The 57671-nt window shown below is 69.1% G+C and carries 50 protein-coding genes and 1 pseudogene (2 of these 51 running past the window's edge); 24 read left to right on the top strand and 27 right to left on the bottom strand.

All coding sequences use genetic code 11. The features are described from left to right. Positions 1–659, bottom strand: the 5' portion of a protein-coding gene (locus BM085_RS09850) for a LysR family transcriptional regulator (protein ID WP_093886694.1). It extends 358 nt beyond the left edge of the window; 659 of the gene's 1017 nt are visible here — the first part of the coding sequence; its start codon is at positions 657–659; its stop codon lies beyond the left edge, outside the window. 71 nt (positions 660–730) lie between these two features. On the opposite strand from BM085_RS09850, the gene BM085_RS09855 reads away from it, so the two are divergent. Beyond that, the gene (locus BM085_RS09855) at positions 731–1597 is read left to right on the top strand and encodes a 4-hydroxy-tetrahydrodipicolinate synthase family protein (protein WP_093886695.1); all 867 of its coding nucleotides are present in this window, start codon (positions 731–733) and stop codon (positions 1595–1597) included. Here the strand turns inward: BM085_RS09855 and BM085_RS09860 are convergent, their stop codons facing one another. The 9 genes from BM085_RS09860 to BM085_RS09900 all read right to left on the bottom strand — a co-directional run bounded on the left by BM085_RS09860 (position 1598) and on the right by BM085_RS09900 (position 13016). Beyond that, complete coding sequence (locus tag BM085_RS09860; protein ID WP_093886859.1) at positions 1598–2407, bottom strand: Fpg/Nei family DNA glycosylase; 810 nt, start codon at positions 2405–2407, stop codon at positions 1598–1600. It lies immediately after the preceding gene. Between the two features lie 32 nt (positions 2408–2439). Continuing rightward, complete coding sequence (locus tag BM085_RS09865; RefSeq protein ID WP_093886696.1) at positions 2440–2844, bottom strand: ribosomal maturation YjgA family protein; 405 nt, start codon at positions 2842–2844, stop codon at positions 2440–2442. Between the two features lie 156 nt (positions 2845–3000). Next, a complete protein-coding gene (locus tag BM085_RS09870; RefSeq protein ID WP_093886697.1) occupies positions 3001–3315 on the bottom strand; it encodes an L-rhamnose mutarotase in 315 nt (104 codons plus the stop codon). Between the two features lie 275 nt (positions 3316–3590). Further along, the gene (locus BM085_RS09875; protein ID WP_093886698.1) at positions 3591–3953 is read right to left on the bottom strand and encodes a DUF5615 family PIN-like protein; all 363 of its coding nucleotides are present in this window, start codon (positions 3951–3953) and stop codon (positions 3591–3593) included. Continuing rightward, entirely contained in the window at positions 3950–4393 is a 444-nt protein-coding gene (locus tag BM085_RS09880) for a hypothetical protein (protein ID WP_093886699.1), read from the bottom strand. The genes BM085_RS09875 and BM085_RS09880 overlap by 4 nt, the downstream gene beginning before the upstream one ends. 172 nt (positions 4394–4565) lie before the next feature. After that, on the bottom strand, positions 4566–5855 hold the full coding sequence (locus BM085_RS09885; protein ID WP_093886700.1) for a M1 family metallopeptidase: 1290 nt from the start codon (positions 5853–5855) through the stop codon (positions 4566–4568). Between the two features lie 60 nt (positions 5856–5915). Beyond that, on the bottom strand, positions 5916–9896 hold the full coding sequence (locus BM085_RS09890; RefSeq protein ID WP_093886701.1) for a Pls/PosA family non-ribosomal peptide synthetase: 3981 nt from the start codon (positions 9894–9896) through the stop codon (positions 5916–5918). Positions 9897–10113: 217 nt separating this feature from the next. Next, positions 10114–11352 (bottom strand): tetratricopeptide repeat protein, encoded by a 1239-nt coding sequence (locus BM085_RS09895; protein ID WP_093886702.1) that lies wholly within the window; start codon positions 11350–11352, stop codon positions 10114–10116. Further along, positions 11349–13016 carry an ATP-binding protein gene (locus BM085_RS09900; protein WP_093886703.1) on the bottom strand — a complete coding sequence of 556 codons (1668 nt, stop codon included), beginning with the start codon at positions 13014–13016 and terminating at the stop codon, positions 11349–11351. Before BM085_RS09900 ends, BM085_RS09895 begins: the two co-directional genes overlap by 4 nt. 199 nt (positions 13017–13215) lie before the next feature. Between BM085_RS09900 and BM085_RS47375 the strand changes: the two are divergent. Together BM085_RS47375 and BM085_RS09910 are read left to right on the top strand one after the other, a co-directional pair. Then, positions 13216–13389 (top strand): annotated as a pseudogene (locus BM085_RS47375) (IS701 family transposase); the annotation flags it as partial. A gap of 46 nt (positions 13390–13435) precedes the next feature. Continuing rightward, entirely contained in the window at positions 13436–15724 is a 2289-nt protein-coding gene (locus BM085_RS09910; protein ID WP_093886705.1) for a polysaccharide lyase 8 family protein, read from the top strand. Here the strand turns inward: BM085_RS09910 and BM085_RS09915 are convergent. The 7 genes from BM085_RS09915 to BM085_RS09945 form a co-directional block, all read right to left on the bottom strand. Continuing rightward, the gene (locus tag BM085_RS09915; protein WP_177245031.1) at positions 15700–15948 is read right to left on the bottom strand and encodes a transposase domain-containing protein; all 249 of its coding nucleotides are present in this window, start codon (positions 15946–15948) and stop codon (positions 15700–15702) included. The two genes, BM085_RS09910 and BM085_RS09915, sit on opposite strands and share 25 nt — an antisense overlap. Before the next feature lie 83 nt (positions 15949–16031). Beyond that, positions 16032–17111 carry a DUF2332 domain-containing protein gene (locus tag BM085_RS09920; RefSeq protein ID WP_093886707.1) on the bottom strand — a complete coding sequence of 360 codons (1080 nt, stop codon included), beginning with the start codon at positions 17109–17111 and terminating at the stop codon, positions 16032–16034. Positions 17112–17266: 155 nt separating this feature from the next. Beyond that, positions 17267–19240, bottom strand: coding sequence for a hypothetical protein (locus BM085_RS09925; RefSeq protein WP_143120871.1), 1974 nt, complete (start codon positions 19238–19240; stop codon positions 17267–17269). Next, positions 19237–20394: a 5'-methylthioadenosine/S-adenosylhomocysteine nucleosidase family protein gene (locus tag BM085_RS09930; protein WP_093886709.1), complete on the bottom strand. Its 1158-nt coding sequence runs from the start codon at positions 20392–20394 to the stop codon at positions 19237–19239. Before BM085_RS09930 ends, BM085_RS09925 begins: the two co-directional genes overlap by 4 nt. 1 nt (position 20395) lies before the next feature. Next, positions 20396–21124: an NUDIX hydrolase gene (locus tag BM085_RS09935; RefSeq protein ID WP_093886710.1), complete on the bottom strand. Its 729-nt coding sequence runs from the start codon at positions 21122–21124 to the stop codon at positions 20396–20398. Between the two features lie 145 nt (positions 21125–21269). Further along, a complete protein-coding gene (locus tag BM085_RS09940) occupies positions 21270–21902 on the bottom strand; it encodes a hypothetical protein (RefSeq protein WP_093886711.1) in 633 nt (210 codons plus the stop codon). Positions 21903–22025: 123 nt separating this feature from the next. Further along, positions 22026–22874 carry an RNase H family protein gene (locus BM085_RS09945; RefSeq protein WP_093886712.1) on the bottom strand — a complete coding sequence of 283 codons (849 nt, stop codon included), beginning with the start codon at positions 22872–22874 and terminating at the stop codon, positions 22026–22028. A gap of 157 nt (positions 22875–23031) precedes the next feature. Here BM085_RS09945 and BM085_RS09950 point away from each other — a divergent pair, with 157 nt between their 5' ends. From BM085_RS09950 to BM085_RS09960, 3 genes are read left to right on the top strand one after another with little or no spacing between them, the layout of a single operon-like run. Continuing rightward, positions 23032–25104 carry an N-6 DNA methylase gene (locus tag BM085_RS09950; RefSeq protein WP_093886713.1) on the top strand — a complete coding sequence of 691 codons (2073 nt, stop codon included), beginning with the start codon at positions 23032–23034 and terminating at the stop codon, positions 25102–25104. After that, a complete protein-coding gene (locus BM085_RS09955; RefSeq protein ID WP_093886714.1) occupies positions 25101–27119 on the top strand; it encodes a type I restriction-modification system subunit M in 2019 nt (672 codons plus the stop codon). Before BM085_RS09950 ends, BM085_RS09955 begins: the two co-directional genes overlap by 4 nt. Then, complete coding sequence (locus BM085_RS09960) at positions 27116–28438, top strand: restriction endonuclease subunit S (protein ID WP_093886715.1); 1323 nt, start codon at positions 27116–27118, stop codon at positions 28436–28438. The genes BM085_RS09955 and BM085_RS09960 overlap by 4 nt, the downstream gene beginning before the upstream one ends. Before the next feature lie 47 nt (positions 28439–28485). On the opposite strand, the gene BM085_RS09965 is transcribed toward BM085_RS09960, so the two are convergent. Next, the gene (locus tag BM085_RS09965) at positions 28486–28947 is read right to left on the bottom strand and encodes an ATP-binding protein (protein WP_177245032.1); all 462 of its coding nucleotides are present in this window, start codon (positions 28945–28947) and stop codon (positions 28486–28488) included. A gap of 129 nt (positions 28948–29076) precedes the next feature. Between BM085_RS09965 and BM085_RS09970 the strand changes: the two genes are divergently transcribed. Continuing rightward, entirely contained in the window at positions 29077–29862 is a 786-nt protein-coding gene (locus BM085_RS09970) for a helix-turn-helix domain-containing protein (protein WP_093886717.1), read from the top strand. After that, positions 29853–30092, top strand: a complete 240-nt coding sequence (locus tag BM085_RS09975; RefSeq protein ID WP_093886718.1) for a DUF397 domain-containing protein — start codon at positions 29853–29855, stop codon at positions 30090–30092. Before BM085_RS09970 ends, BM085_RS09975 begins: the two co-directional genes overlap by 10 nt. A gap of 127 nt (positions 30093–30219) precedes the next feature. On the opposite strand, the gene BM085_RS46765 is transcribed toward BM085_RS09975, so the two are convergent. After that, positions 30220–30345: a hypothetical protein gene (locus BM085_RS46765; RefSeq protein ID WP_281249834.1), complete on the bottom strand. Its 126-nt coding sequence runs from the start codon at positions 30343–30345 to the stop codon at positions 30220–30222. Positions 30346–30480: 135 nt separating this feature from the next. On the opposite strand from BM085_RS46765, the gene BM085_RS09980 reads away from it, so the two are divergent. The 8 genes from BM085_RS09980 to BM085_RS47380 all read left to right on the top strand — a co-directional run bounded on the left by BM085_RS09980 (position 30481) and on the right by BM085_RS47380 (position 40147). Next, entirely contained in the window at positions 30481–30855 is a 375-nt protein-coding gene (locus BM085_RS09980; RefSeq protein WP_093886719.1) for a hypothetical protein, read from the top strand. A gap of 176 nt (positions 30856–31031) precedes the next feature. Continuing rightward, positions 31032–31406 carry a hypothetical protein gene (locus tag BM085_RS09985; protein ID WP_143120872.1) on the top strand — a complete coding sequence of 125 codons (375 nt, stop codon included), beginning with the start codon at positions 31032–31034 and terminating at the stop codon, positions 31404–31406. A gap of 531 nt (positions 31407–31937) precedes the next feature. Beyond that, positions 31938–32309: a hypothetical protein gene (locus BM085_RS09990; protein WP_093886721.1), complete on the top strand. Its 372-nt coding sequence runs from the start codon at positions 31938–31940 to the stop codon at positions 32307–32309. 237 nt (positions 32310–32546) lie between these two features. Next, positions 32547–34472, top strand: coding sequence for an alpha/beta hydrolase (locus BM085_RS09995; protein ID WP_245789228.1), 1926 nt, complete (start codon positions 32547–32549; stop codon positions 34470–34472). After that, the gene (locus BM085_RS10000) at positions 34473–34979 is read left to right on the top strand and encodes a hypothetical protein (RefSeq protein WP_093886722.1); all 507 of its coding nucleotides are present in this window, start codon (positions 34473–34475) and stop codon (positions 34977–34979) included. A 218-nt stretch (positions 34980–35197) separates the two neighbouring features. Then, positions 35198–38314: a type I restriction endonuclease subunit R gene (locus tag BM085_RS10005; RefSeq protein WP_093886861.1), complete on the top strand. Its 3117-nt coding sequence runs from the start codon at positions 35198–35200 to the stop codon at positions 38312–38314. A gap of 53 nt (positions 38315–38367) precedes the next feature. Next, positions 38368–39915, top strand: a complete 1548-nt coding sequence (locus BM085_RS10010; RefSeq protein ID WP_093886723.1) for a serine/threonine-protein kinase — start codon at positions 38368–38370, stop codon at positions 39913–39915. Continuing rightward, the gene (locus tag BM085_RS47380; protein WP_093886724.1) at positions 39872–40147 is read left to right on the top strand and encodes a TraR/DksA family transcriptional regulator; all 276 of its coding nucleotides are present in this window, start codon (positions 39872–39874) and stop codon (positions 40145–40147) included. The genes BM085_RS10010 and BM085_RS47380 overlap by 44 nt, the downstream gene beginning before the upstream one ends. 51 nt (positions 40148–40198) lie before the next feature. On the opposite strand, the gene BM085_RS10020 is transcribed toward BM085_RS47380, so the two are convergent. The 8 genes from BM085_RS10020 to BM085_RS10055 all read right to left on the bottom strand — a co-directional run bounded on the left by BM085_RS10020 (position 40199) and on the right by BM085_RS10055 (position 47058). Continuing rightward, complete coding sequence (locus BM085_RS10020) at positions 40199–40387, bottom strand: type II toxin-antitoxin system PemK/MazF family toxin (RefSeq protein ID WP_218158677.1); 189 nt, start codon at positions 40385–40387, stop codon at positions 40199–40201. Beyond that, positions 40377–40607 (bottom strand): ribbon-helix-helix domain-containing protein, encoded by a 231-nt coding sequence (locus BM085_RS10025; RefSeq protein ID WP_093886725.1) that lies wholly within the window; start codon positions 40605–40607, stop codon positions 40377–40379. Before BM085_RS10025 ends, BM085_RS10020 begins: the two co-directional genes overlap by 11 nt. Positions 40608–40739: 132 nt before the next feature. Then, on the bottom strand, positions 40740–41504 hold the full coding sequence (locus tag BM085_RS10030) for an ion transporter (RefSeq protein WP_245789229.1): 765 nt from the start codon (positions 41502–41504) through the stop codon (positions 40740–40742). A gap of 269 nt (positions 41505–41773) precedes the next feature. Further along, complete coding sequence (locus tag BM085_RS10035; protein WP_245789230.1) at positions 41774–42448, bottom strand: DUF6082 family protein; 675 nt, start codon at positions 42446–42448, stop codon at positions 41774–41776. A gap of 44 nt (positions 42449–42492) precedes the next feature. Further along, on the bottom strand, positions 42493–43074 hold the full coding sequence (locus BM085_RS10040; RefSeq protein ID WP_093886728.1) for a DUF6879 family protein: 582 nt from the start codon (positions 43072–43074) through the stop codon (positions 42493–42495). After that, positions 43075–43314, bottom strand: a complete 240-nt coding sequence (locus tag BM085_RS10045) for a hypothetical protein (protein WP_012892694.1) — start codon at positions 43312–43314, stop codon at positions 43075–43077. It lies immediately after the preceding gene. Positions 43315–43572: 258 nt separating this feature from the next. After that, positions 43573–43914: a hypothetical protein gene (locus tag BM085_RS10050; protein ID WP_093886729.1), complete on the bottom strand. Its 342-nt coding sequence runs from the start codon at positions 43912–43914 to the stop codon at positions 43573–43575. Positions 43915–44247: 333 nt separating this feature from the next. Beyond that, on the bottom strand, positions 44248–47058 hold the full coding sequence (locus tag BM085_RS10055) for a TIR domain-containing protein (RefSeq protein ID WP_093886730.1): 2811 nt from the start codon (positions 47056–47058) through the stop codon (positions 44248–44250). Between the two features lie 1000 nt (positions 47059–48058). On the opposite strand from BM085_RS10055, the gene BM085_RS10060 reads away from it, so the two are divergent. The 8 genes from BM085_RS10060 to araA all read left to right on the top strand — a co-directional run. After that, positions 48059–49066 carry a LacI family DNA-binding transcriptional regulator gene (locus tag BM085_RS10060; protein WP_093886731.1) on the top strand — a complete coding sequence of 336 codons (1008 nt, stop codon included), beginning with the start codon at positions 48059–48061 and terminating at the stop codon, positions 49064–49066. Between the two features lie 221 nt (positions 49067–49287). Beyond that, on the top strand, positions 49288–50265 hold the full coding sequence (locus BM085_RS10065) for an ABC transporter substrate-binding protein (protein WP_093886732.1): 978 nt from the start codon (positions 49288–49290) through the stop codon (positions 50263–50265). A gap of 58 nt (positions 50266–50323) precedes the next feature. Then, entirely contained in the window at positions 50324–51835 is a 1512-nt protein-coding gene (locus tag BM085_RS10070; protein WP_093886733.1) for a sugar ABC transporter ATP-binding protein, read from the top strand. Then, positions 51832–52878, top strand: a complete 1047-nt coding sequence (locus BM085_RS10075; RefSeq protein WP_093886734.1) for an ABC transporter permease — start codon at positions 51832–51834, stop codon at positions 52876–52878. The genes BM085_RS10070 and BM085_RS10075 overlap by 4 nt, the downstream gene beginning before the upstream one ends. Further along, positions 52875–53858, top strand: coding sequence for a galactofuranose ABC transporter, permease protein YjfF (gene yjfF / locus BM085_RS10080; RefSeq protein ID WP_093886735.1), 984 nt, complete (start codon positions 52875–52877; stop codon positions 53856–53858). The genes BM085_RS10075 and yjfF overlap by 4 nt, the downstream gene beginning before the upstream one ends. A gap of 46 nt (positions 53859–53904) precedes the next feature. Then, positions 53905–55560, top strand: a complete 1656-nt coding sequence (gene araB, locus BM085_RS10085) for a ribulokinase (RefSeq protein ID WP_093886736.1) — start codon at positions 53905–53907, stop codon at positions 55558–55560. Beyond that, positions 55557–56204, top strand: coding sequence for an L-ribulose-5-phosphate 4-epimerase (locus tag BM085_RS10090; RefSeq protein ID WP_093886737.1), 648 nt, complete (start codon positions 55557–55559; stop codon positions 56202–56204). Before araB ends, BM085_RS10090 begins: the two co-directional genes overlap by 4 nt. Next, positions 56201–57671, top strand: partial view of an L-arabinose isomerase gene (araA, locus tag BM085_RS10095; protein WP_093886738.1) — the 5' portion only. 11 nt of this gene lie beyond the right edge of the window; the window shows 1471 of its 1482 coding nt (coding positions 1–1471); its start codon is at positions 56201–56203; its stop codon lies off the right edge, out of view. Before BM085_RS10090 ends, araA begins: the two co-directional genes overlap by 4 nt.

The following is a 57671-nucleotide window of genomic DNA, read 5'->3' on the forward strand; positions in this document are numbered from 1 at the left end:
CCGTCGCCGTCGCCGTGCCGGGCGGGGACGTCGCCGCCGTGCCGTACCGGGGCCTCGCCGGGCATGCCGCCGTGCCCTGCCGGGGCCTCTCCGGGCGTGTCGCGCCGCCGTACAGGGGAGTCGCCGCCGTCACCGGAGGCGAGATACATGGGCTCCTCCAGCAGGGGTTCGGTGTCCAGGGCGAGGTCGGGGATGGCGGGGACGAAGTCGTACTCGTGGACGAGGGCGACGTCCAGATCGCCGGTCCGGAGCCGGGGGGCCACCTCGGCGGGGTCGATCTCGTCCACCATCGGCTCCAGCCCGGGATGGTCACGGCCCAGGGCGGCCAGGGCGGCGGGCAGGATGGTGCGGGTCGCGGTCGGGAAGGCGCCGACCCTGATGGCGCCGACCAGACCCGTGTGCGCGGCCGCCAGCTCCGCCGCGGCCAGCTCCAGCCGTTCGAGCACGGCCTCCGCGTGCCCGACCAGCGCGACCCCGGCGGGGGTGAGCGCCACCCGGCGGCCGGTCCGCTCCAGCAGCGCCACCCCGGCCTCCCGCTCCAGCGCGGCGAGCTGCTGGGAGACCGCGGAGGGGGTGAACGTCATGGCCTCGGCGACCGCGGCGATCGTGCCCCGGTAGGACAGTTCGCGGAGCAGCCGAAGACGTCGCACATCGAGCATCAGCTCAGCTTAACGGTCTCGGAAGAAACGGGAACTGGACCTGCACGGTCGGTGGCCGCGAGGCTGGGGACATGACACTTCACGGCGTTTACGTTCCCCTGATCACCCCGTTCGCCGAGGACGGCGAGATCGCCGTGGAGGCGCTCGAGGGCCTGGCACGCGCGGTGCTCGACGAGGGGGCGGCCGGGCTGGTCGCGCTAGGCACCACCGCCGAGGTCGCCATGCTCGCCGACGAGGAGCGGCGCGCGGTCGTCGAGGTGTGCGCCAAGGTGTGCCGGGAGCGGGGGGTGACGCTGGTCGTCGGGGCCGGGGGCAGTGACACCCGGAGCTCTGTGGAGGCCCTGCGGGAGCTCAAGGACCGGGCGGACGCCGCCCTGGTCACCGTGCCGTCCTTCGTCCGCCCGTCCGAGGCCGGGGTGCTCGCCCACTTCACCGTGCTGGCCGAGCAGAGCCCGGTGCCGCTCATCGTCTACAACATCCCCTACCGGACGGGGCAGTCGGTGGGCGCGGCCACCCTGCGCCGGCTGGGAGAGCTGCCCATGGTGACCGGGGTCAAGCACGCGGTCGGCGGCGTCGACCAGGACACCGTCACCCTGCTGGCCGATCTGCCGGAGGACTTCGCGGTGCTCGCCGGGGACGACCCCTTCTTCTCGGCCCTGCTCGCGCTGGGCGCCTCCGGCGGCATCCTCGCCTCGGCCCACCTGCACACCGGCCGCTTCGTCGAGCTGGTGGAGGCCTGGCGCTCCGGCGACGTCGCCCACGCCCGTGCGCTGGGCCATCGGCTCTCCGCCATGTCGGCGAGCATGTTCGCCGAACCCAACCCCACGGTGCTCAAGGGAGTGCTGCATGCCCGGGGGCTGATCCCCACCGCCTCGGTCCGCCTCCCGCTGGTCCCCGCCGGCCAGGCCTCGATCGAGGCGGCCTCGCGCCTGGTGTGATCAGGCGGTCTGGCAGCCCGGACACCAGAAGAGGTTGCGGCCGGCGAGCACCCCGGTGCGGACCTCGCCGCCGCACAGGAAGCAGGGCATGCCCGCGCGCCGGTAGACGTAGACCTCGCCGCCGTGGTCGTCGACGCGGGGCGGGCGCCCCATCGCCTCCGGGGTGTGCTCGGGCCTGACCGTGTCGATCCGGCCCACCCGCACCCCGTCGGCCATCAGCGCCACCAGGTCCGCCCAGATGGCCGTCCACTGCCCGCGGGTGAGGTCGCGGCCGGGGCGGGCCGGGTCGACGCCCTCCCGGAACAGCGCCTCGGCGCGGTAGATGTTGCCCACCCCCGCGACGACCGACTGGTCCATCAGCAGGACGCCGATGGAGGTGCGGCTGCGGCCGATCCGCCGCCAGGCGAGCTCCGGATCGGCGTCGGCGCGCAGCGGATCCGGCCCGAGCCTGGCGTGCAGCGCCTTCTTCTCGGCCGGATCCAGCAGCTCGCAGGTGTTGGGCCCGCGCAGGTCGGCGTATTCCTCGGCGTTGCTCAGGCGCAGCCGTACCGCACCCGTCGGCGCGGGCGCCGGAGCCGGGCCGAAGGCGCATTTGCCGTAGATGCCCAGGTGCACGTGGAGCCAGCGGTCGTCGTCGAATCCGAGCAGCAGGTGCTTGCCGTGCGCGTCCGTCTCCTGGAGCACCCGCCCGTCGATCTGGCGGGCCCCGGCGGCGAACCGCCCCTGCGGGCTCTCGGCGCGCACCACTCCGCCGCCGAACGCCTGCCGGTACCGCCCGGCCAGGTGATGAATGGTGTGTCCTTCAGGCATGGTGCCCAAATGATACGGCCGGTTGCCGACCACTACGGGGCGCGGCGGACGAGGGCGTGCGCCGTCGCGGCGAGAGTGGCTCCGGCGGCGTAGGCGGCCAGGTCGGCGGCGCCGAAGGTGCTGCCGAGCACCAGCCTGGCCAGCACGCTGGCCTCCGAGAGAGCGGCCGGGACGGGAGTGAGCTGGGCGAACTCGACCGCCCAGCTGAACGCCAGCGCGCCGATCGCGGCGCGGACCGGCGGGACCCGGGGCAGCACCAGCACGATCAGCGCGTGGACGAGCACGGTGTAGAGGGCGTCACCGGCGTATTTGGCGAACCAGCCGCCGGTGACCGCGCGGACCGTGAGCCCGGCGGCGACGGTCGCGACGGCCGCCAGGGCCGGGAGCAGGCGGCTGCGGAGGGCGGGGGACAGGCGGGTCCGGAGGGCGGGGGGCACCCGCTCACGATAACGAGCACACCGCGCGGCCGGGGACACGGTGACACCGTCCCGGCCGTCAGACGGCACCGTACGGCCGACCAGGGTGAACACCGTCCGGGCCGGGAGACAACGGCGCCGTGCGGGGGGCAGGGATGGCCGTCCGGGGGGGACGGCTCAGGGGAGCCGCCAGACCGCCGGGAGTCCCTTGCCGCCGCCGTCGGCGGAGTAGTCGTGGGCGACCTCCAGCAGCTCGTCCATCCGGGCCTGCCAGGCGATGTTCACCGGCAGGTCGGCCAGCGAGGCGAGCAGCGCCTCGTAGTCGTCACAGTCGATCACGTGGAAGAGCTCCAGGCCGCTGCGCCAGATCGTCCACTCGTGCGCGCCGCCCTTCTTGATCGCCTCCACCAGCTCGGCGGGCACCTCCCGGTGCGCCTGCTCGTACTCCGACTCCCTGCCCGGCCTGATCCGGGTGTGCAACGCGACACGCATGCGGTTCCTCCGTAAGTTCGTAGCCCGTTATAGCAGCGATCCGACCTATTTGGGGAAATGTCTGGTCAGGGGAATGAAGTGGCTCCGGTTCGAGTGGAAAGATCCGATGAAATGAGGTGTTCGGGAGCCGTGCGGCAAGGCCTGCACCGTACGGTCAACCGCTCCGCCGACCGGCTCGGGCAGGGGAATACCTGGTGGCGGGTCCGGGCGTGGCAATGGTGCGGGAAGATCCGGAACCGAGCTCGAAAGTCCATGATCGGTCGCTGATCCGCTGCCTAAACCAGCCAGTCCACCTGCCCGGGAGCGGGCAGCCTCTCCTCGGAGAGGAGCCCGTCCAGGACCGCGATCAGCCGGCCGATCGCGGTCTTGGTTCTCGGAAAGCGGTGCGGACCGCTGTAGAGCAGCCCCGCGCAGGGTTGTCCGTCGTGGAGCCGCCGTGCCCGGAGGATTTCGAAATCACGGACGTTCTCGGTGAGCAGGCAGCGGCGTTCCGCCACCGCCGGCTCCAGCACCTGGGAATCGGGAAGCCCCGGGCCCCCGGGGCGTTCGACGAGTGCGACGACGTCATGCCCCCGCTCGCGGAGACTCTCGGCGAGCAGCGGCGGGAACATCTCGTCCAGCAGAAGCCTGCCGTTCACGATGCCAGTAGCCCTTGCTCCCGCCTCCAGCGCTCCTCCGCCTTTTGTGCGGCGCCTTCGGCTGCGGCGATCTGCGTATCGATCTCGTCCGGATAGTCCGACCAGTATCGGATCGCCGCTCTGACCTGGTGCGATGGGAGTCCGGAGTATTCGGCGGTCATGGTCACGATCTCGTCGGCTGTCGCGTCAGGCTCGGCGGCACGGGTCGCCCTGATCGCCCGGATGACCTCCCAGACATCGGGACCGCCGGTGACCACCGCCCGGCGGCCCGATGGCCCGGTCCGGAACAGCACGCCCGGGTGCTCCTCCATCCGGAGCGCCTCGGTGATGAGGAGGTTGACCGCGGCGGAGACCGAAAGCCCCGGGTGCTCCATGACGAACTTGGCGAGTTTGTCCAGGACGGCATCCTCGAACCGAACGGACCGTGGTGTCGGCGACATGACTACAGCGTAGGCGAATGTAGCTGGCTACGTCAGCGGAGTTCACCGGCATGGCACGGCGCGTGGGGTGCGAGCCGCAGGGAGTGCCGTCGGGACGGACGAGGAGCGTTCCGCGCCGGCTGGGCTGCGCGTGCGGCGTCCGGGGGTGGGGCGGATCCTTTCCGTGTCCCCGTCAGGGCAGTGCGGGGAGGCGGGAGCCGTACAGCCAGCCGGCGAACAGCCGCTCCAGCGGCGCGGTCGTGCGGCGCGAGGCCAGGTCGGTGAACTGCTCCGTGGTGACCGACCCGTGCCGGTGGCCGGCCGTCCACTCGCGCAGCAGCGCGAAGAACGGCGCGTCGCCCATGGCGCGCCGGAGCGCGTGCAGGGTGAGCGCGCCGCGTTTGTAGACGCGGTCGTCGAACAGGAGCCGGGCGCCGGGGTCGGCGAGGACGAAGTCCTGGGGCAGGGCCGCGAGCCTGCGGTGCCAGCGGGCCGCCAGGTCGCCGGCGGGCACGCCGCCCGAGGCCTCCGACCAGATCCACTCCGCGTAGGAGGCGAACCCCTCGTGCAGCCAGATGTCGTGCCAGCCGGCGATCGTCAGGCTGTTGCCGAACCACTGGTGCGCCAGCTCGTGGGCGACCAGCCGCTCCTCGCCGCGCCGGCCGTCCACATGGTTCGTCCCGAAGATCGACATGCCCTGCGCCTCGACCGGGATCTCCAGCTCGTCGTCCACCACCACCGCGGTGTAGGAGCCGAACGGGTAGGGGCCGAAGCGCTCGCCGAAGACCTCCATCATCCGGTCCTGGCGCCCGAAGTCGTGCCGGACCCGGGCGGCGAGCCCGGCGGGGAAGACCAGCCGCGTCCCCGCGCCGAGGCCGGCCTGCTGGTAGCGGCCGATCTGGACGCTCGCCAGGTAGGAGGCCATCGGCTCGGCCTGCTCGTAGACCCACGTGGTCGCCGACGCCGCCCGCCGCGTGGAGACCAGCTCCCCGTTGGCGATCACCGTGTACGGCGAGGCGGTGGTCACCGAGATCCGGTAGGCGGCCTTGTCGTCCGGCCGGTCGTTGCACGGGAACCACGACGGGGCCCCGATCGGCTGGCCGGCCACGATGACGCCGTCGGTGAGCTGCTCCCAGCCGAGGCCGCCCCAGTGGCTGGACACCGGCCGCGGATTGCCCGAGTAGCGGACCTCGACGCTGAACGGCCCGGGGCCCAGCCGCCCCGGCGCGAGGTGGAGCCTGCCTCCGCGATGGGTGAAACGCGTCATCTCGCCGTTGACCAGGACCCCGCCCACGCGGAAGGGGCCGAGGTCGAGGACGAGGCGGTCGAGCGGCCCGAGCGCCACCGCCGACAGGCGGGCGACCCCGCCGAGCCGGTTGGCGGCGACCCGGTAGTCGAGGGACAGGTCGTAGTGCTCCACCCGGTAGCCGTCGTCGCCGTGCGTGGGGAAGTACAGATTGCCGGGGGTCGTGCTCACAACCACACTTGTTTCCTCTGCTACGTCCTGCGAGCTGCCATGTCCTGCGAGCGCGTGCCGCGACCGCTACGTCCCGCGGGTCCACGCCGCGATCGGATTGCCGAACCAGCGCGTGCCCGGCGGCACCGACTCGCCGCGCATGACCAGGGACGCCGGTCCGACCGTGGTGTTCTCCCCGATCGTCGCCGCGGGCAGGACGACCCCGTGCGGGCCGAGCGTCGATCCGCCCCGCAGGACGACAGTATCGATGCTCATGACCCGGTCGTGGAACAGGTGCGTCTGCAGCACGCAGCCCCGGTTCACCGTCACCCCGGCGCCGAGGGTGACCAGGTCGACCTCCGGCAGCCAGTAGGTCTCGCACCACACGCCGCGGCCGATCCGCGCGCCCAGCGAGCGCAGCCACAGGTTCAGCGGCGCCGTGCCCAGCCAGGACTGGGCGAACCAGGGGGCGGCCAGCACCTCCACGAAGTTGTCCGCCAGCTCGTTGCGCCACACGAACGAGCTCCACAGCGGCCGGTCGCCGACCGCGATCCGGCCCAGCAGAGCCCACTTGGCCACGGTGGTGACCGCCGCGGCGAGCACTCCGGCGCCGAGCAGCACCACGCCGCTCAGCAGCGCCGCGACCGCGAAACCGTACGATCCGGCCAGCCACTCCAGGGCGGCCGCGACCAGCACGGCGACCGTCACCGTGCACATCGCGGGGACGAGCCGGCACACCTCGACGGCGGCGCGGGCGGCCTTCAGCCGCCGCGGCGGGTCGTAGGTGCGGCTGCGGTCGCCGTCCTCGGCCGTACGGCGCAGCTCCACCGGCGGCATGCCGAGGTAGGACGACCCCGCCCTGGCCTTCTTCGGCGCGGCCGACAGCACCGCGACCAGGCCGTCCTTGGGCACCTTGCGGCCGGGCGCGGTCATCCCGGAGTTGCCGAGGAAGGCGCGCTTGCCGATCCGCACGTGGTCCACCCGGAACCGCCCGCCGTCCAGCTCGTACGGCGCGACCATCGTGTCGTCGGCGAGGAACGCGCCGTCCCCGACGGAGGTCATCGACGGCAGTGCCAGCACCGTGGACAGCTCCACGTCCCGGCCGACCTTCATGCCCAGGGCGCGCAGCCACACGGGGGTGGCCATGCTCGCGTACAGCGGGAACAGCCAGACCCGCGCCATCGACATCAGGCGCCCGGTGGCCCACGCCTGCCAGGCCTGGCGGCTGTGCACCGGGTGGTGGCCGGCGTGCAGGCCGACCGCCAGCAGTCGCACCAGGGCCAGGATCACCAGGGCGAGGACGGCCATCGAGGTGACGGTGGCGAGCGGCACGCCGTACAGGACGCCGGTCAGGGAGGTCGCGTCCCCGCGCAGGAGCAGGGCGAGGCCGGGGGCTGCGGCGATCAGCGGGACGAGGCTGAGCGCCAGCGCGGACATCCCGTAGACGGCCACCCAGCGCCGCGAGCGCGGCGGCCGGTCGGCGGCGGGCGAGCGGGCCTTACCCGTCCTGACGGCGGGCACCCCCGCCCAGCGCTCCCCGGACGGCACCGCGCCCGCCACCGCCGAGCCCGGCGCCACCTGGGCGTTCTTGCCTATCCGTGCGCCCGGGAAGAGAGTGCTGCGGGCGCCGACCGTGGCTGCGGCACCGATCTTGATCTCGCCGACGTGCACCTGGTCGCCGTCGATCCAGTAGCCGCTCAGGTCGACCTCGGGCTCGACCGCCGCGTTCCTGCCCAGTTTGAGCATCCCGGTGATCGGCGGCGCCGAGTGCAGGTCCGCGTCGTGGCCGACCTGGGCGCCGAGCGCCCGGGCGTAGTGCGTCAGCCACGGGGCGCTGGACAGCTCGGCCACGCCGAGCCGTTCGGCGAGTTGCCCGGCGAACCAGAGCCTCAGGTGCGTGCCCCCGCCCCGGGGATAGGTGCCCGGCCTCAGCCCCCGCAGCAGCAGCCGTGCCGCGCCCGCGGTCAGCGCGATCCGCCCGGCGGGGGAGACGAAGAGGACGGCGCCCAGCAGCACCCACCACCACGAGACGGCCGGCGCCCACGCCATGCCGATCAGGTTGTTCAGCGCGGCCAGGGCGACCACCCAGCGCAGCGCGCCGGCGGTGAGCAGCGGCACCGTGAGGAGTGCCTGCGCGATCGCGGCGCGGCGCGGCATCGGCGTGACGATCCGGTCGGTGGTCACGACCTCGGGCGTGTCCAGCGCGGACAGGTGCCCGGCGAGCCCGCGCAGCGTCGGGTGGTCGTAGACGTCCCCGACGGTGACCGCCGGATAGCGGACCCGCAGCGCCGACACCAGCCGGGCCGCCGCGAGGCTGGTGCCGCCCTCGGCGAAGAAGTCGCCCTCGGTGTCGCCGAGGACGTCCTGCCAGCACTCGGTCACCCACGGGTCGACGCCGGGACGCTCGGCCTTGTCCCGCTTGGGCAGCGGCCACGGCAGGGCGTCCCTGTCGATCTTCCCGGACGTGCGGGTGGGCAGCCCGTCCACCACGGCGATCCGCGGCACCAGCGCGGCGGGCAGCGCGTACCGCAGCCGGTCCTTGGCCTCCTCCCGGTCGAACCCCTCGCCGGCCACGACGTAGCCGACGAGCAGCTGGTGCCCTCCGCCGGTCGTACGCACCGCGGCCGCGGCCCCGGCGACCCCGGGCAGGGCCTGCAGGGCCGCGTCCACCTCGCCCAGCTCGATCCGGCGTCCGCCGAGCTTGATCTGCTCGTCGGCCCGCCCGACGAAGAGCAGCCCCTCCGGCTCGGCCCGCACCAGATCGCCGCTGCGGTAGGCCCGCTCCCAGCCGAGTGGGCCGAGGGGGGCGTACTTCTCGGCGTCCTTGACCGGGTCGAGGTACCGGGCGAGGCCGACCCCGCCGATGACCAGCTCACCGATCTCGCCCATCGCGACCGGCTCGCCGCCCGCGTCCACCACGGCCAGATCCCAGCCGGCCAGCGGCAGCCCGATCCGCACCGGCCCGTCCCCGGTCAGCGGCGCCGCGCACGCGACCACCGTCGCCTCGGTCGGGCCGTAGGTGTTCCACACCTCCCGCCCCGGTACGGCCAGCCGCTCGGCCAGCTCGGGCGGGCACGCCTCGCCGCCGAAGATCAGCAGTCGTACGTCGTCGAGCGTCTCCACCGGCCAGAGCGCCGCCAGTGTCGGCACCGTGGACACGACCGTGATGCCCATCTCGACCAGCCACGGCCCGAGGTCCATGCCGGTGCGCACCAGCGCCCGGGGCGCGGCGACCAGGCAGGCGCCGTGCCGCCAGGCCAGCCACATCTCCTCGCAGGAGGCGTCGAAGGCCACCGAGAGGCCGGCCAGCACCCGGTCGCCGGGGCCGATCGGCTCGCGGGCCAGGAACAGCCCCGCCTCGGCGTCCACGAACGCCGCCGCGCTGCGGTGGGTCACCGCGACGCCCTTGGGCCTGCCGGTGGAACCGGAGGTGAAGATGATCCACGCGTCGTCGTCCGGCCCCGGACGCCCGTTCCCGGTCCGCGCCTGTCCCGCCGGTCCCGATCCCGCATGCGCGGACGGCGTCCGATCCCCGGGCCTCTCCGGTCCCGATCCCGCATGCGCGGACGGTGTCCGATCCCCGGGCCTCTCCGGCCCGGGGGCATCCACTTCCGACGGGGACGGACCGTCGCTCTCCGGCGGCCCGTCCCAGTCGTCGAAGACGGTGAGCTTCCCGCCCTCGCCGACGACGACGCCTACCCCCGCCTCGGTGAAGACCAGCTCGGCCCGCTCGTCGGGATCGTCGGCGTCCACCGGGACATAGGCCGCACCCGCGGTGAGCACGGCCAGGATCGCGACATACAGGTCGACGGTGCCTGAGGGAACCCGCACGCCGACCCGGTCGCCCCGCCCGACCCCGGCCTGCCGCAGTTCGGCGGCCAGCCGTACGACCTCGGCCCGCAGCGCGGCGTAGTCGAGACGGGTCCGTCCGTCGTCGAGCGCGGCGGCGTGCGGGTGCAGCAGGGTCGTCCGGTCGAGGATGTCCAGCAGCGTGCGGACCTGCGGCGCGGCGCCGCCCGGAAGGACCGCCCGTGCCGGTAAGCCGATGTCCGCCGGTAACGCGCTCACGATTTCCCCCACCTGTCAGGCCACCCTGGCCTCACTGACAGCCTATGGTTCCCGTATGAACACTCTTTGTGACAAATGCGTGTACGGCCGGTGAAAAGGCGCTGTCGTTCTTCAAGCGACGGCAGGCCGGGGCCCATGGGGAGATCCTCGATCGCGGCCGGCCGGTCGCGGGGTGAGATCGCTCACCGGACGCCGGACGCCGCCCCTGGCGGCGCCGTCACAGGTCAGGGGTCACCCGTCCGAAGAGGCGCCGGACCGCCGCGGCCACCCAGATCGTGCCCAGCCCGGCCCACATGGCCAGCAACGGGACGCCCGTCGGTATGCGGGCGGGCCACAGCACCGAGAGGGCCAGGGACACCGCGATCACCAGTGCCAGAGCTCCCGCCCACCCAGTGAGGATCTTCCGAGCAAGCGGGGAGGCGGTGTACGCCGCCTCCTGGATGGGGGTGACGAGCGCCAGCAGCGCGGCGCCCGCGACCCCCGTCACCGGATGGGACAGGGTCACACCCAGGACCAGAAGCGCCGTACCCCCGGCGAGGACGGCACAGCACAGGACGGCGGAACGCAGCTCGCCGCGCCGGAACAGCAGCCGGTTGTACGCGCCGCGGGCCAGCCGCAGGGTGACCAGCGACTCGGCCACCCACATCGCCCAGTGGGCCACCGCGATGACGACGAAGATGGCGATGAGCGGGGAAATCAGAGGAAGCAGGGCGAGCACCCGCCAGCTACCCAGGCTGCCCGGCAACCGGGACACCGCCCGGTACAGCGGGTTGCGCCGCTTGAGCGCCACCACGAGCAGCTCGCGTGCCCGGTCCATGCCGGGGTCGAGCCGCAGGACCTCCCGGAACGCCCGCGCCGCGTCCCGGGCGCTGCCGAAGGCCAGCAGGACGCGGCCGTACACCAGGTGCGCCAGCGGGGCCTCGGGGTCGAGCCGTACGGCGTCGCCCGCCACGGCCAGGGCCTGCTCCCGGTCGCCCAGCTCGCCGAGGGCCACGGCGAGGAAGCTCACGAGCTTGCTGTCGTGCGGGTCGAGGGCCAGTCCCCGCCGGGCGGCCTCCGCCATCAGCGGCCACTCCTCGCGGCCCCCGTGCACCCGCGCCAGCAGCTCCCAGATCTGCGCCTGGTCGAGATCGATCGCCAGCGCCGCCCGCGCGGCGCGCAGCGCCTCCTCCGGACGGTCCGCGTAGTAGAGGACCTGACCCGCCATGTAGTGCGGGAACCAGTGCTCCGGGGCGAGCCGCACCGCCTCGCCGGCCTCGGCGATCGCCTCGTCCACCGCGCCGCGGGTGACCAGGGTGAGGGCGAGCAGGGAGTGCGAGACGACATGCAGGGGGTCGGCGGCCAGGGCGCCGCGCAACTCCCGTTCGGCGGCCTCCGCCCGGCCCATCCGCAGCAGCGTCCTCGCCCGCTCGGCGACCGCGCCGGGGTTGGGCCCGTGGAAGTCGGTCGTGCTCACCGCAGGTCACGCAGCCAGGGCAGCAGCTCGTCCCAGGCTCCGCTCTCGTTGGCGTGCAGCACGTAGTTCCGCGCGGTGCCCAGCCACTCCCGGACGGCCGTGGGCCGCATCGCCTTGACGGCGGCCATCAGGTCGCCGGTGGACAGCGGGATCGGCCGGCCGGCCCGGATCGACTCGTGCAGCTTGGCCTCGACCGCCCGGTCCACCAGGCCCTTGAGGTCGGCGCCGACGAACCCCTCCGTGGCCCGCGCCACCTTGTCGAAGTCCATCTTCGCCTGGGGCTTGTCCCGGCACATCAGGGAGAGCATCGCCGCCCGAGCGACGGTGTCGGGCGGCGGCACGAACACCATCTGGTCGAACCTGCCGGGGCGGCGGAAGGCCGCGTCGATGTACCAGGGCGCGTTGGTCGCCGCCAGTACGAGCACTCCCTCGTTGGCGTGCTCGTCCACTCCGTCCAGCTCGGCGAGGAACTGGTTGACGATCTGCCGGCTGTGGGCCTGGCGCATGTCGGAGCGGCGGGCCGCGAGCGCGTCCACCTCGTCGAAGAACAACACGCAGGGACGGTTCCGGCGGGCCATGGCGAACGTCGCGCGCAGGTTGCGTTCGCTCGACCCGGTCCACATGTCGAGGATGTCGGCCAGCCCGACGTTGACGAACGCCGCACCCAGCTCGCCCGCGGCGGCCCGTGCGAGATGCGTCTTCCCGGCTCCGGGCGGGCCGTACAGCAGCACCCCGCCGCCGGCCCGCTTGCCGTACGCCGCGAACAGCTCCGGCTGCTGGGTCGGCAGCAGCAGCTTCATCCGCAGCGCCTCCTTGACCGTGTCCATCCCGGCCACGTCGGTGAAGGTCACCGGGGAGTGCTCGACCTCGGCGGTCGGCTCCACATCCGCCGAACCGTACGGCCCGCCCGCGGCCTGCGGCTGCGCGTGCGGAGCGGGGACCACGGAAGGCGAGTGCGCGGTGGGGATCAGGGAGGGCGGTTGCGCGGGTGCGGGGGAGGGCTGTTGTGCGGGCGCGGCGGGCGCCGGGGAGGGCGGCTGCGCGGGTGAAACGGTCGCCGGGGAAGACGGTTGTGCGGGTGAAACGGTCGGCGAGGTCTGTGGCTGTGCGTGCGGGACGGGTGGCTGGGATTGCGGGGCCGGTGACTGCGCGGGCGGCCGCGTGTCGGGGGTGGCCGATCCTGCGGGCGGGCCGGCCGGACCGGAGGGGACCGGAGACGGAGAGGGCGAGGGCGACGCGGACGAGGGCGGAGGGGGCGAGGACTGCCCTATGCCGAGCCGGTGGGCCAGCTCCGGGTCCGCCTGCGACGGGTCGCGGGCGACGGAGTAGCGGTACCAATGGGCGGCGGCCATCCGGTTGACCGGGAGCATCGCCTGGGCCGCGAGCACGCCCGCGCGCACCGGGTGCTCGGGCATGGCCAGGAGCGGGTCGAGCGCCGTCAGCGCCGCCTCGTTCTCGCCCTGCCGGACCAAGGCCTCCGCCAGCCCGATCGCGATGCCGTGATCTCCGGGGGAGAGCGCGAGTGCCGCCCGGTATTCGGTCTCGGCCTGGCTGAGATTCCCCGAGGCCAGCAGTTGGTCAGCCAGGTGTCGCCGCAGCGGGAGGTTCTCCGGGGAGAGACGAGCCGCCTCGCGCAGCGCGTTCAGCACAGCCTCATCGGTCACGTTGCTGGATCCTTTCCACAGCCAGACGGAAGCTTCACCTCAGTCTCGACCATTCCGGCCATACCGGAAGCCACGTACTGTACGTGCCGTCATGTCCGATCTGCCCAAACGCAACGGATGGACGGTCACCGAGTGGGCCGGGGACCCTTCCTCCTACGCCACTCAGCGGCTGCCGAACCGCGCCCGCCGGGACACCGCTCTGCGGCACCTCATGCTGGTCATGGCCGCCCTGGCGATCTGCGCGGCCGGTGCCGCAGATGCCCGGCGGCTCACCGGAACCCAGGCGCCACCAGCCCACCGGCCCGATCAGCCACCACCTGCCGACCTGGGCATGATCCCGCTGACCATCGCCGAACTCAAGCGCCTGTTCAACATATGATCTTTCATCTGATACCTGCCTGCTTGTCGGAAAGGCCGCCATGACCAACCCCCTCAGCCGGCGATCCACCCTGCTGGGCGCAGCGGCCGTGGCCGGCCTCGCTCTGTGGGACAGACCGGCCGAGGCGGTCGCCACGGCCGCGTTCGACGCCACGCGTGAGCGGTGGGTGAGCCTACTGGCCGGCGGGTCGTACAACCCCGCCTACACCGACAGGACGCAGGCGGTCGAGGGCTCGGCCAACGCGGTGCTGCGCAAGCTGAAGCCCGTTCCTGATCGCCCGAGCCTCTGGCCCGACCTGCCGCTCGCGGAGCCGGGGACGGGCAACTTCAACCGTGCCTACAACCGCATGCGCACGCTGGCGCTGGGCTGGGCCACGCCGGGCACCGCCATGCACCGGGACAGCCAGGTCGCCGAGACCGCGGTCAGGGCGCTGGACTTCCTGTACGAGCACGCCTACCACGAGGGGCTCGACCGGCGCGGCAGTAACTGGTACTGGTGGGAGATCGGCGTCCCCCGCTCACTGACCGACACCTGCGCCCTGCTCTACGACGGCCTGCCCAAGGACCGCCTGGAGCGCTGGCTGCGGCCGTTGCGCCGCTGGTGCCCCGACCCGGAGCACCGCGTCAGCCACCCCGGTGTCGTCGAGACCGGAGCCAACCGCGCGGGCAAGGCCATGGCGGTGGCGATGCGCGGACTGCTCACCCACGACGCACGCCTGATCAGGCGAGCCAGGAACGCGGTCTCCGACCTGCTGCGGCCGACCGGGGGTCCAGGCGACGGCTTCTACCGTGACGGGTCGTTCATCCAGCACGACGTGTACCCCTATACCGGCAGCTACGGCGTGGACTACTTGGAGAGCGTGGCCAAGCTGATCGCCATGCTCGCGCGGTCACCGTGGGAGATCTCCGGAATCGGGAACGTCTACGACCTCGTGGATCGTTCGTTCACGCCGTTCATCTTCGACGGGCTCATGATGGACTGCGTACGCGGCCGGCAGATTTCGGTGCAGGGTCACCGCGACTACCACTCGGGGCAGAAGGCGGTCGAGGCCATTCTCACGTTGCTGGAGTCGGCGCCCGAACGCCATGCCCAGCAGTGGCGACCGCTGGTGAAGGGCTGGCTCACTCGCAACCAGGCCATCCCCTACGACACGCGCGCACCGCTGGCGAGCATCGCACGGGCCAGGGCCCTGCTGGAGGACCCGTCGGTGCCGGTCGGCCCGCGCACGACGGGCACGTACGTCTTCGCCGACATGGACCGGGTCGTGCACCGCCGTCCCACCTGGGCCTACGCGATCGCGATGAGCTCGGAGCGCATCGGCGCGGCCGAGGCCATGAACCAGGAGAACCTGCACGGCTGGCACACCGGCGACGGCATGACCTACCTCTACACCGGCGACCTCACCCACTGGAACGACGACCTGTGGCCCACGATCGACCCGTACCGGCTGCCGGGCACAACGGTCGACACCCGCAGACGCGCCGATCTCCCGCACGGCAAGCGCCGCCTGCCACCCACCCCTTGGGCGGGCGGCGTGGCACTCGACGGCGAGTACGGCGTGGCGGCCATGAAGCTGATCGCCGGCGGCTCCTCACTGCGGGCCAAGAAGGCGTGGTTCCTCCTCGATGACGCGGTGATCGCCCTCGGCACCGGCATCACCGCCTCCGATGGCCGCCGCATCGAGACCATCATGGAGAACCGCAACACCCACGACGGGCATCCGCCGCTGACCCGGGGCGACGGCTGGGTCCACCTGTCCGGCACGGCCGGCTACGTGCTACTCGACGGCGGCGACGCGAAGGTGATCCGCAAGAAGCGCACCGGCCGCTGGCGCGACATCGACAAGGGCGCCACCACCGGAGGCGACAGAACCCCTGTCACCCGGCACTACACGACGATCCTCATCGACCATGGCATTGATCCGCATAAGGCACGCTACGCCTATGCCGTACTGCCCGACGCCTCCATCACGCAGACCGCTGCTTACCGGCACAGGACCGAGATCCTCGCCAACTCCGGAGCGGTGCAGGCCATCACCCGCGACAACGTGCTCGCCGCCGTCTTCTGGCGCGCGGGAACCGTCGAGACCGGGGACGGGCCGCTCGCCGCCGACGGCCCATGCACGCTGCTGATCCGCCGCGACAACAGGCGAGTACGGCTCGCGGTCTCCGACCCCTCCAGGGCCGCCGACGAGGTCAAGATCACGCTGCCCTGGCCGGTGAAATCGGTCAAGGAGAACGATCGCAGCGTGCGCAAGGCCAAGAGCGCCGTCAAGGTGGAGGTCGGTGGCAGCCGCGGGCACGCTCACACCGCGGTGGTGTGCGTCTGAGAACCGACGGAGACGTGGCGCACGCCGGCGTACATCTCGGCCAGCTCGACGCTCTGCATCTCACGATGGAAGGAGTTGTGGGCCCATGAATTGGATTGGACGACCACGTGCGCAGGAAGCTTCCGCACCCGCTGTTCACGGCACCCGTACTTCCCGATCGCCCCGTCCAGGACCTCCCGCGGCAGCAATGACGTCAACGCGCCGAGCGCCACCAGATCCGTCAACCGGGATGGCCCACCGACCTTGATCCACTCCGCGATCAGGGGAAACTATCAGCCCAAACCCCTATCTAAACGGCATTGGGCTGTCAGGCGGTGGTGACCTCGTGGGCCGGGAGGCCGTGTGGGGGCGCCTCCGCCAGGACCTCCTCGGCCGCTCCGCCGAGCCGTACGGCCAGCCGGAAGCGGTGCCGCTCGCCGACCCTGCGCGGTTCGAAGGAGACATGGGCGAAGCCCGCCTCCGCCGTGGCGGCCTCCGCCAGCCGGTCCAGTTCGCGCTCCACCCGCGCCCACTCGGCGGCCGGGACGTACTGGCGCATGATCGAGTGCCACACCACGGTGAGCGTGCCCGGCTCCAGGTGGATGCCCGCGAGGAAATCGGCGGCGCCGACGGCCTCGACCCCGGCAGGCACCTCGGCGGCCACCCGCAGGGCACCCTCCAGCCGCGCGGCGCGGGCGGTCTGGTCCGGCCAGACATAGGCTCGCAGGGCAAGCGCGCCGTCCGGGGACAGCGGGTCGATGGGCGTCAGATCACAGCCGCGCCGTTCGACGACGGTCAGGGCCGGCCGCCGGGCGGCCGCCTCCAGCAGCCAGGTGGGCGGAGCGCCCCGCCAGGCGTCCTCCAGCAGGACCGGCGAGTCGGCCGGACCCCAGGCGAAGTCCTCGGAGACGTAGCGGAACCGGTCGGCGCGCAGGTTGAGCCCGGCGCTGGAGCCCAGCTCGAACAGCCTGACCGGCAGCGGGTTCGTGCGCGTGGCTCTCAGCAGCCCGGCGATCAGGAGGTTGGCCCGGCCGGTCTCGTTGGTCTGCGGCGGCCGGGTCATCCAGTCACGGACCCACTCCATCCCGGTGGCGACGGCGGCCCGGAAGGCCTGCCAGCAGGGCTCCGGCCGGTCCGGGTCGAAGACGCCGCCCGTGCTCGGGTAGCAGGAGGCCAGGTCGGGCGCGCGGCCGGTGAGGGCGAGGGCGTGCACGCCGCCCAGCAGCCGCAGCGCCACGGCGTCGGGTCCAGGTGCGTCCCCGTACCCGGCGAGCGCCTGCGCGCAGGGACCTCCCTCGCGGACGTCCCGGGCCGCCCGCTCCAGCAGGAACGCGTACAACGGCGAGCCGAGTTCGGCGCAGCCACGCGCCTGGTGCTCGACCATGACGGCGGCACGCTCCTGGGACATCGGTTCCTCCTCGTCCGGATACCGACGATCCTCCACCTACGGCGACCCGTATGGGGTGGCCGAGCTGTCGGGTTCCGACGCCGGGAGGGTCCTGCTCGGCTGGACCGACGCCCCGGCCCGGCCGCAGTACCAGAATCCAGGAAAACCCTGTGGCCTCATGCCGCTCCTTGCTCCTTCCCCTCGCGATGGTGTTCCTGCGTGATCCATCCCTTCCCTTCCGCGGCGATTCCCTCCAGGACGTGCAAGGTACGGCGGAGGCCCGAAGCGTCCTGCGTCGCCTCGGACACCGTTCCGGGCTCTTCTCCTTGCTGAAGCTCCTCCGGCCCCGGATCGGTCCCCTCGACGTGAACTTTCTGACCGTTGACGAGCGCAAGCTCGAATGTCTGCTCCCCGTTGTCCGACTGGCTCACCCGTACGGCCGCGATCATGTCGAAGCGATAGTTGGCCCGTCGCTGGACGTGAAACGAGCCCTGCTCGAAATCGAGCGTGATAGTGAGCTCGCGCACTCCGTCCGCGGTGAGGAGGAACATGAGGAGCCGGTATTTCTTGTAACGCCAGGGGCCACGCAGCACTCGTGCGCGTGCGCTTGAGGAGGCGGGCGTCTCGATGAAGGCGTGGGTGATTACATCACTCATCTTCAGCTCGTAGTGCCGCAACGCCTCGTTCAGCAGCACTTTCCGGTCGTAGTCCAGCCAGTCGGCCATTTCCCGGTCCTTGGGCTTGTCGGCCAGCTTCGCCCGCCACCGGGCGAAGGCCGCATCGTCTCCCTCCTTCGCCTGTTTGCTCTCCGCTTCGTCGGCGGCGTGCCGGCGGTGTTCCAGGATGATGCGCAGCCAGGCACGGAAAGCGATCCATCCACACGCCAGTACGAGGAGTGCCGAGCGAGCCGCGCTCAGTGGATCGGCCGCTACCGCGCCCCCTACCGCCCAGAACCCCCCGACGACGAGAGCGGTCAACCCGAGGACCGTCACTGCTTTTATCGACGGAGGCGTGGCGAGCTCCTCGCGGTAGCTCCAGAGCGCGCCCCTCTCCCAGCGGTCCTTGACTTCGCCGGCCCGATATCGGATCAGCCAAGCGATCTTCTCGACGCCGATCCTCCTCTCCCGATAAACATCGACCACCTCGTCACGCATGCTCCTGCGGATCCCCGCCGTCGCGGCCAACCAGATATCGCGCTCGACACCGCGTGGAACGTATTTGGCGAAGTAGTAATCGAAGCGATGGTCCACCTGCCGCGTGAAGCCGCCGGGCGACGCGTTGGTTACGCGCTGCCGGGGTGTCCCGTACTCCCTGTCCTTCGCACGGCGCCGTACGACGCGAAAGCGCCACTCCACGCCGTCGCGCGCACCGAAGAAGCCGCCGACGATGCTCAGCAGGTAGGCGGGGAGTGCGGAGATCTGGCCTCCCTGGGCCAGTAGGTAGCCGATGTGAACCGTCGCCACGGCGAAGATGGCCGTCGCCGCCACCGCCTGGATCCAGGTGGACGGGGGGATCGCGGGTGGCTGCGACTCACGGCGCTGAGGCCTGGCCGGATTCGGCTGAAAGAACTTCCGGACCCGGTCTACCCGGTCACCGGCCATGCGGTTCTCTTTGGCCAGCTTCCATGCCTGGTGCCAGACCTGGTCCTTGAGTGATCCTTCAAGGAAGGACTCCAGATGGCGCAGGATCAAGGCACGCCGACGGGCTCCGAGCGCGTCGACCTCCTTCAGGAGGATACGGCTGTCCGCCTCGGATTTTCCCGTGGAGTCCAGGAGACGGTGAAGGACCTTCAGTCCCTCCGCCCACTCGTCGTCACCGGTGATGTGCCGTCTGCTCTGCGCGTTCCGCAGCGCCGCGGCCTCTTCCTTGGACAGTTCGCGCCGCGTCCTGCCGCTCACCAGGGCGAGCAGGCGGTAGAAACGGACCCTGTCGGTTTGGTAGTCGGCCATGAAGGCCTCATTGATGAGCCGCCACGCCCGACCGGTCATGTCGCCGTCGAGGCACCGGACACCGGTCTCGAACTTCTCCTTGGGCGAGGTGTCCGCGAACGTCATGTAAGTGTTGACATCACCATGGACCGTTCCTGCCTGCGATCCGACGTACGCGGAACCATCGGCGATGTTCGTCGCGGAGGCATCCGGTTCCGTCATGACAAGCCCTGGGCCAGGCCGATGATGATCGCCAGCTCCGCGGCCAGCTCCGCCACGTCGCCGATGAGCCCGCGCAGCTTCTTGAGCGCCAGCGTCAGCGTGCCCCTGCTCTGTGGCGTGTCCGTCTCCAGCGCCTTGTCGGCCACGGCGAGCTCCACTTCCGCCGCCGCGTAGGTGTCTTCGTCCAGGTGGCCGGCGGCCCGCGCCCGCTGGAGCCGGGTGTGGAAACCGGCGAGCGCCTCCGCCAGATCGACCGGCGGGGAGGGCTCCGGGGCGATCCGGATTCCGCCGTACACGGTGCCGGCCTGTACTCCCACCCGCGCGTTCCCCTTTGCGACGTTCCTGGTCGTCTCGGGCATCGCCAGCTCCCTCGTCTCCGTTGTCGTGCGCTGAGCGCTGTCTCGCGCCTCGGCGGTCAGTTCCTCGGCCAGGGACACGGCGAACGCCGCCGCGTTGGCCACCGCTCGTTGCTGCCACCGCTCTCGATCGGTGGTCTCCTTGGTGCCGTCGGCCCAGTCGCTGATGCCCCGGACCACGACCACCGGCAGCGACCGGTTCAGGTGCCCGGCATGTGCCACACCGGCGCCCTCCATCTCGATCGCCTGTGCGTCGTTGTAGTGCTCCCGGATCCAGCGAGCGTGCGCGGAAACCCTGGAGTTCAGCACCACCTCGCCGGCGGCGATCGGCCCGAAGCGCACCTCGCAGTCCCGGTTGCCGGTGGGAAGAGCGCGTTTCCAGGAGCCGCTACGGGCGATGTGCCGGGCGATCTGGTCGGCGCTGTGCGAGATCTCCCAGCCGCGGGGGCGGCTCTTGAGCCCGTCATCCTCGCTCGTTCCGCCGTGGTAGGCGTAGACGCGCGTCGCCACCACCACGTCTCCGAGGGCGATGTGGGAGTACAGGGCACCCGCCACACCCACGAAGAGCAGGGCGGCCGGCTTGAACGCGTTGATGGCGCGTTCGGCCAGCACCGCCGCGGCCTGGTTGCCCGTGCCCACGTGGGCCAGGGCCACCCGGCAGTGGCCGTCCGCGAGCCGGCCGACCTCGAAGCGGGTGCCCTGCGGATGCCAGTGTGGACGTGGGTCGACCAGCTTCTCGAGGACCGCCTGATACTCCAGGTCCAATGCTGTGAGGATCACGATCGGGGGGCGGTTCACGTCATTGCTCCTTCGCGTTCGACGACTCGGACGGCCGGACCATCGGTGGGTACAAGACCTCGCGCCGGCCCGCTTTGAACAGCCGGGCCGGCCGCCCGGTCGCGGACTTCCGCGCCGAACCGGCCGGGATGATGAATCCATCGGTCTTCTGGACCTTGCGATAGAAGTTGCGGGGATCGAGCGGGATCCCCCACACCGCCTCGTACACCTCCTGAAGCTCGGTGATCGTGAAGATCGGCCCGCAGAACGCCGTCGCGAGCGCGGAGTGCTCAAGCTTGACTCGAGCGCGTTCGACACCGTCCTCGACGATCCGCCGATGGTCGAAGGCGAGCTCCAGGTCTCCGGAAAGCACGTGATCGACCGGTTGCCATCTGGCGTCGGCCGCGTCCGTTCCGGCGGTCGGCTCCGGCAGGCGCGGTGCGATCGCCAGATAGGCCACCGACACCACCCGGCCGCGCGGGTCACGGCCGGGCGCGCCGTACACGCCGGACTGCTCCAGACGCAGGGTCTCGACGTCCAGGTCGGCCTCCTCTGACAGCTCCCGGTGAGCCGCGGTGATGAGGTCCTCCTCGGCGTGCTGAAGAAAGCCGCCGGGTAGCGCCAGATCGCCCTTGTACGGCTCGACGCCGCGCTCGACGAGCAGCACCTGTAAGCGCGACTCACGCAACGTCAAGATCACAAGGTCGACGGTGAGAAGAACGGGGGGCGGCACCCAGCGGTCGTCGGTCATACGACGAGACTAGCTTTTTGTCAGAGTGACAGAAAGAGGTGTCACGATGCCGTTTTCGAATGCCTCTGCTGTCGCCGCCGGTCCGCCGTGGGCCGAGGTGCGATCCGCCCTGCTGAACCACGCCTCCCCTGGGTGCGGCCTCGGGTCAGCGGCGGGTGAGGGTCCAGGGGCCGTCGGCCTTGACGGTGACCAGGCGAGTGCCGGTGGGCAGCAGGGCATTGCCCTTGTAGCCGCCGATCTTGTTGAACAGCAGGTCGCCGTAGAAGCCGACGCGGGTGTAGCCGAAGACGATGAAGTTGGCCTCACCGTTGTGGGTGGCGCGGACGGTGCGCAGGCCCCGGGTGGGGGAGAGCTTGAGCACCTGGTCGCCGTCGCCGCGGATGGTCCCGGCACACCAGCAGCGGGCCGTGGTCACCGGCTTGAACCGGGCGGTCCAGGCACCGTCGGCCTTGATCTCCAGCGCCGCGGTGCCCTTGCCGCCGTAGGTGTTGTACAGCACGGTGCCGTCGTAGGAACCGATGGTGTTGACCAGGAGCTCCGCCTTCTTCCCCGCCGGATTGATCGTGTGAACGATGAAGTTGGCCTCGCCGTCGTGGCTGAACTCCAGCAGGCCGGGGGCCTTGGTGACGGAGACGCGGATGACCTGGTCGCCCTCGCCGCGGTAGGTCTTGCCGGCGGTGGCGGTGGCGGTGGCGGTGGCGGTGGCGGTGGAGGCGACGGCACCGGTCGTGAGGGTCGCGGCGGCCAGGGTGAACACGGCCAGGACACGCTTGAACATGAGGGACTCCTTTATCGGGGTGGGGCAGGGGACATCCGGCCCCGGCCGGCCGCACACGGTCGGCGGGCCGTACGGCCGGGGCCTGCGGAGGAAGCTCCGACAGGACTGTGGAACCGGGAAAAGTCAGGCGGCCGCAGGGCGCTGGTGCCAGGAGGACAGGAAGGAGGAGACGAGACCGCCGGCCCGGCCGGTGGCGTCGAACCTCTCGGTGACCGCTCGGCGGGCGATGGAGGCCAGCGAGTCGGCCGCCTCGTTGAGCAGGTGCCCCGAATGCCCCTTGACGTGCTGGACGGTGAGCCCGTCCAGCTCGGCGACGTGCTCGGCGAGCCGGACCAGGGCCGGCGGCCCGTTCCGCCGGGGCCGCAGGTCGTAGCCCTCGGGCAGGTGCTCGGTGTCACCGCGCTGCCAGGCGTGCAGGAAGCTCAGGGCCCGGAGACTGTCCACCAGCAGGACGTCGGGCCTGCCCACGGCCCGGAGCAACAGGTCGACCGCCCGAAGCTCGTTGACCAGGACCTTGGAGGGGCCGGTGGGGTCGTGCCGGTCCACGCTCCAGCCGCGCAGGCCCCAGCAGCCCTCACTCGTGACGTAGCCGATCCCGCAGATCCTGCTCTTCCAGCTGGCGTCGGTGGCGGCTGTCAGCGGTCCCGCCGTGGCCCAGTGTCCCGCCACCCGGCCGTGGTTTCCGGGCACGCCTCTGACCGACCGCAGGCCTCCGCGCCCGCATCCGGCCGCGTGCGAGGTCAGCCGGGCACTCCGTTCCGCGGCGGTGAGCAGCCGCCCGGCCGCCGGGAGGTCTCCGAAGGACGCGGCACTGAAGGCGAGGCGGACGGAGTCGCAGGCGCTCTCGCAGTCTGGGCAGCCGGGGCGGCGTGTCGCGTAGAGCTTGAGCGCCTCGGCGCGGGTCACCAGGTCGCCAGGGAGCAGCGCGATGCCTGCTCGGAACTCGTCGATGCGCATGGGGGAGGTGATCACGAGCCATCGTTCCTTCCGCTGATGGTGCAACGTGGCCGACGCCATTCAGTAGAGCACGTGTTGATGGAATCAACCAACTATTTCCGCGACATTGCTCAGAGAAGACTCCTCGCGATAGGGTCCGGTTTACATCGGGGTTCTTTGGAAGGCGGCCGACATGCGGCGAGACGTCCAGGTGACCGCTGCCGACATCGCGCGGCTGGCCGGAGTGGGCCGGGCGGCGGTGAGCAACTGGAGACGCCGCCACGACGACTTCCCCGAGCCGGTCGGCGGCACGGCCACCAGCCCGGCCTTCGCCCTGGGGGAGATCCGGACCTGGCTGCTCTCCCATGGCGACAACAGGGAGCTCCCGCCCGACGAATGGCTCTGGCAGGACCTGCGGGCCGTCGCGGACGACGACGAGCTCGCCGGCCTGATCGCCGACCTCGGCGCGTTCCTCGTCTACACGCACCGCAGGGGCGGTGACTGGACGGACCTCGCGGCCGGCGACGACGCGACCGTCGCGGCCGAGCTTCCCGGAAGGGTGCGCGAGGTCATCGGAGCCTTCCCCGCGTCCCTGGCCGCCGACGCGGTGCCCCTGATCCGTTCCGTCGCCGCACTCGCCACGGAGCGCGGCGCCCCGGACGCCTTCGAGTTCCTGTGTGAACGCTACTTCGAGGTGCACTCCCGGCGGGTCTACCTCACCCCACCCGAGATCGTCGCGCTCAGCCTGGACCTGGCCGGGATCGACGCCCGGACCGGTGCTCGGGCCGTCCACGACACCGGGAGCGACATCCGGAGCGACGCGGGCTCCGACGCCTGGACCGTCTTCGACCCCGCCTGCGGGGCCGGCGGCTTCCTCGTCGGCGCGCTGGATCGTCTGCCCGGGGCCAGGGTCACCGGCCAGGACGCCGACCGGACCACCGCCCGGCTCACCGCCGTACGGCTCGCGCTGCGCACCGAGAACGCCGACATCCGCACCGGTGACTCCCTGCGCGCCGACGCCTTCCCCGGCGAAACGGCCGACGTGGTGGTGAGCAACCCGCCGTTCAACGACCGGGGCTGGGGCTACGAGGAACTGACCGCCGACCCCCGCTGGGAGTACGGCCTGCCGCCCCGGATGGAGTCGGAGCTCGCCTGGGTCCAGCACGCGCTCGCCCATCTCAAAGCCGACGGCATCGCCGTCCTGCTGATGCCGCCCGCCGTCGGCAACCGCAGGTCAGGCCGCCGGATCCGCGCCCAGCTCCTGCGCCGCGGCGCACTGCGCGCCGTCGTCGCACTCCCCGCGGGCAGCGTCCCCAACGTCGCGGTCGCCCTGACCCTCTGGGTCCTGCGCAGACCCGCCGAGGCCCGCACCCCCAGCCACGTCCTGATGGTCGACACCTCAGCACATCCGGACGACTACGCCGAGGTGGCCGTCGTGGCCTGGCGGGAGTTCGCCGAGGGGCGCGAGCTGGACGAGCCCGGGGTGAGCCGTTCGGTCCCGCTCGTCGACCTGCTGGACGACGAGGTCGACCTGACCCCCGCCAGATACCTGTCCACGGCCTCCGAGGACCTCTCGCCCGAACGGGTCACCGGGGCTCGCAACCGCGTGGTGGACCTGCTCCGCGTCCTGGCCGAGCTGGTCCCCGTCACCACCACCGAGCCTCGGGATCTCGCCCTGGTGCCACTCTCGGAGCTCCTGCGGCGCGGCATGCTCACCGTCCAGCAGCAGGCCCCGACCCGTCCGGGTGAGACCTCGGAGGTCCCCGACGACTCAGCCGTCCTCACCGCCGAAGACGTCATCGCGGGCAGACCGGCCTCGGGGAAGACACCCGAGCGCGCGGTGCAGCGGGAGATCCTCACCCGGCCGGGCGACGTCGCGGTGCCCCAGATCGTGCGCTCACCCGTCGCGAGAGTGCTCACCCAGGGCGGCGCCGTACTCGGCACCCACCTCCACCTCCTGCGGCCCGACCCGGAGACGCTCGACCCCGACTTCCTCGCGGGTTTCCTCTGCAGTTCCAGCAATCTGCGGCATTACAGCTCCATGTCCACCAATATTCGGGTAGACGTACGGCGTGCGGAGGTGCCGTTGCTGCCGATCGAGGAGCAGCGGGCGTACGGCGAGGCGTTCCGGCGCCTGGCGGCGTTCGAGTCCGCGCTGCGCCAGGCGGCCGAGCTGGGTGAGAACCTGATTCAGCTGACAGCCGACGGCCTGACCCACGGCAGCGTCCGGCCGTGTAACGACAACGATGTGAAGGGAAACCCGTGAGCGGTAACCACCAGAAGTACGCGGACTTCATCTGGTCGGTGGCCGACCTGCTGCGCGGTGACTACCGGCAGTCGGAGTACGGCAAGGTCATCCTGCCCTTCACTGTGCTGCGCCGCCTCGACTGCGTGCTGGAGCCGACCAAGGCCGCCGTTCTCGCCAAGGCCGGGGAGCTCGCGGGCGGCGCTCTGCCGGACGGGGCGAAGGACCGGCTGCTGCGGGGTGTCGCGGACGCGAGCTTCTACAACGTCAGCCCGCTCGACTTCGGGAAGCTGCTCGGCGACTCCGACAACGTGGCCAAGAACCTGCGCGCCTACATCGGGGGCTTCTCGCCGGGTGCGGTCGAGGTGCTGGAGAAATACCGTTTCGACGATCAGATCACCCGGCTGGAGGAGGCCGGGCTGCTCTACCTGGTGACCGCGAAGTTCGCCGACATCGACCTGCACCCCGACGTCGTCGACAACCACCAGATGGGTTACGTCTTCGAGGAGCTGATCCGGAAGTTCTCCGAGATCTCCAACGAGACCGCCGGTGAGCACTTCACCCCGCGCGAGGTCATCCGGCTGATGGTCAACCTGCTGATGGCCCCCGACGACGAGGACGTGATGACGCCCGGCATCGTCCGGACCATCTACGACCCGGCCTGCGGCACCGGCGGCATCCTGTCGGCCGCCGAGGAGCACATCACCCGCTACAACAAGAAGGCCACGGTCAAGGTCGCCGGCCAGGAGCTCAACCCCGAGTCCTGGGCGATCTGCCGCTCGGACATGATGCTCAAGGGCCAGGACCCCTCCCAGATCGTTCTCGGCAACTCCTTCGTCCTCCGGGGCCACGAGGACAGGAAGTTCGACTACCTGCTGGCCAACCCGCCGTTCGGCGTGGAGTGGAAGAAGGTCCAGCGGCAGGTCCAGGACGAGGCCGACAACCTCGGCTGGGCCGGGCGCTTCGGCGCGGGCACGCCCCGGATCAACGACGGCTCGTTCCTCTTCCTGCAGCACATGATCTCCCACATGAAGCCGGTCGAGCAGGGCGGCTCCCGCATCGCCATCGTCTTCAACGGCTCCCCGCTGTTCACCGGCGCGGCCGAGTCGGGCGAGTCGAACATCCGCCGCTGGATCCTGGAGAACGACTGGCTGGAGGCGATCGTCGCGCTGCCCGACCAGCTCTTCTACAACACCGGCATCTCCACCTACTTCTGGATCCTGTCCAACCGCAAGGCCGCTGTCTTGAAGGACAAGGTGATCCTGCTGGACGCACGGGGATGCTGGACGAAGATGCGCAAGTCCCTCGGCGACAAGCGCAAGCTCATCCCCGACGACCAGATCACCGACCTGACCGCGATCTACAAGGACGCCCTGGCGATCGCGGATGATGCGGAGCACGAGCACCATGCCAAGGTGAAGATCTTCCCCCGCCACGCCTTCGGCTACCAGCGCATCACCGTCGAGCGCCCGCTCCGCCAGCGCTTCGAGGCCACCGAGCAGACCGCCGAGGCGGTGGCCGAGGCCAAGGCGGTCGCTAAGTTCGAGCAGCGGGACGCGCTGCTCGCCGCTCTCGCCTCCCTGGTTGGTACGGCGTGCGCCACGAAGCTGGAGTTCGCTGGGAAGCTGGATGCTGCTCTGGCGGAGAACGGGCTGAGCAAGCTTCCGAAGCCGGTCGAGGCCGCGATCTGGAACGAGGTCGCGGTCAGCGACCCCGAAGGCCAGCTCCAGACCGACCGGAAGAACAACCCACTGCCCGATGCGGACCTGCGCGATAACGAGAACGTGCCGCTGACGTCGATGAACTCGACTCCGGCCGAGCGGGAGGCCGAGATCGAGGAATACTTGAAGCGCGAGGTCCTGCCGCACGTCCCAGATGCCTGGGTGGATCACTCCAAAACCAAGATCGGCTTCGAGATCCCATTCACGAGGCATTTCTACGTGTATACGCCGCCCCGGCCGCTGGAGGAGATCGACGCGGAGCTGAAGGCGCTGGAGGCCGAGATCCAGAAGCTCCTGGGTGAGGTGACTCGATGAGCGGGACGGATTTGGCTCCATGGCTCGCCCAGTCGCAGTGGCCTACTGTCCCGATCAGATACGTCGCCAAGTTGGGCACAGGTCATACTCCGAGCCGTCAACATCCGGAGTATTGGGAGAACTGCACTCTTCCCTGGATCACGCTTGCCGATGTCTGGCAGCTCCGGGATGGGACGCGTGACACAGTGCTGGAGACCAAAGAGAAGGTCAGTCATCTTGGTCTCGCCAACTCGGCAGCGGTCCTGCATCCGGCGGGAACGGTCATCCTTTCCCGCACGGCATCGGTTGGCTTTTCGGCGATCATGGGCCATGACATGGCGACCAGCCAGGATTTCGCCACATGGACCTGCGGTCCGAAGGTTGAGCCCCGCTATCTGCTCCATGCATTGCGAGCGATGGCGCCTGATCTCCGTAGGGTTGCGGCGGGGTCCACACATAAGACGATTTATATGCCGGATATCGAGCAGCTAAGAATTCCCTTGCCATCGCTCGAAGAGCAGCGGCGCATCGCCGACTTCCTCGATGCCGAGACTGCTCGAACCGACAAGGTTGCGCAGGCGCAACGCCTGGTAAAGAGTCGGCTTCTCGAACGTAGAGCTAATAGTGTCTACGAGCTGGTACTTGGGAAGGACCGCCATCAGCGAAAGCCTTCAGGACTTGCTTGGGCCGATTCGGTCCCGGAAGATTGGTCGGTGATCAAGCTTAGTTATGTCAGTCGCATGGGCAGTGGTCACACCCCAAGTCGTTCCCATCCCGAATGGTGGGTTGACTGCACAATTCCATGGGTCACAACAGGGGAGGTCCATCAAGTTCGCGATGATCGTCGTGAAACACTGACTGTAACTCGCGAAAAAATTAGCAAGCTAGGCCTTGCCAACAGTGCCGCCGAGCTTCACCCCAAGAATACGGTTGTTCTTTGCCGTACGGCGAATTCGGCTGGTTATTCAGCTGTCTTGGGGGCCGATATGGCCACAAGTCAGGATTTAGTGACCTGGACGTGTGGTCCGCGACTCGATCCATTTTACCTTCTTTGGTGCCTGCGTGCGATGCGTTCAGATCTTCTTGGTCGACTTGCCATGGGTTCCACTCATAAGACAATTTACGTGCCCGATCTTCAGATGCTCAAAATTCCTGTGCCACTGATCCAGGAGCAGCATGAGATCGTCGAGAGTATCCGGGATAGCAACAACAGGATCGACGCGGCCATGGACACGCTTGATCGTCAGCTTGAACTGCTCGCAGAACGGCGGCAGACGCTGATCACGGCGGCGGTTACCGGGCAGATTGATTCGGCAACGGCGCGAGGATTTGAAAACTGAGCGGTGACCCAGCCGGTTAGGGTCACCGCTTTCGATCCTCTTGATTTTCAAGGCCAGGCCACGAGCTGGAACCACACGGACTTGCCGTACGGGTTGAGAGTCCAGCCCCAGTTGTGGGAGAGGTCTTTGACGATGGGGAGCCCTCTTCCGGATATCTCCATGTGGGTGGCCCGTCTCAGCCGAGGAATCGCGGTGCATGAGTCGTAGACGTCCACGGTCATCATCTCGCCGTCCCTGCCTACCGTGATGCGGATGGTGCTCGTGGCGGGAATGTCCGCCGCGCCGTACGCGATCGCGTTGGTGACGAGTTCCGAGGTCAGGAGTTCGGCGATTTCCTGGGTGTCTTCCGCCGTGTTCCAGTCGGCCGCCAGGTCGCGCACGAACCGGCGGGCGGATGCCACGTTCTTTGTCGCTCGTGGTATCCACTTCTCGCCCAGCACGCAAAAGCCTGGATCCATCGTGTAGCGATATTCGGTCAGTACCGCGATCGCCTTGAGGGCCTCTTCCATGGATTCTCTCTCTGTCTCGGATTTCCTATGTTCAGGGTGCCGAGACATGGCTACGCTTGGTAGTGAAACGGTTACCAGCGTCGAGCGTTGGGATTCACATATCCGTTGTTGAATTCCGGCAAGGAGGGCATGGTGGTAAACCTCTACACGCCTCAGGCAATATGGGGCAGAGAGTTGCGTCACTACCGGAAGAAGGCGGGCTTCACCCAGGGTCAGCTCTCCGAGAAGATCCATTTCAGCGAGTCGCTGATCAGCGGTGTGGAGACCGGTCAGCTTCCGGCCAGCCCGGAGTTCGCTGAAACCTGCGACGAAGCCCTTGGCACGGGTGGTGCTCTTCATCGACTCCTCGACTGGAGGCGTGGTCAGCAAATCCCGTCGTGGTTCGGAAAGTGGCGAGACAAAGAGCAATCTGCCGTCACTCTCCGGACCTATCAACCACTGGTTCTGCCGGGTCTGCTCCAGACTGAGGGCTACATCCGTGGTCTCCTGGGGGACAGAGACGAAGCGATCGCGGCACGTCTGGAGCGTCAGGCCATCCTGACCCGCGAGGAACCTCGGCCTCCTCTCCTGCGGTGTGTGATCGACGAATCGGTCCTGCATCGTCTGGTAGGAAGTCACGAGATCATGCGTGACCAGCTAGAACATCTCGTGTCGATTGCCAGTTCCCAAGTCAGTGTGCAAGTCGTTCCCCCTGGCCGCGTCCGTTCCGGTCTCATGGCGGGGTTCGTGATCGCTACCTTGGAGGGCGGGAGCGAGATAGCGTATTTGGACACGGCCATTCGCGGAATGACGACCAGCGATCAGGAAGATGTCGCAGCAGCCGTAACGCAGTTCGAGGCCGTTCGCATAGAAGCACTACCACTGAGCATGTCGATAGACCTCATCAAGAGAACGGCGGAGGAACGATGGACCTGAGTAGGGCGGAGTGGCGTAAGTCGAGTTTTAGCGGCAACAACGGTGGTGACTGCGTTGAGGTCGCGGAGCTCAAAGACGTCCCCGATGGCCCCGGTCACAAGGTCGAGCACACCGATCTGATCGCCGTACGCGACTCCAAGGACCCCGACGGCCCCAAGCTGTTCTTCACCCCGGCCGAGTGGGACGCCTTCGTCAACGGCGTGAAGGCCAGCGAGTTCGACCTCGGCTAAGACAACCCCCGGCCGCCCCGACAACCGTCGTGGGCGGCCGTCGGCCTTCCACCCGTGAAGGCTGACGAGTTCGACAGGAAGCCCGGCCGGGGGATCACGGCGAAACGCTCCGGTGAACGCGGATCTGTCATATCCGGCAGAGCCGTACCGTGAGGTGAATCGCCTCGTGGATCACATCGGCGGCAGACCTGCCGCAGGCGGTCAGCTCGGAGAGGATTCTCTCGATCTCCGAGTCGCTCTCAACAGTCAGCACGCCCACATCCTCACCGCACCAGGGGTGTCTCGCGTACCTTCGACGGAAACGTCAGCAGGTGATCATGCGGAACTGGCACCATGGGCGCCCGGAGCCTCCGCGTCGATCATGTCTGGGGGTGCAAGGATGGGCGTTATGAGCATCAACCGCCAGGATGAAGTGCTGAAAGAGCTGGCGCAGGCGATCCAAGAGTTGGAAGTCCCTGACTCGTTGTCGATCAGGGAGACATCGGTTGAGCCGTACCTGGACGCGGACGGGGAGCAGGCACTCAGAGCCCTGATCGTTGTGGAGGGCGCGGGCGAAGGCGGCTGGCCGGCCGAATTGACGCACGCGCTTCGCCGGCAGGCGAATCGGCTCGCGGCCGAAAAGAATCTCGACGAATACGTATATGTGACGCTCTTCACCGAGCAGGAGTTCCAGGATCGGGAGCGTGTGGACGACATGGCGGAGTACGACAGCACGACCGTCATCGATCGCGCTCTAAGCGAAGACCAGCAGGACGGGCAGTGAGGCGAGACTTCAAGGCAGAAGACCACCTCCACCTCGCCGACACGCTTGCCGGTCGTACGGCAGGTCGTGGCCGTCCTCGTACCGCTTACCTCAGGCGTGCGACGTCTACCGCGTACTACGCGCTCTTCTACGAGCTTGTGCAACATGGTGCCCGGAGGGCGGCTCGAACCGGTCCGGTGGAGCATCAGCAGGCTATCGGCCGGTGGTACGCCCACGGCAACTTCAAGAAGGCGGCTCGCTGGGTGGAGGATGCCACATCTGGTCGTACGCCTCCAGCCGTGGTGAGACTCCTCCTGGTCGACCCCGCCACTGGAGCAGTGCCTCTGGATCTCGAGGTGTTGGCCAGCGCGTTCAGCGAGCTTCAGGAGGCCCGGCACGGGGCTGACTATGACCCCGCGTTTGACGCGACTCGCTCCGGAGCACTTGGTCATGTCAACACCGCCCGAGCGGGGATCGACGCGATTCGGCGCATGGACAAGGCGAATCTGCACCAGTTTGACATGTTCCTACTTCTTGCTCTCGGGGGCGACAAAATGCTCCGTAACAGCTGATTCGTCCCCCTGCTTGTCACGTGGAGAAGCACGTGTCACGCATGATCCGCGAACTCGACGACGAGATCTTCATCGAGTACGGATGTTCGCATCGAGGGCATCGTGATCCCGTCGGGGACCTTGACGTCATACGCCTGCATTCGGCCTCCTCGCCGGGCGAGGATCTCGGCCAGCGGGGTTCCCGGCGGGCATCGGTCTGATCGGATCTGTTCGGCCTCGGCGTGTGCATACGCTGCCAGTCTTCGCTGTCCTGTGCCGCTCTGGTGGCGATGCGCCACCAGCCGGTGAGGAAGTACGGTCACAGGCGCCGTGCGTTGAGGTTCATTTCTCCGTTGTTGAAGTCCGGCGATAAGGACGTAATGGCGGATCGTTCGGGTCTCCGTTGATACGTTTCCCCGGCGGCTTCTTCTTGTCGTGCTTCTTCCTTTAAAAACGCCTGCGAACCATTCGGTGTTCGCTACGACATCCGGAGAGCCGATGCCCGATCCGCACACTCCGTCAGACCCGTCGCCCCCGCCGGTGAAGACGCGTATGCCCGCCGAGGTGAAGGCCGCCATGCTGCTCATGTGGCTTCAGACGGCCCTTGGAGTCGCGATGGTCTGCTTCACCCTTGCCCTCCTCGTGATGGGAGGGCTGCCCAGCCTGGATGCCATGCCCTGGTTCTTCTACCTGTTCTTCGCGTCCCTGGTGCTGATGGGCCCGCTGTCTGCCCTCTTCGGCCTGCGGTGGCGGTGGGCCTGGAAAGCGGCCGCCGTGGTCGAGGGGATCTCGGTCCTGGAGTACGGCTACGCCACGTTCATGATGTTCGGCGTGTTCAGCATCATGGCGATCGGCCTCGGGCTGGCCGTTCTCGTGCTTTTCCTCCTGTTTCGTAGTGATACGTTCCGCTGGTTCGAGCGGTAGGAGGCGCAAAGTCGGCCCGGCCCGCCGTTGGCGGGCCGGGCCGGCGGTTTTTCGCGGCCTGGCTGACCGGACCGACTGAGGTTCGGGAGAAGCTGAAATTTTCGTTATTTCCGGCATGAAATCATTTTTGCGAGGATCGCATAACCCGAATGTCTGATTGGAGAAACTTCAACGCCAGATCTTGATCCTGTAGGGCCTTGCATGAGACTCTGACGCATTGTGGCGGCGAATGCGACTGTGGAGTTGGAAGCGGCGTTGTCGCGCCTTACGCAGCTCGGTCAGAGCCATGCGTCGGCCCTGGATTCATGTATGCGTTATATGGCGGCGAACGCGTGGGTCGGTGGGGGAGCCCCGGCCTTCGCCCAGGCGCTCGCGGCTCGCCGTGCGAGCCTTCAACTGGCCTTCCAGTCGGCGGCCGAGCAGATCGCGCGGCGGATCAGGCAGCTCGGTGGTCAGGCGCGGGTGCCGACGTTCTCGACGTCGGTGAGCGTGGCGGCGGCGCAGCCGTCATCCTTCTCCGGGATGGACGTCACCGCCATGGGCCGCCTGGTCGCCGATCTCCAGCGGGCGGGCCAGGAGTTACCCCAGGCTGGGCAGCGGCTCGCCGCCGAGCTGTCGGCCCTGTGCATCTCCTCGCCTTCCGCGCGGCAGGTCGGCGACGCCGGGGTCTGGGCGGAGGAGCAGGTGGGCGACCTGCGGCAACGGCTGGCCGTGATCCAGCAGACCCACGACATCGGTACGGCCTCACAGGCGACGGCCGCCTTCGGGCTGTTCGGCGGCCACGCACCGGACGCTAACGGGGTCGGGAAGCTGACGGTCGCCGCGGCCGGTGGGGACGTCGCGGCGTTGAAGGCGCTGGTGGACCTGCAGCGGACCGGCAGGGACACGACCCTGGCGGGGCGGCTCAGCGTGTGGTGGCGGCAGCTCGGCCCGCTGGCCCAAGGGCAGCTGATGAACGCCTCCCCGAGCCTGGTCGGCAGCCTGAACGGTCTTCCGGCCGTGGACAGGGACCGGGCCAACCGGGCGTATCTCGCCGCGCAGAAGGCCGCGATTCCGTTGGAGATACAGCGGCTTCGTGCCTCCTCGGTCGGGCTGGGGGCGGAGACGAAGAAGCTGAGCGACCAGATGGCGGGAATCCGCGACCCCTATCAGAAGTACGGTCTCAGCCAGAGGCTGGAACGACTGCGCGAGTCCTCGGCGAGGCTGGAGGAGGCCATCAAGGAGCAGGAGCTGAAGATGCGCCAGCTCGTCGCCGTGGAGAAGGGGATGGCACGGGGTGGGCAGAACGGCCGCCCCTCGGCGCTTCTACTGCAGTTGGAGCTGGGTGGCCTGGGCAAGACCATCGTCTCGTTCGGAAACCCTGATGAGGCCGACAACGTGGCCGTCTATGTTCCCGGCACCGGCACCAACCTGGAGGGGTTTGGGGGTGCCGACTCTGAACGAGCCGCTGTCACCTGGGATCAGGCGAACAGGTTCGCGCTGACCAAGAAGGTCGCCTCCATCGCCTGGCTCGGCTACGAGGCTCCGCAGTGGGGGGAAAAGCTTTTAGTTTATGACGAGACGCCCTTACTTCCTTTTGCGGCCTGGAAAGGCGGTCCGTTGCTGGCCGGCTTCGCAGATGGTTTGCATGCCGCACACAGGCCGACCCGCGAAGCCCGGCTCACCATCCTGGGGCACAGCTATGGCTCGACAACGGTCGGCGACGCCGCGCAACTACGTCCCCATTCCTTCGCGGATCAATTGATCTTCGCGGGTAGCCCAGGTGGAAGTGCGAGGAAGGCGAAAGAGTTGGGAGTCGGCTCGGTATGGGTGGGGGAGGCTCCTAACGATCTAGTAGGGGATGTGGGCACCTTGGTTCCGTTTCTTGGGGCCGACCCGAGTGAACCGAGGTTCGGCGCTAGACAGTTTTATGTTCCGGACACCGGAGATTTCGCAGGCAACTTCAAGGCTCACTCCAGCTACTGGGACGATGAATCTGACTCGCTCGCCAACATCGGCTACCTGATCGATGGTAAATATGGTGACCTTGTGCCTTTCCCGGAGCCACCCGTATCTCCGTCTTCTTCGAGCCACCCCGCCCCCTCGCCGCACCTGCCAGCTGCGATGTCAGCCGGTGGGCCATCGCCTACCCCGCACCCCTCGCCTACGCCGACAGGTGAATAGATGTCCCGCCTCGCCGTGATTCTTGTCGTTGTTGTCGTCATCGTGACCGGTTGTACTGGAGGAAGCGCTGTGGACGGGCGAACGATGACCGAGGCCCAGGCGCTGGCTCGGGTGGAACAGATCATCAAGGAAACGGTTGCCGTTGTCCGGCCGGAGCCTCGCCTTGACCTTTATGCTCCCAGCCTCAACTCCAACATGTGCCTGGATCCAACCGACGGCGGATCGGAAGATCGGATCGTGGTGAATCGCTCCTACTATCTCCGGGGCATCCCTCAGGGCAAGATTTCCGAAGTCGTCGGTCAGATTAAAAAGCACTGGGAGCAGCAGGGGTACTACATCTCGGGAGTTTCCGCCAACGGCCGAAACATGACAGGGCGCTCTCGGCCTGACGACTTCCTGCTCTCGCTGCTGTCCGCCTATGACGGTGACGACGTAGTGCTCAGCATGGGGGCTTCGTCGCCTTGCATCTGGCCCGACGGCACCCCTGAGCCCTCATCCAGCGGCTGACCCTTACCCCGCCGTCCTCTACCTCTGTCCTTCGAACACCTTCCGTCCTTTGGGCGCTCCTCTCCGACCAATCGCCCTCGAAGTGCCCGCTTGGGGAAAAATGTTCGGAACGTTCCATAAATACCCCCCATCGTCCGGTGGCTTCTGTTTCAATTGGGGGCTCTGAAGTTTCCCGTCCGAGAAACCCGAGAATCCCCAGAACCGAAGGACCGGTGATCGTGTCCCCCGTGCATCACGAGAAGGTCTTCGAGGACGCCATCGAGTCGGCTCTGCTCAGAGCGGGCTGGCTCAAGGGCGCGAACAGCCTCTACGACTACGCCCTCGGGCTGAACCCCGACGAGCTGCTCGGCTTCGTGCGGGCGACGCAGCCGAAGGAGTGGCAGCGGCTGGTCACCGCGCAGGCCGGGGACGAGGCGGGGGCCGCGCGGCGGCTGGCGGACCGGGTGGCGAAGGCGATCGACAACGAGGGTGCCCTGGAGGTGCTCCGGCACGGGGTGAAGGACCGGGGGATCACCTTCAGGCTGGCTTACTTCCGGCCCGCGCACACCATCGCCGCCGACGCGCTGGAGCCGTACGGCAAGAATGTCCTCAGCGTCGTCCGCCAGTTCCGCTACTCGGCGAAGACGGCCGACGCCTTGGACCTGGCGCTGTTCGTCAACGGGATTCCGGTCGCCACGGCCGAGTTGAAGAACCCGCTCACCGGCCAGACCGTCGAGGACGCCAAGCGGCAGTACCGCGAGGACCGCGACCCGAAGGAACTGGTCTTCGCCAGGCGCGCGCTCGTCCACTTCGCCGTGGACCCGGACCTGGTGTCCGTCACCACCCGGCTGTCGGGGAAGAGCACGCGCTTCCTGCCGTTCAACATGGGCACGGCGGGCGCGGGAAACGCGGGCGGCGCGGGCAACCCCGGCACCCCGTCCGGCGGCGCCTATCCGACCGCCTATCTGTGGGAGCGGATCTGGCACCCGGACACCTGGCTGGACCTGCTCAAGCGGTTCCTGCACGTCGACGACGAGGACGTGAAGAAGGGCAAGGGACGCAAGCCGTCCCCCGGCAAGGCCCACCGGCTGCCGCTGATCTTTCCCCGGTTCCATCAGTGGCACGCCGTACAGGCCATGACCGCGCACGCCAAGCGGCACGGTGCCGGCCACAACTACCTCATCCAGCACTCGGCCGGGTCGGGCAAGTCGAACACGATCGCCTGGCTGGCGCACGCGCTGTCCAACCTGCACACCCCGGACGGATTCGCGGAGATCGACGAGGCGGCGCTGGCCAGGGGGTATCAGCCGAACCAGCCGGTCTTCGACAAGGTCATCGTGATCACCGACCGGGTGGTCCTGGACCGGCAGCTCCAGGAGACGATCTACCAGTTCGAGCACACGCCGGGTGTGGTCCAGCGGATCGACCAGCACTCCGACCAGCTCGCCGACGCGCTGCGGGGCGAGACCGCCAAGGTCGTCATCACCACGCTGCAGAAGTTCCCCTACGTCCTGCAGAAGGTCGAGGGTCTGCGCGGCAAGCGGTTCGCGGTGGTCGTGGACGAGGCGCACTCGTCGCAGTCGGGGGAGGGGTCGGCGGCGCTGAAGCGGGTGCTGCTCAAGCTCGGCAGTGACGACATCGACGAGGACGGGGACCTGCTGACCGCGAGCGCGCTCGCCCGGGGCAGGCACGACAACCTCTCCTACTTCGCGTTCACCGCGACGCCGAAGAGCAAGACACTCAACCTGTTCGGTGTGCCCGGCGAGGACGGCAAGCCGCGCGCCTTCCATGTCTACTCGATGCGGCAGGCGATCGAGGAGGGCTTCATCCTCGACGTGCTGAAGAACTACGTCACCTACAAGACGTTCTGGCGGCTGATCAGCACCGAGCCCGACGACCGCGAGGTCGACAAGCGCAAGGGGCAGGCACTGCTCGCCCAGTTCGCCGCGCTGCACCCCACCAGCATGAAGCAGCGGGCGCAGATCATCGTTGAGCACTTCCGACGGCATACCGCCCCGCAGCTGGGCGGGCGGGCCAAGGCGATGGTCGTCACGCGCAGACGTGAGCACGCCGTACGGCTCGGTCAGGCGATCCGCGACTACGTCGAGGTCTGCGGCTACGCCGACTGCGGCACGCTGATCGCCTTCTCGCAGACCCTTGAGGTCGACGGGACGGAATACACCGAGTCCAGGCTCAACGGGTTCAGCGAGAGGGAGTTGCCGGAACGGTACGGCTACTGCCGTGCCGACGACTCCTCGCCGAACGCCGCGGAGAAGGCGGAATATCGGATCCTGGTCGTCGCCGACAAGTATCAGACGGGGTTCGACCAGCCGCTGCTGACCACGATGTATGTGGACAAGCCGCTGGCCGGTGTGGCCGCCGTGCAGACGCTGTCCCGGTTGAACCGTACGCACCGGCTCAAGTCGCAGGGCGACGTGTTCGTGCTCGACTTCGCCAACGAGGCCGAGGACATTCAGGCGGCGTTCAAGCCGTACTACGAAGCCACGGCCACCGAGCAGATCGACCCGAACCTGCTGTACACGCGGGCGTCGGCCGTGCTCGGGCACGCCCTCCTGGTGGAGTCGGAGATGCAGGCCCTCGCCGAGGGATACCTGCGGGCCGAGCGGACGTCGGTGACGCAGCGTGACCTGGAGAAGGCCCACGCGGAGCTCTACCGGTTGACCGGGCCGGCGGTGGCGCGCTTCGCCGAGCGGCAGAGGGAGGACCTGGAGAACAACGGGGACGCGGCCGAGGAGTTCCGTGGTGACCTGCGTGGATACGTGCGCCTGTACGGCTTCCTGTCGCAGATCGTGCCCTATGTGGATCCCGAGCTGGAGCGGCTGTACCTGTTCGGCCGGTTCCTGCTGAACCGGCTGCCGCGCCGGGAGGACCCGGCCGTGGACGTCGGTGAGGTCGACCTCACCCACCTGAAGATCAGCCGGACCGGTGAGCACGACCTCAGCCTGCGTGGCGAGGGGGAGGTGACGATCCCCGGCCCGACCGGCGGTGGTGGCGCGGCACCCGAGCCGGAACTGACGTCGCTGCGCGATCTGATCGCCGCGCTCAACGACAAGTACGGCCTGGGGCTGTCGGAGGCCGACCAGATCTGGGTGGAGCAGCAGCTCCAGGAGGCGGCGCGCAACGACTCGCTCAAGGCCGCCGCCCTGGTCAACGACGAGGCCAACTTCGGCGAGGTCTTCGCCGACCACCTGGAGAAGGTCGTCGTCGACCGGCACACCGGCAACACCGGCCTCGTGCAGCGGTTCTACGACGACTCGTTGTTCCGGTCGCGGATCACCGAGATCGGGCGCAGGCAGGTCTACAAGATGATCCGCGACAGTGAGGGGCTGGAGTGATCACCCTTCATAGAGGACACTGGGTCCTCGCGATCTTTCTGGGGTAGGCCAGGGTGAAACAAGGCGACGTCATCGGCGGCCGGTACGAGCTGGTCGACTATCTCGGCCGGGGCGGCTACGGCGAGGTCTGGAAGGGCTTCGATCAGTCGCTGGACCGGCATGTCGCCGCCAAGTTCATCCGTTCCGACAGGTTTCCCACCCCCGAGCTGCGTGAGGAGGCTGAGCAGCGCTTCCGGCGCGAGGCCCGCGTCACCGCGCGGATCCAGCATCCCGGGGTGCCGATCATCCATGACATCGGCACCCACGACGGCGATCTCTACCTGGTGATGCAGCTCGTCGAGGGCTTCCGGATCGACGACCTGATCGCACACCACCGGCCCCTCCCGGTCGCCTGGGCGGCGGCGATCGCCGCCCAGATCTGCGCGGTGCTGACGGTCGCGCACGCCGAATCGCTCATCCACCGCGACCTCAAGCCGACCAACCTGGTTCTCTGCCCCGACGGCACGGTCAAGGTCCTCGACTTCGGCATCGTGGCCGTGCTGGGTTCGGCGGACATCACCCAGATCACGCGGGTCGGCGAGGGGGTCGGCACGCCGTACTACATGTCGCCCGAGCTGGCGGTCACCGGGGCGGCCAGCCCGCAGAGTGACCTCTACGCGCTCGGCTGCGTGCTGCACGAGCTGCTGGCCGGTTCGCGGGTCTTCCAATCCGCGCACACCGTCGCCGAGATCAGCCGGCACTATTCGGAGGTGCCGGCGCCGTTGAGGTCGCTCCGCCGCGACGTGCCCGGCGAGATCGAGCGACTCGTCCTGGATCTGCTGGCCAAGAACGTCGCCGACCGGCCCTCGGGCGCGGCGGAGGTGTACGAGCGGCTGCTGCCGTTCGTGGTCGCCCTCCCGCCGCTGCCGGGAACGACCGCCGCGGCCCCCTTCCCCGATCCGCTGCGGATGTATGCCACCGTCGTGGAGCGGATCGCGGAGACCGCTCTCGTCGGTCCTCGCGTTCCGGCGCAGCGCCCGGAAGCCACGCGGAGGCTTTCGGAGGCGGAACTCCTCGCGGCGAACGACCGCGCGGAGGAACTCGCCGTCCAAGGGCGTTTCAGCCAGGCGATCGAACTACTGGAAGGCGCGATCATCGGGGCACGGGACGTGCTGCCCCGGGAACACCCGGTGATCTTCGCCCTCCGTATGCGGCTGGCCGACTCGCGCTTCGCCGCCAGGGACTACCGGCAGGCGGCGGCGGAGTATGACAAGCTCCTTCCCCAGCTGGCGGGGATGCTCGGAGCCGTGCACCCCGCGGTGCTGGGTTGCCGCCTCAACCAGGCACTCTGCTCGGCGGCGCTCAGGCAGCACGAGATCGCGCTCTCGCGGATGAGCGAGCTGCTCGATGACGCGCGACCGGCGCTGGGCGACCGTGACCCGTTCACACTGGAGCTACGGCGGGAGTTCGGCAAACTTCTCGCCCAGCTCGGCGACCATGAGCGGGCACGTCCGGAGTTCCGTTCCCTGCTCCCCGACATGGTGACCGTTTACGGTGCCGACCATCCCGAGACGCGGCATGTCCGTGATCTCCTGGAGAACCTCGACCGCTTCCTGGAGTGAAGGCCCACCGCGAGGAACGGATGTCCTCACCGGGAGTGGAGACGGCAGAGCGTACGGCTGCGCCTGCGGCACCGGGCCGGGCCGCCTGGACGAACTGGACCAGACGTTCGAACGGCTCCGCCAGGAGGCCTACGGCGTGTGCGAGAGCTGCGGGCGGCCCGTCGCCGTCGAGCGCCTCCGGGCCCGCCCGGCCGCGCGCACCTGTATCGAATGCGCGGCCGGGACGCGATGAGACGGATCTTTGAAGCAGACCTCTCTGTTGACTTCTATGCAACGACGGCGTTCAGCTTCGGAGCTGATCGATCTCGGGGCGGAAGATCGCAGGTCCCGCGCTGGCCGAGGTCGGAGCAACGATCAGTGTGGACAGCATGGAGAGGAAGTCAGACTGTAACAGCACTGCGAATCGTTCGCCGCGCTGTTCGTGACCGACCGCGTCGCGCGGTGCACGCAGGCGATATACGTCACCACGCATCGGCGTCACCGAGCTCCCTCCGGATGGCACGGATCTCGGCAAGGTCGTCCGGGTCGTTGCCCAACCTCTCCGCGTCGGTGCGTGCCTGATCCATCCAGCGGAGTCGTCCTGCGATGTGGATCGCTTCGCGGATCACATCGGTGGTGGACCTGCCGTCGGAGGTCAGCTCGGAGAGAACTCTCTCGGTGTCAGAGTCGATTTCAACAGTCAGCACGCCCATATCTTCACTGTACGACGAGAGGCCCCGCAGGCCTTTGAGTGAATTGCGTGATCGATCTGTCGCGTTCCGTGATCGCGTGCGGGCGGCTCGGTGACAGACGTCAAAAGGGGGCGTCTCTCGCGTACGGGCCGGTCAGCGGGAGCGGCGGGTGCCGTTTCCGCGCGGGGTCTTGACCGGCTGGGGGGCCGCTCGCGGGACGCTCTGCATCGCGTCGATTCTGGCGTGCAGGCGGGCGAGCTCGTTCAGGACGGTGGTGAGCTGGTCCTCGGTCCGTTGCTCCTCGGCGGAGGTGTTCTGGTCGTCCATGGCGTTGACCACGACGGCGATGAACAGGTTGAGCACCACATAGGAGGCCATCAGGATGTAACCCACGAAGAAGAGCCACGCCCAGGGCTTCTCGGCCATGACCTCCTCGGCGATGTCCGGCCAGGCCTCGCCGGTCATGATCTGGAACAGCGTGAACAGCGACGTGGGCAGTTCGTCGAAGTACTTGGGGACGAGCTCACCGAACAGCTGGGTCGCCATGACCGCCGAGACGTACATGACCAGGACCAGCAGGCCGATGATCGCCCCCATCCCGGGCATGGCCGCGAACAGCGCGCCGACGACCTTGCGCATGCTGGGAACCGCCGCGACCAGGCGCAGGGCCCGCATGATCCGCAGTGTCCGCAGCACCGAGGTCGGGCCGGACGCCGGGATCAGCGCGATGACCACGATGATCGCGTCGAACCAGTTCCACGGGTCCTTGAAGAATTTGCCCCGATAGGCGTACAGCCGGGCGACGAGCTCGACGGTGAAGACCGCCAGGGCGACCCGGTCGACGACGTGCAGGAACCCGCCTATCCGGTCCGTCAGGTAGGACGAGGTCTCGCAGCCGATCGTGATCGCGTTGATCACGATAACGGCTATGACGGCCCGCTGGAAAAGCCGGGTTTCGAGGAAGGAACGGACGCGTGCTCGCCCTGGCAAGGGTGTGCTCCTGGAGGGGGGAAGATTCAAATGCCGACCATCGTAGGCCGCCGCGCGGAATCGCTCCCGGGCGCCCTCGGACATACGGCACCCGCCGCGGGAGAAGGCGGAGCACCGGCCTCGGTGAAGAAGCCGCCGACCGTCTCTGCTGCCGCCTGACGGCGTCGCGGAATCGGGAGAGAAGACCTCCGCTGGTGTTACCGCCCGACGGCGTCGCGGAGCCGGGAGAGAAGGCCTCTGGGGGCGGGCGGGGCGGCCTGGGCGAAAGCTCTGTCGACCTCGGCGGTGAAGAAGTCCTCGCCTTCGTCGCCCTGGGTCACCTGGACGCGCACCGACCGGACCTTCTGCCAGAACAGGTAGATGTCCCGGCTCTCCATCAGATGGCTGAGCGCGCCGCGCAGCTCGGCCAGCTCGATGGTCCGGGTCTCGTAGGCCACCTTCTGCAGGTTGAGGATCAGGTTGCAGTAGTGGTCCTTCTTCGTCACCCCGGCCCCCGATGACATCTGCGGCCAGACCTGCCGCAGCTCGGGGTCGTCGATCGCCATCCGGATCAGGCCGGTGTGCAGCTCGCGTAGCGCGATCTCGCTGCTCCGCTGCTGCTCCTCCCTCGCGATGGTCAGCTCCTCACGCTGGTTCCGCAGTTCGCGCCCCTGGAGGAAAAGGGTGAGGGCGATGCCGATGAACGCGACACCCGAGAAGAAGACCCCGATCGGTGACAGCGCCTCACCGATCTTGGACCAGCGGTCAAGCGTCGTCGCGTCGGTGCGGAACAGCAGAACCGTGGGTACGGCGAGCCCCGCCGTCACCAGCGCGATGCCGATTGTCGGAGCGGAGAAAACGGCGAATGTTCTCAACCACTGGCGGCGATCCATTATCGGAACGTATCCGGGGGGCGCGTCCTCGTCCACACCTCGCGTCACACGGCCGCCAGGAACTCCTCGAACGGTACGGCCCGCCGCCGGAGCGCGATCGCCTTATTCTCCAGTGAGGTTATGACGGCGGGATCCTGCGTCATCCATCCACCGGATTGGAGGCCGATATCTCCGTAGTCATGGATCAATGCCGTGTGCCGGTCGAAGAGCAGAAAATCAAAGTGCTCCTCGTCGGGAAGTCGCATGCTCGGGGCGCAGCGCACTATTTCAATGGCCTCGCCCATCTCGGCCCGGATCCGATAGGCGATCAGCTCGTAGTCGAGATAGGGCGTCAGCGGTTCCTGGATCAGGCGGATCCGCGCGTAGTCGATCCCTTTCCTCTCGACGTCCTCGTAGAGCGACCTCTCGGTCTCCGACTCCTGCCGCAGCAGCCTCCGGGCCTCCTGGACGTCGCCCCGCTCGTGCGCGGCCTGGGACGTGGTGACCTCGCGCTCCCGGTAGCTCTGCCAGCACTCAAGCTTGAGGAACCGCGACTCCGTCCGCGACCAGGCTTCCAGGAAGCATGCTCCGAACTCGTCGAGGTTCAGCCTTCTGCCTGATTTCGTTGCCCATTGTGGGGGACGCATCTACTGCTCCGGAATGTCGCTCTTCGCCGAGATCAGCGTGGCGCGTGAGATTTTCACGATCCGCTCATCCGTGGCGCACCTTGCGTCAGGCAACGGATTTATGCCGATCTGATCGGTGATATCGGTCCCGATGACGGCGAAGTCTCCGTCATCCAACTCGATGATATCCGGCGACCCCGTCGCGGCGGTCGTGTCGCCACGCTCTTGCGGAGTCTTGCCCAGCCGCCGAACAGCCTTCATCTGGCCCTCACTCCCGATTCAAGAGCATCAATCCCTCTCTATCATTTACAAATTTAAATCGCAAGAAAGTATTATTTAGTTGAAATATTGCGATGAATAATAGTGTGTCCTAATTTGGCGAAGGCGACCTGGCGGGGCCGGTCCGGGGCGAGTGGGCCGGCCCGCCCCGATCCGGCAGTCCGGGTGAGGTCGCGGAACCCGGACCGGGGCCCGCCATACGGGGTGGCCCTCGGCGGCGGGTCCGCACCGTGCCTCGGGTCAGGCGACGTAACGGCAGATCAGCGCCTCGGTGGGATGGCGGAAGGCGCCTACCACCACCCGTGCCGGCTCGTGGTAGGCGCACGCGGAGAGCGGGTTCGCCGGGGTGGCCGTTCCCGAGTTCCGCAGGCAGACGTAGCCTGTGGTCCTGTAGAGAGCCACGATCGTCTGCGGATCGATATGCGTTATGCAGTAGCCGGCTCCCGATACCGGCCCGTAGACGATGTCGACTGTGCTGGCCGGTGCCGTCCTGATGGTCACTGTGGCGGCCTGCGTCGGAGTCGCCGTGAGCGCGCCGGCCAGCAGTGCGCCGGCGCCCAGGGCGAGAATGCGACGAAGCATGGGAAACCTCCTTGATGGCAGGGGAGTGCTTACGGCCTGTCCGGTGTGGCGGCGGCCTCAAGGCGGCACGAATGAATGGCCTTGAGTTGGAACTGCTTCGGATGGGTGCGTGCCACGCCGCGTCGGCCAGGGAAAACAAGGGGGCTGGACCTGCTTCTCGCAGTATTAAATAGGAAACCTTCCTATGCAATACCGTGTTTCCGCTGACCGCTGACCGCTGACCGCTGACCGCTGACCGCTGACCGCTGACCGCTCACCGGCCCTGGGCCAGGCCGCCCCTCTCGCCTTCTCGCCTCCAGAGCCGGGCGGCCCGCTTCCGCCTCCTGGTTCCCGTCACGGGCACGGTGTCCGTGACACGCCGTCGAGGAGGAATCGCCTGGCCTCGGGGGCGGTGAGGTCGCGGCCGACGATTTCGCAGATCTGGGTGAGGGCGGTCGACACGTCCGTCGTCCATGCGAGCACGCGGCCGTTCATATAGGCGGCGAGGACCTTGTCGCCTGCCGGGGTCAGGGTGATGTCGAGCACCTGGTCGCCCGGCATGGGGAGCAGGGCGAGCTGGAGTCCGCGGTTCACGTCCCACAGGATGATGTTGCCGTTGACGTCGCTGGAGACGAGGGTGCGGCCGTCGGATGTGAAGAGGACCCGGCTCGCTCCGATCGGATGTCCGGTGAGGACGTGGACGGCCTTCCGGGTTTTCACGTCCCACAGGATGATCCGGCCGTCCAGCCCGGCCGAGGCCAGGATGTCGCCGTGCGGCGAGAACGCCAGGCCGGACGCGGTGTTGAAGTGTCCGCTGAGCTTGCCGATCAGCTTGCCGGTGGCCGTGTCCCAGAGCCAGATGTCGAGGTCGCCGGCGCCCGCGGCGAGGATCCGCCCGTCCGGGCTGAACGCGACGGAGTCGTAAAGGTCCCGGCCGGAGCCGACGCTGGTCGCCTTGCGGGTGGTGGTGTCCCACAGTACGACTCCGTCGGCGCCCCCGGCGGCCAGGCTCCGGCCGTCGGGACTGAACGCGAGACCCGCCACGCGCACCGGCGCCTTCGGCAGCCGGGTGGCCGTGGACTCCGTCGGATCGTTGAGCCACACCTCGTTGCGGGTGGCGATCGCGATCTGGTTTCTCTCCCGGCTGGTGACGACGCGGGTGACCGGAGCCCCGCCCGGGATGCGAAGCTCCTCGGTGTCCTCGGGGTCGGTGAGCGAGACGACGGTGAGCACGCCCTCGCTGCCGCCGCTGATCAGCTTCTTCCCGTCCGGATTGATGGCCACGGCCCGGGCGGCGCCGCCGGGGGCGCTCATCGGGGCGCCGAGCGGGTCCCACAGGATGACGTTGCCGTCCCACGCCGCGGTGTAGAGGGTCCGGGAGTCCTTGCTGGGCGCTATCGCCGTCACCGGGCCGGTGTGTGCCTCGTAGCGGCCGAGGATGTCCTCGTCGGCGAGGTCCCACAGCAGCACCCGGGTGTCGGCTCCGCCGGTGGCCAGCAGACCCCCGCTGTGGCCGAGGAAGGCAAGCGCGTGGACGGGGGTGTAGTGGCCGTTGAGGCGATGGACCACCCGGCGGGTCCGCACATCCCACACGACCGCGCCCCCGATCGTGTCCCGGTAGGTGCCGGCGGCGACGAACCGGCCGTCCGGGCTGAAGGCGACCGGTGTGAATCTTCCGGGCTGGCCGGGGACCGTCAGCGTGGTCGTCGCCTTGCTCTGCACGGCCGTCTCGCCCGGCCGCCACAGTTTGACCGTGCCGTCGGCGGCCGCCGAGGCGAGCATGTCGGCCTTCCCGTTGAACGCCAGGCCGGTCACGGTCCCCCGGTGCCCCTTGATCAGGGCGAACGGCCGGCTGCCCTCCAGATCCCACACCACGATCCGGCCCTCGTCGTCACCGGCCGCCAGCAGGAAGTTCCCGCTGGCCGCCAGTGAGAAGACGTTCGATCGGTACCCGTCGACGCTGAGTGTCGCGACGCGGCGGCCGTCGCGCACGTCCCATACGGACAGCGCGCCGTCCGCGCCGCCGACCGCCAGCCGCCGGCTGTCGGCGGTGAAGGCGAGGGCATGGGGCGTCTTGACGCCGGTCTCCAGCGTGCGGAGCCGGGTACGGCCGGCGGGATCCCACAGCACGACCCGGCCGTCGCTCCTCGCGGTGGCCAGCACCTCGCCGTCCGGGCTGACCTTCATGTCGTTGATCTTCGTGCCGTCCGGGTCGGAGAGGAACGCCCGGATGGACCGCCACTGCCCGGCCTTGGCGAGCAGGGCCGCCCTGGCCTCCTCGGTCGGTTCGGTTCTCCACGCCGCCGCGCTCAGCAACATCGACAGCTGCGGGTTCGCGCGTGCCTGCCCTTCGGCCCGGGTGGCGAGATAGCGCGAGAGCGCCACAGCCGCCTCGTGCTCGGCGCGTGTCTGCTGGGTGCGGGCGACCCCGGTCTGCTGACGGGCGATCAGACCCAGGCCGCCGGCCACGAGGGCCAGCACGAGCAGTACGGCCGCGGCCGACCACGCCGTGCGCAGAGCACGCCGATGCTGGCGGATGTCCTCCCCGACCAGGTCGCTTTTGGGACGGCCGTGGACGGCCGCGCCAAGAGTGGCGACGCCGTCCTGGAACCGGGCCTCGTCATCCCGGTTCATGGCCCGCGGCTCGTTCGCGGGAATGCCGCGCAGGTCGGCCCAGAGCGGTGTCTCGGTGAAATACCCGGCGAGCTGTGCCGGTACGGCGTTTGTCACGTTCCAGTCGAAGTCGCCGTCTTCCTCGCGCCACAGCACCGTGCCGTCGGTGATCGCCATCAGCAGCGTCTGCGGGCTGCGGTGCTCGCGCCACCAGGCCACTTCCCGGGCGACCCATATCGAGGCGGCGGCATCGGGCGAGGCGAGCAGGATCAGATACCGGGACTTCGTGAGGGCGTCTTCCAGCTTGACCCAGAGCTGCGGATCGGCGGCCAGGTCCGAGGGGGCGCAGAACACCCGTAAGGCGCGGCGGCGATACCAGGGCCGGGCCAGCCGGTGCAGGGCCAGGCGCAGTCCGGGCGCGAGAACCGCGTCGGAGGCGGTGCTGTAGGAGATGAACGCGTCGTAGGAGAGGCCCTCCCCGTCCGGGTCCGCCGGAATCGCGCCCGAGTCCTCCGGGACGGCGCCGGCCCTCGGAGGCGGCTGTTCACTCATGCGGCATCCGCCGTTCCGGTGTCCTGGACGCCTGGGCCGTCGACGCCGGAGAGGGCCGGCCGGATCTCGGATTCACGCGGCCGGTCAGCGGTTCCGGCCGCTCAGGGCCGGGCATCCTCATCCGCCTGTCCGCAGTCACGGCCTCGAACAGAGTCACGGCCTTGAACAGGGGGAAAGCGACTTCGACTGAGCTCTCTACCATCGTCGGCCTCCGTCCGATGGCGACGCCTCCGCTTGGTGTGTCCTGTTGGTACATCTCCCCACCGGGGATAACGTTTCATTCGGTTCTTTCCCGAGGCCGTCGGTCCCCTGTGCCGGAAGTCGTCTCTTCGCAACGGGCGGTCCATCCCTGTCGCGGAAGGGGCGAGCCGCCTCCGTGCTCCTGGCGAGATCCGGCCAGGGAACGGGAGAAGCGCCCGCCTCTCCCGCGCACGCGCGATGCGGTCTGCGGGATTGAGTTCGCTCGTGTCCCCAAGTCAGCCTCTCCCGCGCACGCGCGATGCGGTCTGGCTCGCGAGCAGGCCGGCGGCCGGTGCCGCGCGGAGGCCAGTGACCGGTCTCTCTTCGCGCGGAGGATCCTCGGCATTTTGTTAACGTTAACAAAGCGGCAGGGTGAGAAGTGAGCGCTAACAACGGAGAACGGTCAACAGTTAAGAACCTGATGCACCGCCCTGTCAACAGGGCGTTAAAAGGGCGTTTCGTGTGACCGGACCGTGACCGGGCGAGTCCTTGACGGAGGGCATTGTTAACGTTCACAGTCTTGCCCAAGCCGAGAAAAACCAGCCGGGAATCCCCGGCAGGAGACCCTCGGCAGGGAACCCCTGGCCGGGAAGCTCGACCGCGAAGGCCCGGCCGGGGGAGCTCGGCCGGGAAGCCGGAGCAGGGAAACGAGCCGGGAAAGTCAGAGCCGGGGATGTCGGAACAGGGAAAGCCGGAGCAGGGAAACGAACTGGGAAAGGGGCAACCTGTGGGATCGACCTCGGAGCGTCGCCCTCCCGTGATGGCCGATGTCGCCAGGGTGGCGGGTGTGTCACACCAGACGGTCTCCCGGGTGCTCAACGACCACCTGAACGTCCGCGCCGAGACCCGCATCCGGGTCCTGGCGGCGATCGACCAGTTGGGCTACCGCCGCAACTTCGTCGCCCGCGCCCTGGTGACCAGGCATTCGCGCAGGCTGGGTGTGGTCAGTTTCGACACCACGCTCTACGGCCCGGCCAGCACGGTCTACAGCATCGAGCAGGCGGCGAGGGCGGCGGGTTACTTCGTGAGCATCGTCAGCCTGCGGACCATCGACAGGGCGGGGGTGCGCGACGCGCTCGACTACCTCGCAGACCAGGGCGTGGACGGCATCGTCGTGGTCGCGCCGCAGCGCTCGGCCGCCCAGGCCCTCGACGACCTGCCCGCGGGTATGCCCGTCGTGGCCGTGGAGGGCGGGCACGCGGGGGACGTCTCCGTGGTCAGCGTCGACCAGGTCGCGGGCGCCAGGCTGGCCACCGAGCATCTCCTGGACCTGGGCCACGACACGGTCTGGCATGTCAGCGGCCCTTCGGACTGGCTGGAGGCCGAGGGGCGGATCGCCGGCTGGCGCGACGTCCTGACCGCCGCCGGACGTCCGGTCCCCGAACCGCTGGACGGCGACTGGAGCCCGCGTTCCGGCTACGTGGCGGGCCGGCGGCTGGCCGCGATGGCGGGCGACGTCACCGCGGTCTTCGTGGCCAACGACCAGATGGCGCTCGGAGTCCTGCGGGCGCTGACCGAGGAGGGGATACGGGTTCCCGAGCAGATGAGCGTCGTGGGTTTCGACGACATCCCGGAGTCGGAGTTCTTCTCCCCCCCGCTCACCACCGTCAGGCAGGACTTCGGGGCCGTGGGCAGGTGCAGCATCGAGGTGCTCCTGCGGCAGATCGAGGCGGACGGGCCGCTCGCGCGTGAACGTCACGTCGTGCCGGCCGAGTTCGTCGCCAGGGCCAGTGCCTCGCGCCGGCCGGACGGAGCCGTGCGGAACTAGCCATACCGAAATCAGCCGTACAGGACCAGCCGTACAGAAAATCAGCCGTACAGAAACAGCCGTGCAGGACTAGCCGTACAGATTCGTACCGGAACGGAAGCGGAGCCCGTGCGCAGGCGGAGAGCGCGCGCACGGGCGGAGCGGTGCAGAGAAGGAAAGCGGGAGAGCGCCGGATTCGCCGCGGTGATGTTAGCGCTCACAGCAAGAAAGGACCCCCCACCATGTTCAAGAGGATCTCGGCGCTGCTGCTGGCCGGCGCTGTCACGATGACGATGGCAGGATGCGGCGGCGACGGCGGTTCGGGCGGCTCCGCCGACGACGGCAAGATCACGATGGGATTCTCCCAGGTCGGCGCCGAGAGCGGCTGGCGCACCGCCAACACCAAGTCCGTCCAGGGGGCCGCGGCGGCCGCCGGAGTCACGCTGAAGTTCTCCGACGCGCAGCAGAAGCAGGAGAACCAGATCAAGGCCATCCGCTCCTACATCCAGCAGAAGGTGGACGTCATCGCCTTCTCGCCGGTCGTGGAGTCCGGCTGGGACACCGTGCTCAAGGAGGCCAAGAACGCCTCCATCCCGGTCATCCTCACCGACCGGGCCGTCGACTCCGCGGACACCAGCCTCTACAAGACCTTCCTCGGCTCGGACTTCGTCGAGGAGGGCCGTAAGGCCGGCACGTGGCTGACCGAGGAGTTCAAGGACTCCAAGGATCCGGTGAACATCGTCGAGCTGCAGGGCACCACCGGCTCGGCGCCGGCCAACGACCGCAAGGCGGGCTTCGCCGAGGTCATCGGGGCCGACCCCAAGTTCAAGGTGATCGCCTCGCAGACCGGCGACTTCACCCGCGCCAAGGGCAAGGAGGTCATGGAGGCCTTCCTGAAGGCCAACCCGGACATCGACGTGCTCTACGCGCACAACGACGACATGGGTCTCGGCGCGATCGAGGCGATCGAGGGCGCGGGCAAGGTGCCCGGCAAGGACATCAAGATCATCACGATCGACGCCGTCAAGGACGGCATGCAGGCCCTCGCCGACGGCAAGATCAGCTACATCGTCGAGTGCAGCCCGCTGCTCGGCCCCCAGCTGATGGACCTGGCCGCGAAGGCCGTCAAGGGGGAGAGCATCCCGGCCCGCGTCGTGACGGAGGAGACCACCTTCACGCAGGAGCAGGCCAAGGAAGCCCTGCCGAGCCGCCAGTACTGATCGACGACGGGCCGCTTCCCGGAGCGGCCCGTCTCCCATCGAGGAAGGCGGACGCCGCATGACCGCACCCGTCCCGATCCTGCGGATGCGCGGGATCAGCAAAGAGTTCCCCGGCGTGAAGGCACTGTCCGGCGTCGACTTCCGGCTGCTGCCGGGAGAGGTGCACGCGCTCATGGGGGAGAACGGCGCCGGGAAGTCGACCCTCATCAAGGTCCTCACCGGTGTCCACGACATCGACGCCGGAGAGATCGAACTGGGCGGCCGGAAGGTCGTCTTCGCCGGCCCGTCGGCCGCCCAGCAGGCCGGGATCAGCACCGTCTACCAGGAGGTCAACCTCTGCACGAACCTCTCGGTCGCGGAGAACATCCTCATCGGCCGCGAGCCGCGCCGCCTGGGCCGGATCCAGTGGGGCCGGACGCGCCGCCGGGCCGCCGAGCTGCTCGCCCGGCTGGAGCTCGACATCGACGTGTCGGCGCCGCTGTCGGCCTACTCGCCGGCCATGCAGCAGATGGTCGCGATCGCCAGGGCCGTGGACGTCTCGGCCCGGGTGCTGATCCTGGACGAGCCCACCTCCAGCCTGGACACCGGGGAGGTCGCCCAGCTCTTCCGGGTGATGCGCAAGCTCAAGGAGGAGGGCATCGCGATCCTGTTCGTCTCGCACTTCCTCGACCAGGTCTACGAGATCTCCGACCGCATGACGATCCTGCGCAACGGCCGGCTCGTGAGCGAGCACCTCACCGGCGAGCTCGGCCAGGTCGAGCTGGTCGGCAAGATGATCGGCCGCGAGCTCGCCGACCTGGAGAAGCTGGAGGGCAAGCCGCTCGCCCGGGAGACGGAAGCGCTGGTGGAGGCCGAGGATCTGGGCAGGGCCGGGGCCGTCGAACCGTTCACCCTCACCATCCACGAGGGCGAGGTCGTCGGCCTGGCCGGGCTGCTCGGCTCCGGGCGCACCGAGATCGCCCGTCTGCTGTTCGGCGCCGACCACGCGGGCACCGGCTCTCTCAAGATCGACGGCCGGCCGGTGAGCCTGCGCACCCCGCGGGCGGCCATGAACCACCGGATCGCCTTCTGCTCGGAGAACCGCCGCGCCGAGGGGCTCATCCCCGACCTCACCGTGCGGGAGAACCTCATCCTGGCCCTGCAGGCGGCACGCGGCTGGAGCAGACCGATCCCGCGCCGCAAGCAGGACGAGCTGGTCGATAAGTACATCTCCGCGCTGAAGATCAACCCGGCCGACCCCGAGCAGCTGATCAGGAACCTCAGCGGCGGCAACCAGCAGAAGGTGATGCTGGCCCGCTGGCTCATTCTCGAACCCCGCCTGCTCATCCTCGACGAGCCCACCCGGGGCATCGACGTCGGCGCCAAGGCCGAGATCCAGCGCCTGGTCGCCTCCCTGTCCGACGGCGGCATGGCCGTGCTGTTCATCTCCGCCGAGCTGGAGGAGGTGCTGCGGCTCAGCCACAAGATCGGTGTGCTGCGCGACCGCAGGCTGGTCGCCGAGCTGGACAACGACGACGACCTCACGACCGACGTCCTCATGGAGACGATCGCGAGCGGAGCCCGCGCATGAACGCCGTCCTCAGGCACCGGCTTCTGTGGCCCGCCGTCGTCCTGGCCGCGCTGCTGCTGACCAACCTGCTGTTCACCGGCACCTTCTTCGCCGTCCAGATGCGCGACGGCCACCTCTACGGCAGCCTGATCGACATCGTCAGGTTCGGCGCGCCGCTGATCCTCGTCGCGCTCGGCATGACGCTGGTCATCGCCACCGGTGGCATCGACCTGTCGGTCGGCTCGGTCGTGTCGATCTCCGGCGCCCTGGCCTGTCTGCGGATCAGCGGCATGGACGACCAGAACACCGTCTCCGGCGTGGTCGCGGCCGCCGGCCTCGGCCTCGTGCTCTCCCTGGCCCTCGGGGTGTGGAACGGCCTCCTCGTCGCGGGCGTCGGCATCCAGCCGATCATCGCGACACTGATCCTCATGGTCGCGGGACGCGGCCTGGCCCAGCTCATCACCGACGGCCAGATCATCACCGTCAACAGCGGTCCGTACAAGCTCATCGGCGGCGGCTACTGGCTCACGCTGCCGTTCGGCATCATCATCGTGCTGGCGGTCCTCGCGCTGACCGCGGTGCTCACCCGGCGCCTGGCCCTGGGCCTGCTCATCGAGTCGGTCGGCGGGAACGCGGAGGCCAGCCGTCTGGCGGGCATCCGCTCGCGTGGCGTGATCATCGCGGTCTACACGTTCGCCGCGCTGTGCGCGGGCGTCGCCGGGCTCATGATCAGTTCGAACGTCTCCAGCGCCGACGGCAACAACGCCGGTCTCTGGATCGAACTGGACGCCATCCTCGCCGTCGTCATCGGCGGCACCTCGCTGGCGGGGGGCCGGTTCTCGCTCGGCGGCACCGTGCTGGGCGCGCTCATCATCCAGACGCTGACCACCACGATCTACTCGATCGGCGTGCCTCCGGAGACGACGCTGCTGTTCAAGGCGCTCGTGGTCACCGTGGTGTGCCTGCTCCAGTCCCCGGCCTTCCGCGAGAAGGCATTCCACCGCCGCAGGCGCCCGGTGACGGCGCCCCCCGCGGCCGAGGAGAAGGTGAGGGTCCCGGCGTGAGCGTCCTTGTCGCCGGCCGCCGCGCGGTCCCGAGGAAGTACGTCCCGGTCCTGGTGACCGCCTGCCTGTTCGCCGCGATGTTCGCCGCCGGCGGCCTCCGCTACGACAGTTTCGCCACCGGTCAGGTCGTCCTCAACGTCTTCATCGACAACGCCTTCCTGCTCGTCGTCGCGGTCGGCATGACGTTCGTGATCCTCACCGGCGGCATCGACCTGTCGGTCGGCGCGGTGGTCGCGCTCTCGACGATGATCTCGGCGAGCCTCGTCACGGACCAGGGCTGGCCGTCGCCGGCGGTGATCCCGCTGGTGCTGGCCATCGGCGCGGCGCTCGGCTGGGCGATGGGCTGCATCATCCACTACTTCGAGATCCAGCCGTTCATCGTGACGCTGGCCGGGATGTTCCTGGCCAGGGGCCTGTGCTACACGATCGGCACCGACTCGATCTCCATCACCGACGAGACCTACACCGCCCTCGCCCAGGCCCGCGTCGACCTGCCGGGCGGCATGTCCGTCTCGCCGAGCGTGGTCATCGCGCTGGTGGTCGTCCTCGTCGCGGCCTACGTGCTGCACTACACCCGTCTGGGCCGCAATGTCTACGCGACCGGCGGGAGCGAGCAGTCGGCACTGCTCATGGGCCTGCCGGTGGCCAGGACGAAGATCGCGGTCTACACGATCAGCGGCTTCTGCTCGGCGCTCGGCGGCGTGCTGCTCTCCCTCTACATGCTGTCGGGGTACGGCCTGCACGCGGTCGGCATGGAGCTGGACGCGATCGCGGCGGTCGTCATCGGCGGCACGCTCCTGACCGGCGGCTCGGGCTACCTGCTCGGCACCGTGCTCGGCGTGCTCGTCCTGGGGCTGATCCAGACGATCATCAGCTTCGAGGGCACGCTCAGCTCCTGGTGGACCAAGATCTTCATCGGTCTGCTCCTGCTGGTCTTCATCCTGCTGCAGCGCCTCATCTCGGTGCGCCGCCGTACCTAGACCGTTCAGTGGTACGGCGGAGCCGCACCTGATCAGTGGAGATTGTGTGAACGTTGACAACGAACGCTACGTGGTCGGTGTCGACTTCGGCACGCTGTCGGGCCGCGCCGTCGTGGTGCGGGTGGCCGACGGCGCCGAGGCCGGCAGCGCCGTGCACGAGTACGCCCACCGCGTGATCGAGGACCGCCTCCCCGGCACCGGTGCGCGCCTCGGGGCGGACTGGGCGCTGCAGTCGCCGCAGGACTGGCGTGAGGTGCTGCGCAACGCGGTGCCGCAGGCGCTGGCCGTCTCGGGGGTCTCCGCGTCGCAGGTCATCGGCATCGGCACCGACTTCACCGCCTGCACCGTGCTGCCCGCCACCGCGCAGGGCCTTCCGCTGTGCGAGCTGCCGGAGCTGAGGGGCCGGCCGCACGCCTGGCCGAAGCTGTGGAAGCACCATTCGGCGCAGCCGTACGCCGACCGGATCAACGCCCTCGCCGAGCGGCGGGGCGAGAGCTGGCTGCCCCGCTACGGCGGCCGGATCTCCTCCGAATGGGAGTTCGCCAAGGGCCTCCAGGTCCTGGAGGAGGACCCCGAGGTGTATGGCAGGGCCGAGCGCTGGATCGAGGCCGCCGACTGGATCGTCTGGGAACTGACCGGCGTGGAGAGCCGCAACGTCTGCACCGCCGGCTACAAGGGCATCCACCAGGACGGCGCCTATCCCGGCGATGACTTCCTGGCCGAGCTCAATCCCGCCTTCGCCGGTTTCGCCGGCAAGCTCGGCCGGGAGCTGTCCCCCCTCGGCGGTCTGGCCGGCCGGCTGACCGCGCGGGCCGCCGGATGGACGGGGCTCCCCGAGGGCCTCGCGGTCGCCGTCGGCAACGTCGACGCGCACGTCACGGCCGTCGCCGCGGACGCGGTGCGGTCCGGCCAGATGGTCGCCATCATGGGCACCTCGACCTGCCACGTCATGCCGTCCGACCGGCTCGCCGAGGTGCCGGGCATGTGCGGCGTGGTCCGTGACGGCATCGTGCCGGGGCTGTGGGGCTACGAGGCGGGCCAGTCGGGCGTCGGCGACATCTTCGCCTGGTTCGTCGAGACCTCGGTGCCCGCCTCCTACTCGCGGGAGGCCGGCAGCCGCGGCATCACCGTGCACGAGTACCTCACCGAGCTGGCCGCCGCCCAGAAGGTCGGCGCGCACGGGCTGGTCGCGCTGGACTGGCACAACGGCAACCGCTCGGTGCTGGTCGACCACGACCTCTCCGGGATGGTCGTCGGCCAGACGCTCGCGACCAGACCCGAGGACACCTACCGGGCGCTCATCGAGGCCACCGCGTTCGGCGCCCGCGTGATCGTGGAGGCGTTCGAGGCCGCAGGGGTGCCGGTGGAGGAGTTCGTCGTCGCCGGCGGGCTGCTGAGGAACCGGTTCCTCATGCAGGTCTACGCCGACGTGCTGCGCCGCCCGCTGTCGGTGATCGGCTCCGGCCAGGGCCCGGCGCTCGGTTCGGCGATCCACGCGGCGGTCGCCGCAGGGGCCTACCGGGACGTCACCGCGGCAGCCGCCGCCATGGGCAAGCGCACCGAGGCGGCCTACGTACCCGACGCCGGGCGGGCGGACGCCTACGACCGGCTGTACGCCGAATACCGCGACCTGCACGACCACTTCGCGGACGGTGCGCTGCTGCACCGGCTCCGCGCCATCCGGAACGAGGGGGCCGCATGAGAGAGACCGTCTGCGCACTCCACCAGGAGCTGGTGCGCAACAACCTGGTCGCCTGGACCGCGGGGAACGTCTCGGGGAGGGTGCCCGGGGAGGACCTGTTCGTCATCAAGCCGAGCGGTGTCCCCTACGACGACCTGACCCCCGAGGCGATGGTCGTGTGCGACCTGGAGGGCAACCTCGTCGAGGGCGCGTTCTCCCCGTCCAGCGACACGGCCGCGCACGCCTACGTCTACCGGCACATGCCCGAGGTGAACGGCGTGGCGCACACCCACTCGACCTACGCCTCGGCCTGGGCGGCACGCGGCGAGCCGATCCCGTGCGTGCTGACCGCGATGGCCGACGAGTTCGGCGGCGAGATCCCCGTGGGCCCCTTCGCCCTGATCGGCGACGACGACATCGGCAAGGGGATCGTCGCCGTCCTGGAGGGCCACCGCTCCCCGGCGGTCCTCATGCGCAACCACGGGGTCTTCACCATCGGCGACTCCCCGAAGGCGGCGGTGAAGGCGGCCGTCATGTGCGAGGACGTCGCCCGCACCGTGCACCTGTCCCGGCAGCTCGGCGAACCGCTGCCGATCCCGCAGGGCGACATCGACCGCTTGTACGGCCGCTACCAGCACGTTTATGGGCAAAGGAGTCAGCGTTGAAGGTCTGGTTTCTCACCGGCAGTCAGGGACTTTACGGTGACGACACGCTGCGCCAGGTGGCCGAGCAGTCCCGGCGGATCGCCGCGGCCCTGGACGAGGCGCTCCCCTTCGAGGTCGAGTGGGAGCCGGTGCTCACCGACGCCGCGGCGATCCGCAGGATGTGCCTGGAGGCGAACTCCTCCGACGAGTGCGTCGGGCTGATCGCGTGGATGCACACCTTCTCCCCGGCCAAGATGTGGATCGCCGGCCTGGACGCCCTGCGCAAGCCGCTGCTGCACCTGCACACCCAGGCCGACCTGGAACTGCCGTGGAGCTCCATCGACATGGACTTCATGAACCTCAACCAGGCGGCGCACGGTGACCGCGAGTTCGGCTACATCCAGGCCAGGCTCGGAGTGCCCCGCAAGACCGTGGCCGGCCATGTGAGCGACCCCTCCGTGGCGGCGCGGATCGAGGCGTGGGCCAGAGCGGCGGCAGGCCGGGCCGAGGTGGGCTCGCTCAGGCTGGCCAGGTTCGGCGACAACATGCGCGACGTGGCGGTGACCGAGGGCGACAAGGTCGAGGCCCAGCTCCGTTTCGGCGTGTCGGTCAACACCTACGGCGTCAACGACCTGGTGGCCGCGGTCGACGCCTCCTCCGAAACCGAGGTCGCCACGCTGGTCAAGGAGTACGAGGACCTGTTCCGGGTCGCCCCCGAGCTGCGTGCCGGCGGCGAGCGGCACGACTCCCTGCGCTACGCGGCCCGGATCGAGCTGGGCCTGCGCCACTTCCTGGAGGCGGGCGGGTTCAAGGCGTTCACCACCAACTTCGAGGACCTCGGCGGGCTGCGGCAGCTACCGGGCCTGGCGGTGCAGCGCCTGATGGCCGACGGCTACGGCTTCGGCGGCGAGGGCGACTGGAAGACCTCTGTGCTGCTGCGCACGCTGAAGGTGATGTCGGCCGGACTGCCGGGCGGCACCTCGTTCATGGAGGACTACACCTACCACCTGACGCCGGGACAGCAGCTCATCCTCGGCGCGCACATGCTGGAGGTCTGCCCGACGATCGCCTCGGGCGTCCCGTCGTGCGAGATCCACCCGCTCGGCATCGGCGGCCGGGAGGATCCGGTCCGGCTGGTGTTCGACGCCGAGCCCGGCCCCGCCGTCGTCGTCGGCCTGGCCGACATGGGGGAGCGGTTCCGGCTGGTCGCCAACGAGATCGACGTGGTCGCCCCGGCCGAGCCGCTGCCGAACCTGCCCGTGGCCAGGGCGGTCTGGAGGCCCCGGCCCGACCTGCGCACCTCGGCCGAGGCGTGGCTCACCGCCGGCGCCCCGCACCACACCGTCCTGTCGGCCGCGGTCGGCGTCGAGGAGCTCACCGACTTCGCCGACATGCTCGGTGTCGAACTGCTCGTCATCGACGCCGACACCACGCCACGCGGGTTCGCCAGGGAACTGCGCTGGAACCAGGCCTACTACCGTCTCGCCC

The organism is Streptosporangium canum, assembly GCF_900113865.1.
GTDB lineage: Bacteria > Actinomycetota > Actinomycetes > Streptosporangiales > Streptosporangiaceae > Streptosporangium > Streptosporangium canum.

Bases quoted from the DNA above. Each gene is read 5' to 3' on its own strand.
- BM085_RS09855 (WP_093886695.1), top strand. From the start codon at position 731: ATGACACTTCACGGCGTTTACGTTCCCCTGATCACCCCGTTCGCCGAG.
- BM085_RS09860 (WP_093886859.1), bottom strand. From the start codon at position 2,407: ATGCCTGAAGGACACACCATTCATCACCTGGCCGGGCGGTACCGGCAG.
- BM085_RS09870 (WP_093886697.1), bottom strand. From the start codon at position 3,315: ATGCGTGTCGCGTTGCACACCCGGATCAGGCCGGGCAGGGAGTCGGAG.
- BM085_RS09880 (WP_093886699.1), bottom strand. From the start codon at position 4,393: ATGTCGCCGACACCACGGTCCGTTCGGTTCGAGGATGCCGTCCTGGAC.
- BM085_RS09910 (WP_093886705.1), top strand. From the start codon at position 13,436: ATGACCAACCCCCTCAGCCGGCGATCCACCCTGCTGGGCGCAGCGGCC.
- BM085_RS09920 (WP_093886707.1), bottom strand. From the start codon at position 17,111: ATGTCCCAGGAGCGTGCCGCCGTCATGGTCGAGCACCAGGCGCGTGGC.
- BM085_RS09925 (WP_143120871.1), bottom strand. From the start codon at position 19,240: ATGACGGAACCGGATGCCTCCGCGACGAACATCGCCGATGGTTCCGCG.
- BM085_RS09935 (WP_093886710.1), bottom strand. From the start codon at position 21,124: ATGACCGACGACCGCTGGGTGCCGCCCCCCGTTCTTCTCACCGTCGAC.
- BM085_RS09940 (WP_093886711.1), bottom strand. From the start codon at position 21,902: ATGTTCAAGCGTGTCCTGGCCGTGTTCACCCTGGCCGCCGCGACCCTC.
- BM085_RS09950 (WP_093886713.1), top strand. From the start codon at position 23,032: ATGCGGCGAGACGTCCAGGTGACCGCTGCCGACATCGCGCGGCTGGCC.
- BM085_RS09960 (WP_093886715.1), top strand. From the start codon at position 27,116: ATGAGCGGGACGGATTTGGCTCCATGGCTCGCCCAGTCGCAGTGGCCT.
- BM085_RS09965 (WP_177245032.1), bottom strand. From the start codon at position 28,947: ATGGAAGAGGCCCTCAAGGCGATCGCGGTACTGACCGAATATCGCTAC.
- BM085_RS09970 (WP_093886717.1), top strand. From the start codon at position 29,077: ATGGTGGTAAACCTCTACACGCCTCAGGCAATATGGGGCAGAGAGTTG.
- BM085_RS09975 (WP_093886718.1), top strand. From the start codon at position 29,853: ATGGACCTGAGTAGGGCGGAGTGGCGTAAGTCGAGTTTTAGCGGCAAC.
- BM085_RS09980 (WP_093886719.1), top strand. From the start codon at position 30,481: ATGAGCATCAACCGCCAGGATGAAGTGCTGAAAGAGCTGGCGCAGGCG.
- BM085_RS09990 (WP_093886721.1), top strand. From the start codon at position 31,938: ATGCCCGCCGAGGTGAAGGCCGCCATGCTGCTCATGTGGCTTCAGACG.
- BM085_RS10000 (WP_093886722.1), top strand. From the start codon at position 34,473: ATGTCCCGCCTCGCCGTGATTCTTGTCGTTGTTGTCGTCATCGTGACC.
- BM085_RS47380 (WP_093886724.1), top strand. From the start codon at position 39,872: ATGTCCGTGATCTCCTGGAGAACCTCGACCGCTTCCTGGAGTGAAGGC.
- BM085_RS10020 (WP_218158677.1), bottom strand. From the start codon at position 40,387: ATGCGTGGTGACGTATATCGCCTGCGTGCACCGCGCGACGCGGTCGGT.
- BM085_RS10025 (WP_093886725.1), bottom strand. From the start codon at position 40,607: ATGGGCGTGCTGACTGTTGAAATCGACTCTGACACCGAGAGAGTTCTC.
- BM085_RS10035 (WP_245789230.1), bottom strand. From the start codon at position 42,448: ATGGATCGCCGCCAGTGGTTGAGAACATTCGCCGTTTTCTCCGCTCCG.
- BM085_RS10040 (WP_093886728.1), bottom strand. From the start codon at position 43,074: ATGCGTCCCCCACAATGGGCAACGAAATCAGGCAGAAGGCTGAACCTC.
- BM085_RS10045 (WP_012892694.1), bottom strand. From the start codon at position 43,314: ATGAAGGCTGTTCGGCGGCTGGGCAAGACTCCGCAAGAGCGTGGCGAC.
- BM085_RS10050 (WP_093886729.1), bottom strand. From the start codon at position 43,914: ATGCTTCGTCGCATTCTCGCCCTGGGCGCCGGCGCACTGCTGGCCGGC.
- BM085_RS10055 (WP_093886730.1), bottom strand. From the start codon at position 47,058: ATGAGTGAACAGCCGCCTCCGAGGGCCGGCGCCGTCCCGGAGGACTCG.
- BM085_RS10060 (WP_093886731.1), top strand. From the start codon at position 48,059: ATGGCCGATGTCGCCAGGGTGGCGGGTGTGTCACACCAGACGGTCTCC.
- BM085_RS10065 (WP_093886732.1), top strand. From the start codon at position 49,288: ATGTTCAAGAGGATCTCGGCGCTGCTGCTGGCCGGCGCTGTCACGATG.
- BM085_RS10070 (WP_093886733.1), top strand. From the start codon at position 50,324: ATGACCGCACCCGTCCCGATCCTGCGGATGCGCGGGATCAGCAAAGAG.
- BM085_RS10075 (WP_093886734.1), top strand. From the start codon at position 51,832: ATGAACGCCGTCCTCAGGCACCGGCTTCTGTGGCCCGCCGTCGTCCTG.
- BM085_RS10090 (WP_093886737.1), top strand. From the start codon at position 55,557: ATGAGAGAGACCGTCTGCGCACTCCACCAGGAGCTGGTGCGCAACAAC.